The sequence below is a fragment of the Micromonospora sp. NPDC001898 genome, assembly GCF_042891255.1.
Taxonomy (GTDB): Bacteria; Actinomycetota; Actinomycetes; order Mycobacteriales; family Micromonosporaceae; genus Micromonospora.
In genome coordinates, this window is the sequence record NZ_JBIATC010000003.1 from 654008 (window position 1) to 708236 (window position 54229).

55 protein-coding genes and 1 pseudogene (2 of these 56 cut by a window edge) are annotated in these 54229 nt (G+C 74.2%); 27 read left to right on the plus strand and 29 right to left on the minus strand.

Going from position 1 to position 54229, the window contains the following annotated elements; genetic code table 11:
• A protein-coding gene (locus ACFYZF_RS10815; RefSeq protein ID WP_387018178.1) for a hypothetical protein crosses the window boundary here: on the minus strand, nt 1-659 show its 5' portion. 7 nt of this gene lie to the left of the window's left edge; only the first 659 of its 666 coding nucleotides appear in the window; it begins with the start codon at nt 657-659; its stop codon lies beyond the left edge, outside the window.
• Nucleotides 660-717: 58 nt separating this feature from the next.
• Nucleotides 718-2046 carry a M20/M25/M40 family metallo-hydrolase gene (locus tag ACFYZF_RS10820; protein ID WP_387018180.1) on the minus strand — a complete coding sequence of 443 codons (1329 nt, stop codon included), beginning with the start codon at nt 2044-2046 and terminating at the stop codon, nt 718-720.
• 160 nt (nt 2047-2206) lie between these two features.
• Here ACFYZF_RS10820 and ACFYZF_RS10825 point away from each other — a divergent pair, with 160 nt between their 5' ends.
• The 3 genes from ACFYZF_RS10825 (at nt 2207) to ACFYZF_RS10835 (ending at nt 4219) form a co-directional block, all read left to right on the plus strand.
• Nucleotides 2207-2857 (plus strand): hemerythrin domain-containing protein, encoded by a 651-nt coding sequence (locus ACFYZF_RS10825; RefSeq protein ID WP_387018184.1) that lies wholly within the window; start codon nt 2207-2209, stop codon nt 2855-2857.
• Nucleotides 2858-2948: 91 nt separating this feature from the next.
• On the plus strand, nt 2949-3962 hold the full coding sequence (locus ACFYZF_RS10830; protein ID WP_387018187.1) for a LysR family transcriptional regulator: 1014 nt from the start codon (nt 2949-2951) through the stop codon (nt 3960-3962).
• Between the two features lie 20 nt (nt 3963-3982).
• The gene (locus ACFYZF_RS10835; RefSeq protein ID WP_387018190.1) at nt 3983-4219 is read left to right on the plus strand and encodes a hypothetical protein; all 237 of its coding nucleotides are present in this window, start codon (nt 3983-3985) and stop codon (nt 4217-4219) included.
• Nucleotides 4220-4345: 126 nt separating this feature from the next.
• Here ACFYZF_RS10835 and ACFYZF_RS10840 read toward each other — a convergent pair whose 3' ends face one another.
• The 3 genes from ACFYZF_RS10840 to ACFYZF_RS10850 are packed head-to-tail and all read right to left on the minus strand — an operon-like array spanning nt 4346 to nt 7439.
• Complete coding sequence (locus tag ACFYZF_RS10840) at nt 4346-4696, minus strand: DUF3140 domain-containing protein (protein WP_387018193.1); 351 nt, start codon at nt 4694-4696, stop codon at nt 4346-4348.
• Nucleotides 4696-4866, minus strand: coding sequence for a hypothetical protein (locus ACFYZF_RS10845; RefSeq protein ID WP_387018196.1), 171 nt, complete (start codon nt 4864-4866; stop codon nt 4696-4698). The genes ACFYZF_RS10840 and ACFYZF_RS10845 overlap by 1 nt, the downstream gene beginning before the upstream one ends.
• Nucleotides 4867-4883: 17 nt before the next feature.
• Complete coding sequence (locus ACFYZF_RS10850; RefSeq protein ID WP_387018199.1) at nt 4884-7439, minus strand: ATP-dependent Clp protease ATP-binding subunit; 2556 nt, start codon at nt 7437-7439, stop codon at nt 4884-4886.
• A 113-nt stretch (nt 7440-7552) separates the two neighbouring features.
• On the opposite strand from ACFYZF_RS10850, the gene ACFYZF_RS10855 reads away from it, so the two are divergent.
• The 5 genes from ACFYZF_RS10855 to ACFYZF_RS10875 all read left to right on the plus strand — a co-directional run bounded on the left by ACFYZF_RS10855 (nt 7553) and on the right by ACFYZF_RS10875 (nt 13234).
• Entirely contained in the window at nt 7553-7936 is a 384-nt protein-coding gene (locus tag ACFYZF_RS10855; RefSeq protein WP_387018201.1) for a hypothetical protein, read from the plus strand.
• Between the two features lie 640 nt (nt 7937-8576).
• Complete coding sequence (locus ACFYZF_RS10860; protein ID WP_074473389.1) at nt 8577-8837, plus strand: hypothetical protein; 261 nt, start codon at nt 8577-8579, stop codon at nt 8835-8837.
• 8 nt (nt 8838-8845) lie between these two features.
• Nucleotides 8846-9892: a hypothetical protein gene (locus tag ACFYZF_RS10865; protein ID WP_387018204.1), complete on the plus strand. Its 1047-nt coding sequence runs from the start codon at nt 8846-8848 to the stop codon at nt 9890-9892.
• Nucleotides 9885-12572, plus strand: a complete 2688-nt coding sequence (locus tag ACFYZF_RS10870) for an FtsK/SpoIIIE domain-containing protein (protein ID WP_387018207.1) — start codon at nt 9885-9887, stop codon at nt 12570-12572. Before ACFYZF_RS10865 ends, ACFYZF_RS10870 begins: the two co-directional genes overlap by 8 nt.
• On the plus strand, nt 12569-13234 hold the full coding sequence (locus ACFYZF_RS10875) for a hypothetical protein (protein WP_387018210.1): 666 nt from the start codon (nt 12569-12571) through the stop codon (nt 13232-13234). The genes ACFYZF_RS10870 and ACFYZF_RS10875 overlap by 4 nt, the downstream gene beginning before the upstream one ends.
• A gap of 85 nt (nt 13235-13319) precedes the next feature.
• Here ACFYZF_RS10875 and ACFYZF_RS10880 read toward each other — a convergent pair whose 3' ends face one another.
• From ACFYZF_RS10880 to ACFYZF_RS10890, 3 genes are all read right to left on the minus strand, one after another.
• A complete protein-coding gene (locus ACFYZF_RS10880; protein ID WP_387018213.1) occupies nt 13320-14648 on the minus strand; it encodes a cupin domain-containing protein in 1329 nt (442 codons plus the stop codon).
• A gap of 9 nt (nt 14649-14657) precedes the next feature.
• On the minus strand, nt 14658-14960 hold the full coding sequence (locus ACFYZF_RS10885; RefSeq protein WP_387018216.1) for a hypothetical protein: 303 nt from the start codon (nt 14958-14960) through the stop codon (nt 14658-14660).
• 204 nt (nt 14961-15164) lie between these two features.
• Nucleotides 15165-15593 carry a DUF2267 domain-containing protein gene (locus ACFYZF_RS10890; protein ID WP_387018218.1) on the minus strand — a complete coding sequence of 143 codons (429 nt, stop codon included), beginning with the start codon at nt 15591-15593 and terminating at the stop codon, nt 15165-15167.
• A 489-nt stretch (nt 15594-16082) separates the two neighbouring features.
• Between ACFYZF_RS10890 and ACFYZF_RS10895 the strand changes: the two genes are divergently transcribed.
• Genes ACFYZF_RS10895 through ACFYZF_RS10910 form a run of 4 tightly spaced genes read left to right on the plus strand, consistent with a single transcriptional unit; the run spans nt 16083 to nt 19542 of the window.
• Nucleotides 16083-16997: an ABC transporter ATP-binding protein gene (locus tag ACFYZF_RS10895; protein WP_387018221.1), complete on the plus strand. Its 915-nt coding sequence runs from the start codon at nt 16083-16085 to the stop codon at nt 16995-16997.
• Nucleotides 16990-17871, plus strand: a complete 882-nt coding sequence (locus ACFYZF_RS10900; protein ID WP_387018223.1) for an ABC transporter permease — start codon at nt 16990-16992, stop codon at nt 17869-17871. Before ACFYZF_RS10895 ends, ACFYZF_RS10900 begins: the two co-directional genes overlap by 8 nt.
• The gene (locus ACFYZF_RS10905) at nt 17868-18827 is read left to right on the plus strand and encodes an ABC transporter ATP-binding protein (protein ID WP_387018226.1); all 960 of its coding nucleotides are present in this window, start codon (nt 17868-17870) and stop codon (nt 18825-18827) included. Before ACFYZF_RS10900 ends, ACFYZF_RS10905 begins: the two co-directional genes overlap by 4 nt.
• 4 nt (nt 18828-18831) lie before the next feature.
• Nucleotides 18832-19542 (plus strand): ABC transporter permease subunit, encoded by a 711-nt coding sequence (locus ACFYZF_RS10910; protein WP_387018228.1) that lies wholly within the window; start codon nt 18832-18834, stop codon nt 19540-19542.
• An 87-nt stretch (nt 19543-19629) separates the two neighbouring features.
• Here the strand turns inward: ACFYZF_RS10910 and ACFYZF_RS10915 are convergent, their stop codons facing one another.
• The gene (locus ACFYZF_RS10915) at nt 19630-20211 is read right to left on the minus strand and encodes a hypothetical protein (RefSeq protein WP_387018231.1); all 582 of its coding nucleotides are present in this window, start codon (nt 20209-20211) and stop codon (nt 19630-19632) included.
• Nucleotides 20212-20358: 147 nt separating this feature from the next.
• Here ACFYZF_RS10915 and ACFYZF_RS10920 point away from each other — a divergent pair, with 147 nt between their 5' ends.
• A complete protein-coding gene (locus ACFYZF_RS10920; RefSeq protein WP_387018234.1) occupies nt 20359-20613 on the plus strand; it encodes a hypothetical protein in 255 nt (84 codons plus the stop codon).
• Between the two features lie 113 nt (nt 20614-20726).
• On the opposite strand, the gene ACFYZF_RS10925 is transcribed toward ACFYZF_RS10920, so the two are convergent.
• The 7 genes from ACFYZF_RS10925 to ACFYZF_RS10955 all read right to left on the minus strand — a co-directional run bounded on the left by ACFYZF_RS10925 (nt 20727) and on the right by ACFYZF_RS10955 (nt 25666).
• The gene (locus tag ACFYZF_RS10925; protein ID WP_387018237.1) at nt 20727-21596 is read right to left on the minus strand and encodes a DUF72 domain-containing protein; all 870 of its coding nucleotides are present in this window, start codon (nt 21594-21596) and stop codon (nt 20727-20729) included.
• 50 nt (nt 21597-21646) lie between these two features.
• Nucleotides 21647-22045 (minus strand): TraR/DksA family transcriptional regulator, encoded by a 399-nt coding sequence (locus tag ACFYZF_RS10930; protein ID WP_387018239.1) that lies wholly within the window; start codon nt 22043-22045, stop codon nt 21647-21649.
• Nucleotides 22046-22252: 207 nt separating this feature from the next.
• The gene (locus ACFYZF_RS10935) at nt 22253-22891 is read right to left on the minus strand and encodes a uridine kinase (protein WP_387018241.1); all 639 of its coding nucleotides are present in this window, start codon (nt 22889-22891) and stop codon (nt 22253-22255) included.
• Between the two features lie 45 nt (nt 22892-22936).
• Nucleotides 22937-23542: a winged helix-turn-helix domain-containing protein gene (locus ACFYZF_RS10940; RefSeq protein ID WP_387018244.1), complete on the minus strand. Its 606-nt coding sequence runs from the start codon at nt 23540-23542 to the stop codon at nt 22937-22939.
• 372 nt (nt 23543-23914) lie between these two features.
• Entirely contained in the window at nt 23915-24601 is a 687-nt protein-coding gene (locus tag ACFYZF_RS10945; RefSeq protein WP_387018247.1) for a winged helix-turn-helix domain-containing protein, read from the minus strand.
• Nucleotides 24602-24653: 52 nt separating this feature from the next.
• The gene (locus tag ACFYZF_RS10950) at nt 24654-25145 is read right to left on the minus strand and encodes a rhodanese-like domain-containing protein (protein ID WP_387018250.1); all 492 of its coding nucleotides are present in this window, start codon (nt 25143-25145) and stop codon (nt 24654-24656) included.
• Nucleotides 25146-25204: 59 nt separating this feature from the next.
• On the minus strand, nt 25205-25666 hold the full coding sequence (locus ACFYZF_RS10955; protein WP_387018253.1) for a cysteine dioxygenase: 462 nt from the start codon (nt 25664-25666) through the stop codon (nt 25205-25207).
• A gap of 176 nt (nt 25667-25842) precedes the next feature.
• Between ACFYZF_RS10955 and ACFYZF_RS10960 the strand changes: the two genes are divergently transcribed.
• Together ACFYZF_RS10960 and ACFYZF_RS10965 are read left to right on the plus strand one after the other, a co-directional pair.
• Nucleotides 25843-26235, plus strand: coding sequence for an ankyrin repeat domain-containing protein (locus ACFYZF_RS10960; RefSeq protein WP_387018255.1), 393 nt, complete (start codon nt 25843-25845; stop codon nt 26233-26235).
• A gap of 59 nt (nt 26236-26294) precedes the next feature.
• Complete coding sequence (locus ACFYZF_RS10965; RefSeq protein ID WP_387018427.1) at nt 26295-27218, plus strand: DUF3500 domain-containing protein; 924 nt, start codon at nt 26295-26297, stop codon at nt 27216-27218.
• A 606-nt stretch (nt 27219-27824) separates the two neighbouring features.
• On the opposite strand, the gene ACFYZF_RS10970 is transcribed toward ACFYZF_RS10965, so the two are convergent.
• From ACFYZF_RS10970 to ACFYZF_RS10995, 6 genes are all read right to left on the minus strand, one after another.
• The gene (locus tag ACFYZF_RS10970; protein WP_387018257.1) at nt 27825-28586 is read right to left on the minus strand and encodes a methyltransferase domain-containing protein; all 762 of its coding nucleotides are present in this window, start codon (nt 28584-28586) and stop codon (nt 27825-27827) included.
• 107 nt (nt 28587-28693) lie between these two features.
• Entirely contained in the window at nt 28694-29194 is a 501-nt protein-coding gene (locus ACFYZF_RS10975) for a DUF2231 domain-containing protein (protein ID WP_387018259.1), read from the minus strand.
• 144 nt (nt 29195-29338) lie between these two features.
• On the minus strand, nt 29339-30079 hold the full coding sequence (locus tag ACFYZF_RS10980) for an ANTAR domain-containing protein (RefSeq protein WP_387018262.1): 741 nt from the start codon (nt 30077-30079) through the stop codon (nt 29339-29341).
• Between the two features lie 230 nt (nt 30080-30309).
• Nucleotides 30310-32604: an accessory Sec system translocase SecA2 gene (gene secA2 / locus ACFYZF_RS10985; RefSeq protein WP_387018265.1), complete on the minus strand. Its 2295-nt coding sequence runs from the start codon at nt 32602-32604 to the stop codon at nt 30310-30312.
• Between the two features lie 86 nt (nt 32605-32690).
• Nucleotides 32691-33779 (minus strand): zinc-binding dehydrogenase, encoded by a 1089-nt coding sequence (locus ACFYZF_RS10990; RefSeq protein ID WP_387018268.1) that lies wholly within the window; start codon nt 33777-33779, stop codon nt 32691-32693.
• Entirely contained in the window at nt 33772-34800 is a 1029-nt protein-coding gene (locus tag ACFYZF_RS10995; RefSeq protein WP_387018270.1) for a Gfo/Idh/MocA family protein, read from the minus strand. The genes ACFYZF_RS10990 and ACFYZF_RS10995 overlap by 8 nt, the downstream gene beginning before the upstream one ends.
• A 227-nt stretch (nt 34801-35027) precedes the next feature.
• Between ACFYZF_RS10995 and ACFYZF_RS11000 the strand changes: the two genes are divergently transcribed.
• The 5 genes from ACFYZF_RS11000 to ctaD all read left to right on the plus strand — a co-directional run bounded on the left by ACFYZF_RS11000 (nt 35028) and on the right by ctaD (nt 40814).
• Nucleotides 35028-36008 (plus strand): glucosyl-3-phosphoglycerate synthase, encoded by a 981-nt coding sequence (locus ACFYZF_RS11000; protein WP_387018429.1) that lies wholly within the window; start codon nt 35028-35030, stop codon nt 36006-36008.
• 123 nt (nt 36009-36131) lie between these two features.
• On the plus strand, nt 36132-37289 hold the full coding sequence (locus tag ACFYZF_RS11005; protein WP_387018273.1) for a glycosyltransferase: 1158 nt from the start codon (nt 36132-36134) through the stop codon (nt 37287-37289).
• Nucleotides 37290-37436: 147 nt separating this feature from the next.
• Nucleotides 37437-37889 (plus strand): DUF4383 domain-containing protein, encoded by a 453-nt coding sequence (locus ACFYZF_RS11010; protein WP_387018431.1) that lies wholly within the window; start codon nt 37437-37439, stop codon nt 37887-37889.
• An 80-nt stretch (nt 37890-37969) separates the two neighbouring features.
• On the plus strand, nt 37970-38701 hold the full coding sequence (locus ACFYZF_RS11015; RefSeq protein WP_387018276.1) for an ATP-binding protein: 732 nt from the start codon (nt 37970-37972) through the stop codon (nt 38699-38701).
• Between the two features lie 109 nt (nt 38702-38810).
• On the plus strand, nt 38811-40814 hold the full coding sequence (ctaD, locus tag ACFYZF_RS11020; RefSeq protein ID WP_387018279.1) for a cytochrome c oxidase subunit I: 2004 nt from the start codon (nt 38811-38813) through the stop codon (nt 40812-40814).
• A gap of 91 nt (nt 40815-40905) precedes the next feature.
• Here ctaD and ACFYZF_RS11025 read toward each other — a convergent pair.
• Both ACFYZF_RS11025 and ACFYZF_RS11030 read right to left on the minus strand, forming a co-directional pair.
• Nucleotides 40906-41781: pseudogene (locus ACFYZF_RS11025) on the minus strand (SigB/SigF/SigG family RNA polymerase sigma factor); the annotation flags it as partial.
• A 298-nt stretch (nt 41782-42079) separates the two neighbouring features.
• On the minus strand, nt 42080-43483 hold the full coding sequence (locus tag ACFYZF_RS11030; RefSeq protein WP_387018281.1) for a hypothetical protein: 1404 nt from the start codon (nt 43481-43483) through the stop codon (nt 42080-42082).
• A gap of 235 nt (nt 43484-43718) precedes the next feature.
• Here ACFYZF_RS11030 and ACFYZF_RS11035 point away from each other — a divergent pair, with 235 nt between their 5' ends.
• Nucleotides 43719-43943, plus strand: a complete 225-nt coding sequence (locus tag ACFYZF_RS11035) for a CDGSH iron-sulfur domain-containing protein (protein WP_387018284.1) — start codon at nt 43719-43721, stop codon at nt 43941-43943.
• Between the two features lie 74 nt (nt 43944-44017).
• Here the strand turns inward: ACFYZF_RS11035 and ACFYZF_RS11040 are convergent, their stop codons facing one another.
• Genes ACFYZF_RS11040 through ACFYZF_RS11050 form a run of 3 tightly spaced genes read right to left on the minus strand, consistent with a single transcriptional unit; the run spans nt 44018 to nt 48021 of the window.
• Nucleotides 44018-45079, minus strand: coding sequence for an iron-containing redox enzyme family protein (locus ACFYZF_RS11040; protein WP_387018287.1), 1062 nt, complete (start codon nt 45077-45079; stop codon nt 44018-44020).
• 52 nt (nt 45080-45131) lie between these two features.
• Nucleotides 45132-46904 carry a thiamine pyrophosphate-binding protein gene (locus tag ACFYZF_RS11045; protein WP_387018289.1) on the minus strand — a complete coding sequence of 591 codons (1773 nt, stop codon included), beginning with the start codon at nt 46902-46904 and terminating at the stop codon, nt 45132-45134.
• Complete coding sequence (locus ACFYZF_RS11050; protein ID WP_387018292.1) at nt 46897-48021, minus strand: Vms1/Ankzf1 family peptidyl-tRNA hydrolase; 1125 nt, start codon at nt 48019-48021, stop codon at nt 46897-46899. The genes ACFYZF_RS11045 and ACFYZF_RS11050 overlap by 8 nt, the downstream gene beginning before the upstream one ends.
• A 159-nt stretch (nt 48022-48180) precedes the next feature.
• Between ACFYZF_RS11050 and ACFYZF_RS11055 the strand changes: the two genes are divergently transcribed.
• Both ACFYZF_RS11055 and ACFYZF_RS11060 read left to right on the plus strand, forming a co-directional pair.
• Nucleotides 48181-48723, plus strand: a complete 543-nt coding sequence (locus ACFYZF_RS11055) for a hypothetical protein (RefSeq protein WP_387018295.1) — start codon at nt 48181-48183, stop codon at nt 48721-48723.
• Nucleotides 48724-48927: 204 nt separating this feature from the next.
• Nucleotides 48928-49788 carry an alpha/beta fold hydrolase gene (locus tag ACFYZF_RS11060; RefSeq protein ID WP_387018297.1) on the plus strand — a complete coding sequence of 287 codons (861 nt, stop codon included), beginning with the start codon at nt 48928-48930 and terminating at the stop codon, nt 49786-49788.
• 85 nt (nt 49789-49873) lie between these two features.
• Here ACFYZF_RS11060 and ACFYZF_RS11065 read toward each other — a convergent pair whose 3' ends face one another.
• A complete protein-coding gene (locus ACFYZF_RS11065; RefSeq protein WP_387018300.1) occupies nt 49874-50212 on the minus strand; it encodes a DUF3817 domain-containing protein in 339 nt (112 codons plus the stop codon).
• Between the two features lie 182 nt (nt 50213-50394).
• Here ACFYZF_RS11065 and ACFYZF_RS11070 point away from each other — a divergent pair, with 182 nt between their 5' ends.
• The 4 genes from ACFYZF_RS11070 (at nt 50395) to ACFYZF_RS11085 (ending at nt 52927) form a co-directional block, all read left to right on the plus strand.
• Entirely contained in the window at nt 50395-51873 is a 1479-nt protein-coding gene (locus ACFYZF_RS11070) for a glutamate--cysteine ligase (protein WP_387018302.1), read from the plus strand.
• Nucleotides 51874-52098: 225 nt separating this feature from the next.
• Nucleotides 52099-52557 carry a DUF2975 domain-containing protein gene (locus ACFYZF_RS11075; protein ID WP_387018305.1) on the plus strand — a complete coding sequence of 153 codons (459 nt, stop codon included), beginning with the start codon at nt 52099-52101 and terminating at the stop codon, nt 52555-52557.
• Nucleotides 52557-52763, plus strand: coding sequence for a helix-turn-helix transcriptional regulator (locus tag ACFYZF_RS11080; RefSeq protein ID WP_091094605.1), 207 nt, complete (start codon nt 52557-52559; stop codon nt 52761-52763). The genes ACFYZF_RS11075 and ACFYZF_RS11080 overlap by 1 nt, the downstream gene beginning before the upstream one ends.
• An 8-nt stretch (nt 52764-52771) precedes the next feature.
• The gene (locus tag ACFYZF_RS11085) at nt 52772-52927 is read left to right on the plus strand and encodes a hypothetical protein (protein WP_387018308.1); all 156 of its coding nucleotides are present in this window, start codon (nt 52772-52774) and stop codon (nt 52925-52927) included.
• Between the two features lie 75 nt (nt 52928-53002).
• Here ACFYZF_RS11085 and ACFYZF_RS11090 read toward each other — a convergent pair whose 3' ends face one another.
• On the minus strand, nt 53003-54229 hold the 3' portion of the coding sequence (locus tag ACFYZF_RS11090) for a pentapeptide repeat-containing protein (protein WP_387018311.1). It continues 468 nt past the right edge of the window; 1227 of the gene's 1695 nt are visible here — the last part of the coding sequence; its start codon lies off the right edge, out of view; its stop codon occupies nt 53003-53005.

The window sequence follows — 54229 nt, forward strand, 5'->3', positions numbered from 1 at the left end:
CGGTGCCCCGCGTGGTCGTGATCCTCGTCGTCTTGGTCGAGGAACGGGTGCTCGTCGAGGCGGCCCACGAGGCGGTCGTCGGCGGCGGGCTGGAACGGGCCAACCGCGTCCTCGTCGTCGAACGACTCCAGGTCGATCGAGGCGTCGACCTCGCTGACCATGACCACGCCGTCGAGCGGTTCCAGCTCCGGGACGTCCAGCGCGCTGAGTGAGCCGTCGCCGCTCTGTAGCAGCTCCAGCACCGCCTCACCGACGCCCTCGACGGGTGCCGGCTCGTCGTCCTCGGGGGTGCCCTCGCGGCGGGCCGCCTCGGCGGCCCGGATCAGCGCCGCGACGCTGGGCACCCGGTAGTCGCGGCGCTGGCGCACCGAGATGACCCGGGGGTGTGGGTCGGTGGCCTCGACGCCCTCGGCGGCGCCGAAGCGCTCGTCGGCCTCGTCGGGGTCGATGGACTCCACGTCCCAGGGCGTGACCTCGCCGAACGCGTCGAGCAGTTGCTCGTCGTACGCGAAGGACGCGTTGTTCAGCGCGACGTACGCCTGCCAGACGTCGTCGTCGTCGACGCGGCCCTGGGCGGTCCGGACGGCGGCCAGGTGCACGCGGGCGGCGTCGATCACCCGCTCCAGGGCGGCATCCAGCTCACCGTGCTGGTCGGTCATGTACGTTCCCTTCGCAATGTGGGATGTTCCGCGCCGAACGGTAGGGCGACGGACACGGTCAGCAACTCCGGAGGAACCGGTCGAGAACCCGCACGCCGAACTGTAGTCCGTCCACCGGAACCCGCTCGTCGATGCCGTGGAACAGCCCGGAGAAGTTGAGGTCGGCGGGCAGCCGCAGCGGCGCGAAGCCGAAGCAGCGGATGCCGAGCTGGGAGAAGGCCTTGGCGTCGGTGCCGCCGGAGAGCATGTAGGGCACCGGCCGGGCGCCCGGGTCCTCCGCGCGCAGGGCCACGGACATGGCGTCGACCAGATCGCCGTCGAAGGTGGTCTCCAGGGCGGGCTGGCGCTGGATGTACTCGATCACGATGTCCGGGCCGACCAGCTCGCGCAGCTGCTGCTCCAGCAGCTCGGACTGGCCCGGCAGGCTACGGCAGTCGATGGTGGCGGTGGCCCGGCCGGGGATGACGTTGTCCTTGTAGCCGGCGGCGAGCCGGGTCGGGTTGGCGGTGTTGCGGATCGTCGCGCCGATGATGTTGGCGATCGGGCCGAGCTTGGCGATGGCGGTCTCCGGGTCCGCCGGGTCCAGCTCGACGCCGAGCAGGTCGGAGACCTCCTCGAGGAACGCCCGCACGGTGTCGGTGACCACCACCGGGAAGCGGTGCCGGCCGATGCGGGCCACCGCCTCGGCGAGGACGGTGACCGCGTTGTCGTCGTGCACCATCGAACCGTGGCCGGGTCGGCCCCTGGCGTGCAGTCGCAGCCAGTCGATGCCCTTCTCGGCCGTCTCGATCAGGTAGAGCCGCTGGGACTCGTCGATCGTGTACGAGAAGCCGCCGACCTCGCCGATGGCCTCGCTGCAACCGTCGAAGAGGCCGCGGTGGTGCTCGGTGAGGAAGTGCGCGCCGTAGTCGCTGCCGGCCTCCTCGTCCGCGGTGAACGCCAGCACGATGTCGCGGGCCGGCCGGACGCCGGTGCGCTGCCAGTTCCGCACCACGGTCAGCACCATGGCGTCGAAGTCCTTCATGTCGATCGCGCCACGGCCCCACAGGTACCCGTCGCGGATCTCCCCGGAGAAAGGGTGCACCGACCACTCGTCGGGGTCGGCGGGCACCACGTCGAGGTGGCCGTGGACGAGCAGGGCGTCCCGGCCGGGGTCGGTGCCGGGGATACGGGCGACGAGGTTGGCCCGGCCCGGGGCGGACTCGTGGATCACGGCGTCGACGCCGACCTCGGCCAGCTTCTCCGCGACGTACTCGGCCGCGGCGCGTTCCCCGGCGCTGGTGGCGTTGTCCCCGGTGTTCGTGGTGTCGATGCGCAGCAGGTCACGGCAGAGGTCGACGACCTCGTCGGCGGGCTCGGGTCGGGCGGAAGCGGCGTCGCTCGTCATCGGCTCTTCATACCAGCAGCGGCCATCGGGCAGGTCGCCCGGCCGGCCCTCCGTTTCGCGCGGGCCCGCGCCGGGTACCGCCGGTCCCGTCCCGCACCGCCCGATTGGGCCGCCCCGCCGCACCCGTCGGCCGCCGCACCCCGCCACCGAGGAGGGCACCATGACCGTCCCCCTGCCCCCGTTGCCGCCCGTACCCGAGGAGGGCTATCGGCCCGGCGGACGCAGCCTGGTCGACATCGTCGACCAGGAGCACCGGCAGATGCTGGCCCTGGCCGACCGGATCGGCGGCCCCGACCCGGACCCGGAGCCCGGCGACCTGGTCCAGGTGCTCACCGCCACGGTCTCCCGGCACCTGTCGGCGGAGGAGCAGTGCCTGTTCCCCGCTGTGCGGGCCGCCCTCCCGCAGGCCGGCGAGCTGGTCGACCGGGAACTTGAGGCCGCCGGCGCGCTGCTGACCGCCCTGAAGGGGCTGGCCGGTCCGGCCGATCCCGCGCTGGCCGATGTGGTCGAGCGGGTACGCCGACACGCCGCCCGGGTCGCCGCGCTGGTCAGCCCGCTGGGCGAGGTGGCCACCGACGTGGAGCTGATCCGGCTGGGCAACCGGTGGGAGATCGCCGAGGAGGCCGCGCCGACCCGGCCGCACCCGGGCACCCCGGCGACGCCGCCCTGGAACCGGATCGTCGAGCCGGCGGTGGGCGTGGTGGACAAGGTCCGCGACGCGGTGACCGGCAGGCCGACGTACCTGACGGATCTGGGGCCGGAAGCGGGCGGGCCGGCGACCGGGTCGGAGGCGCGGCGACCGCCGGGCTGACCGATTATCGGACGGGCCGGCCCATACATCGGTCAACTCCGATGCCCCTAGGGCCTTCCGTCGATCCCCCGAGTGGCCATACCGTCACCCTATGAATCTGGAGCTGCGACACCTGCGGGTGGTCTGCGCCATCGCGGAGACGGGGAGCGTGACCAAGGCGGCGTCCACGCTCGGCCTGGCCCAGCCGGCGCTCACCGCCCAGCTCCAACGCATCGAGCGGACCCTCGGCGGCCCCCTGTTCGAACGGGACCGGCGGGGCGCCCGGCCCACCGCCCTCGGCGAGCTGGTGCTGTCCCGGGCCCGGGTCCTGCTGCCGGCCATGCAGGGCCTGCAGGACGAGGCAGCCCGGCTGGCCGGCGCCGATCCGACGCCCGCGCGGTACCGGTTCGGCGGGGTGAACAGCCCCATCCTCGGCCGCCTGGTGCACCGGCTCGCCGCCGCGCACCCCCAGGCCCAGATCACCACGTACGCCTCCTGGTCCACCGACGAGCTGGCCCAGCTCGTCGGCGGTGGCCGGATGGACTACGCCTTGGTCGGCGTCTGCGGCGACTCGCTGCCACCGACCGGACACGGGCTGACCTGGCGGGAGGTGGCGATGGAGCCGGTGCAGGTGCTGCTGCCCGAGGGACACCCGATGGTCGAGCGGGACGAGGTGCGCCTGGTGGACCTGCGCGACGAGCAGTGGGTCGCCGCACCCGGCGACGGCTGCTTCGGCGACTGCTTCGCCGCCGCCTGCGCCCGCGACGGCTTCACCCCCAGCAAGATGTACGAGGCCGACGTGCGCGGCTGCGTCGACCTGGTGGAGGCCGGCGCGGCGGTGGCGCTGTGCCAGGCCACCTTCCGCCCCGTGCCCGGGCTGGTGACCCGCCGGCTGGTCGGGACGCCGCTGCGCTGGCGGCTGATGCTGGGCTGGCACCCGGACTCGGCCGGAGCGGGCTTCGCCGCTGAGGTGCTGGACACGGCGGTGTCGGCGTACACCGACTCGCTCGCCGCGCACCCGGACTACCTGGCCTGGCTGCTGCGGCACCCGGAGTTCGGAGTACGCCGGCCCGCCCCGGCCGGTCCGGCGCCCGGCGGGGCGGGTTCCGGGGTGCGAATCGCCTGATGGTGGGTAATTGGGGCGGCATGACCGATCTCAACCCCACCGCCGACGACCGGGAGACGCTGCGGGAGGCCGCCGCCTCGCACACCGCCGCCTCCCGGGACGTGGAGGCGTTCCTGCGCCGCCTGCCCGCGGTCCCCGACCCCGCCGACATCACCGAGTACGCCGCCCTGCTCAGTCGGGAGGAACGGGCGCGCGGCGACCGCCAGGCCGCCGCGGACGCCGCCGGGCTGCAAATCGGCAGCATGGAGTCGGAGTGACCGCCACCCACCCTGGTCCCCGCGTGCGGCCGGCACGCGGGGACCGCGCAACGGCGCGGGCGAAAGGTCGGCTGGCCCGTGCGGGCCTCAGGAGCCGATGGGCAGCCGACGCGACGACGGGTGGCGTCAGCGTTCCACGAGGATGTCGTGGCCGAGATCGAGCAGGGAGTGCCGCCACTCGTCGTCGCTGGTGCCGCCCTTCGGGCGGGCCGCGGTCAGCGCCCGGATCCGGTCGATGGCGTCCCGCATCACCTCGACGTCCTCCGGGGTCAGGTCGACCTTGCGCTTGCGCAGCACCGCGAGGATCTGCCGGCCCGGCTCGGGCAGGTCGAGGGAGGGGTTCGGCCCGAACGACTCCTCGCCGGAGCCTCGGGTCAGCAGCCAGCTGCGCAGTTGCTCGGAGGTGACGTTCACCTCGGCGTGGAAGTCCTCCCAGAGCACCTCGACCTCGGGATCGAGTCGCGCCTCGCGTACCATCACGCCTCCTCTGCGGGCGGCGGCCCGGACGGTTCCGGTTCGCCGGTGTGGGGTTGCAGGCCCTCCGGCGGCACCCGCACCCGGGTGGGGTTGGCCGTCGGCGGGGCCAGGATCGGTTCGGCCGGTTCGTCGCGTGGGTTCTCCTCGCCGCTCTCCTCGGGTTCGGGCATCTCCCTCCTCCGCCCGCTCACCGCGGGTGGGACGTGGTGGCCGCGGAGTAGTCCCGGTCGCCGGCGGCCACCTCGAAGGCGAGCGCGTCGTCGCGGGCGTCCACGGTCACCCGCTGCCCCGGCGAGATCGCGTTCTCCAGCAGCATCCGCGACATCCGGTTGTCCACCTCGCGCTGGATCACCCGCCGCAACGGGCGGGCGCCGAACTCCGGCTGGTAGCCGCGCTCGGCGATCCAGTCGATCCCGGCGACGGTGAAGTCCACCCCGATGTCCTGGGCGTGCAGCCGGCGCCGGGTCTCCTCCAGCATCAGCTCGGTGATCTGGCGCAGTTGCTGCTGCTCCAGCCGCTGGAAGATGATCACCTCGTCGATCCGGTTGAGGAACTCGGGGCGGAAGTTCTCCTTGAGCCGGCGCATCAGCCGCTCGCGCAGCTCGTCGTTCTCCCCGGCCTCGCCGGCCGCGCCCGCGCCGAAGCCGACCGCGCGCTGGCTGCCGGTGATCAGCTCGGAGCCCAGGTTGCTGGTCATGATCAGAACGGTGTTCTTGAAGTTCACCGTCCGGCCCTGGCTGTCGGTGAGCCGGCCGTCGTCGAGCACCTGGAGCAGGATGTTGAACACGTCGGGGTGGGCCTTCTCGATCTCGTCGAGCAGCACCACCGCGTACGGGCGGCGGCGCACCGCCTCGGTGAGCTGGCCAGCCTCCTCGTACCCGACGTAGCCGGGGGGCGCGCCGACCAGCCGGGCGACGGTGTGCCGTTCCTGGAACTCGCTCATGTCCAGCCGGACCATCCGGTCGGCCTCACCGAACAGCGACTCGGCCAGGGCCCGGGCCAGCTCGGTCTTGCCGACGCCGGTGGGGCCGAGGAACAGGAAGCTGCCCATCGGCCGGTTCGGGTCGGCCAACCCGGTCCGCGACCGGCGCACCGCCTCGGCGACCGCGCCGACCGCGTCGTCCTGGCCGACGATCTTCTCGTGCAGGTGTCCCTCCAGCCGCAGCAGCCGGTCCCGTTCCTCCTCGGTGAGCTGGGCGACGGGGATGCCGGTGGCCCGGGAGACCACCTCGGCGATCTCCTCCGGACCGACGGCCGGCACCTGGGAGCCGCCGCCCTCGTCGCCCTTGGCCCGGCGGATCTGCGCCTCCATCTCGGCGATCTGGTCGCGCAGGGCGGAGGCCCGCTCGTACTGCTCGTCGGCGACCGCCTGCTCCTTGTCCCGGCGCACCTCGTCGAGCTGCTGTTCCAGCTCCCGCACGTCGGAGGCCGGGGTACGGGTGCGCAGCCGGACCCGCGCGCCGGCCTGGTCGATCAGGTCGATGGCCTTGTCCGGCAGGTACCGGTCGGTGACGTACCGGTCGGACATCTCGGCGGCGGCGACCAGCGCCTCGTCGGTGAACCGAACCTGGTGGTGGGCCTCGTAGCGGTCACGCAGGCCGCGCAGGATGGCCACGGTGTCGTCCACGGTGGGCTCGGGCACCAGCACGGGCTGGAACCGGCGGGCCAGCGCGGCGTCCTTCTCGATGGTGCGCCGGTGCTCGTCGAGGGTGGTCGCGCCGATCACCCGCAGCTCGCCACGGGCCAGCGCCGGCTTGAGCATGTTGGACGCGTCCATGCCGCCCTCGCTGCCCGCCCCGCCGGCGCCGACCAGGGTGTGGATCTCGTCCAGGAAGATGATCAGCTCGTCGCGGTGGGCGCGGATCTCGTCGATGACCTTCTTCAGCCGCTCCTCGAAGTCGCCCCGGTAGCGGGTTCCGGCGACCAGGCCGGCGAGGTCGAGCTGCACCACCCGCTTGCCGAGCAGGGTCTGCGGCACGTCGCCGTCGCAGATCCGCTCGGCCAGCCCCTCCACGATCGCGGTCTTGCCGACGCCGGCCTCGCCGATCAGCACCGGGTTGTTCTTGGTACGCCGGGAGAGGATCTCCACGGCCTGCTCGATCTCGGCGGACCGCCCGATCACCGGGTCGATCTGGTCGTTGCGGGCCAGTTCGGTGAGGTCCTGGCCGTACTGGTCGAGGGTCGGCGTGCCCCGGTCGGGCTTCGGGCCCGCCATCGGGCCGCGCTCGGCGCTGGCCGCCTGGAGCGACTCGGGCTGGATCCGGCCGGCGGCGAGCATCCGGCCGGCCGGGGACTCCGGGTTCAGCGGGAGGGCCATCAGGATGTGCTCGGGGCCGATGTAGTTGGCACCCATCGCGCGGGAGAGCTGGTGGGCGTCGAGCAGTGCCCGCTTGGCGGCCGGGGTGAGCGACAGGTTCGGCGGCACCTCGCCCCGGGGCGCGCCGTCGCCCCGCCCGCCCAGGGCGTTGACCAGGGTGTCGGGATCCGCGCCGGCCCGTCGAACCAGGTCGCGCAGCGGCTCCCGCTGCAACGCCGCCCAGAGCAGATGATCGGTGTCCAGGTCGTTGCTGTGCCGCTGGGCGGCCCGGCGGGCCGCGTCGGCGAGCATCTCCCGCGCGTCGGCGGTCATCAGCCGGGTGATGTCGACCCGGTGCGCCGGCCGGCGTCCCGCCTCGCCCCGTCCGAAGTACCGGGCCAGGAACTCGTCCCACGGGTCGGAGCCGAAGTCGCCGGTTCCCGTCATGTCTTTCCTCCCGCGATCGGACGCGCTCGCCGGTGCAGTCCTCCGCCGGCACGGACGGCGGTGGCTACCCGGCGACCGGCGCGACAAACGCCCCCGGGTGGCAGGCTGGGCCCATGGATGCGAGGCCGCTGCTGATCGTGGACGCCGCCAACGTCGTGGGGTCCCGCCCCGACGGCTGGTGGCGGGACCGGGCCGGGGCTGCCGCCCGGCTGCGCGACGCCCTGACCCCGGTGGCCGAGGTCGGCCTGCCGCCGCTGTTGCCCGGGCCCGCGGAGGTGGTGCTGGTGGTGGAGGGCGCGGCGCGGGGGGTGCCGACGGTGCCCGGCGTGCGGGTGGTGGCCGCGCCGGGTTCGGGCGACGACGCCATCGTCGAGCTGGTCGGCGCCGCCGCGGACCGCCGCCGGCTGGTGGTCACCGCCGACCGGGAGCTGCGCGGCCGGGTGGGCGCCCTCGGCGCGGAGGTGCAGGGCCCACGCTGGCTGCGCGGCGGGGCCTGACGGCTCGGCGTTGGGCCGGGTTTCTCCGTGTCGCTGGCCGGGGTGGCGCCCAGGCCCGAGGCGCGGTACTCGCCGCTCGCCGGACTCACCGCCGACACAACGAGGTCGAGCGGTCGGCGCCCTATACCGCCCCGTGCGCCGGGCAGTCGGGTGGCGGCCGGACGATTGCCTACCGCATCCGGTCGGGGACCTGCCTGTTGGCCCCTTTGGAGCTGCCCCGTTTACGCGCCCGCTCCATCGGTAGCACAAACGGGGCAGCTCCAAAGGGGCCAACGAAGGATGGACCGACCCGGCAGGGGCCGACCCGGCGAAGACCGAAATAATCTTGAAGTTTCCGTCGGACCGCGGAGGGCCAGGTCGGTGAGAGCAACGGACGCTGCGCGGAGCCGGTCACGACTGCACGTAGCGGCACGGCTTCGACGGTCCGAGGGGTTATCGCGCAGCGGGACCAAACGCCGTCACCGGTCCGCTTGATGGGACTGGACGACCCGCGTACGGGACTACCACCGAGCCGCCGGGCGGACTTCCCGCACGTCAGGGCGGTAAGCGGGCGGACGGGCAGCAACACTGACAGGGCGGTTGTTCTCTCCCCGACGGGGATGGGTTGTAATGGAGATCTCCCCGCCCCCAGGAGGTCCACGTGGCGAGCGTCGCCGAGCTGAAGGCAGCCATCGATGTCGCCCTCCAACAGATCGGTGACGGGCAGAGCGCCGTGCAGGCCGCCGGCGAGAAGCTCGCCGAGGCGCAGCAGACCCTGGCCGGGGCCCTGGAGGGCAGCGGGCACGAGACCGTCGAGGCGGCGCAGGCCTCGCTGACGCAGGCCAGCCAGGAGCTCGAGGAGTGCCTCGCGGCGACCCTCGTCGCGGTGGAGCAGGCACAGCTCTACGTCTCGACCCTGTAGGGGCGGGCATGTCCATCATCGAGGACGTCGGGGCGCAGGTGCGGGCAGCCGCCGAGGACCTGCCGCTCGCCCAGCTCGCCCTGGCGCTGGAGAAGTTCGGCCAGGCCACCGAGCGGCTGCGCTGGGTGCGGCAGGAGTCGGCCAACCCGATGGGGGTGCCCGAGCTGTCCGCCGCCACCGAGCACACCGAGTCGGCCGGGCACGCGCTGCGGGTCGCGCAGGAGCAGCTGTCGGCGTACCTGGCGGCGATCGGGCTGGCCCCCGACGGCGCCCCCGCGGCCCGCCCGGCCGGCGACCGGCAGGTGCACGACGCGCCGCGCGACGGGCCGCCCGCCGCCGGGGAGCAGCCGCCGCCCGCCCAGGACGACAACCCGGTGCTGCGCCGCTGGTGGGCGGTGCGGGTGGCGGAGCTGACCGGGGGCCGGGAGGGCGCGCCGGACACGCCGGACGAGAAGGTCGGCGACTCCCGCGAGCTGCTGAGCCGGGTGCTCGACGGGGTCCGTTCCGGCGACCGGGACCGGCTGCACCGGGAGCTGCGCGGCGCGCACGCCGACGTCGGCCTCGGCCTGGCCGCGGTCGCCCCGCCGATGCTGCGCGAGCTGGCCGGCGAGCTGCTCGGCCATCCGCCCCGCGCCGACGACCTGACCCGGCTGCGCAGGGAGCTGGAGGGTCGGGTCCGCGACCTGCTCCCCGGGCTGCCCCCACCGGCGCTGGAGACGCTGCTGACCAGAATCTGCCGGATGCCCCCGCCGCAGCGCGGCAGCGGCGAGGAGCAGCCGCACGCCGCCGACCCTGCGGTCACCGCCGGCGTGGCGACCGCCGTGCTGCTGGCCCGCCTCGGCAAGGATCTACCCCGCGACCCAGGGCAGCCCGACCCGGCCGGCGAGCCCGCCCGGGAGAAGCGCCGTGAGGCCGAGCGGGACGCCTGGGACCAGGCGACGCAGGAGCGCGCCGACCGGGAGCGCGCGGCCCGGGACCGGGCCGCCCAGGGCCGCCCGCCCGCGCCGCCCGCGCCGCCCGCCGGAAACGCCGCCCGCCGGGACTCCGATGGCTGACCGGCGGACCCAACTGGTGACCCGGGTGCGCGGCATGCTCTCCGAGGCGCTGGGCGCCACCCGGGGCCGGCTCGCCGCCGCCGACGCCGAACTCACCGCCGCCCGGGACCGGCTGATCCGGGTCGAGCGCGCCGCCGCGGCCGTGCCCGCAAGGGTGGGGGCCCAGCGGGACCGGCGGCTGGCCGAGATCGACGCCCAGCATGCCGCCCGGATCGCCGAGCTGGCCCGCCGGGCCGTGGACGCCGCCCGCCTGGAGGCCCCGGGCGCGGCCTCCGCCGACTGGACGCGGTGGACCGTCACGCCGGCCGGGCGCGGCGAGCCGCCCGGCGCGGTCCGGGTCGGCACCGTCCGCATCCCCGGCGCGGAGCCGGTGCCGGCGCTGGTGCCGCTGCTCGACGCCGGGCACGTGCACCTGACCGGGGCCGACGCCGACGGCGGGGCCTCCGTCGTGCCGGCGCTGCTGCTGCGCAGCCTGGGCCGGGCCGACCCGGGCGCGGTACGGCTGTTCGGGTACGACCCTGAGCACCTCGGCGGAGGCTTGGCCGGGTTCGCCCCGCTGGGCACGGCCGGACAGCTCACCTTCGTCGGGCCGGGCGGGCTGGGCCGGCTGCTGGACGACCTGGTGGAGCAGATCCGCCGGATCAACGAGACGGTGCTGGCCGGCGAGTACCGCTCGCTGCGCGAACTGGCCGGTGCGACCAACCGTCGCCCGGAGCCGTGGCGGGTGGCGGTGCTGCTCGGCGGCGACGAGCTGTCCCGGCACGAACGCGGCCAGCTCGACCGGGTGGTCCGCACCGGCGCGGCGTGCGGGGTGCACCTGGTGGTGCGGGGCGTCCCGGTGCCCGACGACCCCACGGTGACCCGGGTCGTGGTGGGCCCGGACGGTGCCCGGGTGGGCGGGCCGCCCGGCCTGCCGGTGACCCTGGACCCGCCGCCACCGGCCGCGCTGGTCACCGAGACCTGCCGGCAGGTCGCCGCCCGGATCAACGCTGGCCCCCCGCCGGCCCCGTTCACCGACCTGCTGCCGCCGCCGGAGCAGATGTGGCGGGAGGACTCCTCCGCCGGGCTGACCGCGCCGATCGGCGAGGGCCCGCACGGCCGCCCGGTGCTGCTCAACCTCGGCGACTACCCGCCGCACGCGCTGATCGGCGGCCCGTCGGGCACCGGCAAGACCAACCTGATCTTCGCCTGGATCGGCGCGCTGGCGTCCCGGTACTCCCCCGCCGAACTGGAGTTCTACCTGCTCGACTTCAAGGAAGGGGTGTCCTTCGCCCGGTTCGCCCAGGGCCGGCGGGACCCGAGCTGGCTGCCGCACATGCGGCTGGTCGGGATCAACGTCAACACCGACCGGGAGTTCGGGCTGGCCCTGCTGCGCTTCCTCGCCGAGGAGCTGCGCCGGCGGGCCGACGCGGCGAAGAAGCACGAGGTCACCAAGCTCGCCGAACTGCGGGCCGTGGACCCGACCGGGCACTGGCCCCGGATCGTCGCCGTGGTCGACGAGTTCCAGGCGCTGCTGGCCGGCCGGGACGTGGTGGCCCGGGAGGCCGCCGACCTGCTGGAGGACCTGGCCCGCCGGGGCCGATCCCAGGGCATCCACCTGGTGCTGGCCTCGCAGGACGTGCGGGGCATCGAGGCACTGTGGGGGCGGCCGGCGCTGGTCGCCCAGTTCACCCTGCGCATCGCGCTGCCCAAGGCGCTGCGCATCCTCGCCGAGCGCAACGACGCCGCCCAGTCGCTGCCCCGGCACCACGCCGTGATCAACGCCGAGTCGGGGCTGGCGGAGGGCAACGAGGTGGCCCGCATCCCGTCGGCCAGCGACTGGGACGCCTGGAGCGAGTTGCAGCACCGGCTGTGGCGGATGCGCCCGCAGGACGCGAAGCCGGCCCGGCTGTTCGACGGCGACGCGATCCCCCGGCTGCGCGACGCCCCGGACTTCCGGGCGCTGAACCCGCCCGAGGGCGACGACGGACCGCCGCGCAGCCCGGTCGCGCTGCTCGGGGAGATCATCGACGTGCAGGCCCGCTCGGCGGTGCTGCGACTGCCCCGGGCCCCCGGGCGGAACCTGGCGGTGCTGGGCACCCGGATCGACGAGGCGTGCGCGGTGCTGGACGCCGCCGCCCGGTCGCTGGCCCGCCAGCACCGCCCCGGCACGGCCCGGTTCTCCATCGCCTGCCTCGACCCGGACGCCGACCCCGCCGCCCGGGAGCTGTACGCCGACCTCGCCGACAACGCCGCCTGGTACGACGACGAGACCGTGCCCGAGCTGATGGCCGAGACGGCAACGGCGCTGGACCGGCCGGGCACCCCGGCCACCCCGCACTACCTGCTGCTGTACGCCGTCGACGCGGCAGCCGGCCAGTTGGCCGCGCGGGTCGGCGGGCGGACAGGGCTGGAACACCTGCGCCGGATCCTGCACGACGGGCCGGAGCGGCGGACCCACGTGCTGGCCTGGTGGCGCGGCGTGGCCCGGATGCGGGTGGACCTCGGCGGGCCGGCCGCCCGCACCGACCAGATCGGCGCCTGGGTGGCCCTCGACGTGCAGGGCGCCGAGCTGGGCTCGTCGCTGTACCCGGGCAGCGGGGGCCCCGACTGGTATCCCCGGCCGTGGCGGGGGCTCTTCTTCGACCGGGCGGCACACCGCACCGGCCAGGTCATCATCCCCTACGGACCGTCGGCATGAACGAACCGGTGATCAGCGAGACGTACGCGGCGCAGGTGCGCCGGCTGGCCGAGCTGACCGACCGGGTGCGCACCCAGCGCGCCGAGGCGCACACCTGGCACGAGCAGCAGTGCGCCGCCGCCGAGCGGGCCGTCGCGGAGGCCACCGAGCAGCTCCGGTACGCCGAGCAGGAGGCGGTCGACGCGCGCGAACTGGTGGAGCGGGTGGACGCCGAGGCGGCCCACCTGTGGCAGCAGCTACGGGCCAGGCTGGGCGTCGGCGCCCGCCGCGTCGGGGACCCGCCCGGCCCGGCCCGGGACGCGTCGGGCGACCCGCTGCTGCTGCTGCACGGGGTGCGCGGGCTGCTGGACCGGACCCGGCAGCCCGGGGAGCTGCCCACGTCGGCGAACCCGCTGCTGGCGCTGTGCGGCGTGCTCGGGGCGGCGCTGATGTCCGCCCTCGGCGCGGGCGTCCGCGCGCTCGGCGCCCGCAACGGCGGCGATCTGGCGGTGGGACTGCCGGTGCTGGCGCTGGTGGTGACCCTGCTCGGCCCGCTGGTCGGGCTGGCCCTGGCCAAGCGGCTCGCCGACCGCCGGCACGCGATCCTGTCGCCCCGACCGATCACCGTCGTCCTGGTGGCGGGCCTGGTCACCACCGGCGTGCTGCTGGTCCTCACCCGCTGAGCGGCCCACCCGGCGGGGGTGCACGGCCTGCTGCACGCGCGGGGGCCGTCCGAGGCCGGAACGGGCAGGCGGTGCGGCCCCTTCCCTACCGGTCGGCGGGGATGGCGACCGCCTCCCGCAGGAGGCGGCGGGCGAGGACCAACCGGTCGGCGTCATCGTCGAGGCCGGGCAGATCGCCGACCCGGGTCACCGCGCCGGTGAGCAGCGCGCGCAGCGCCGCTTCGCACTGGGCGGGGAGGGTGAGCGTCCGGTCGAACAGGCGCAGCGCGACCTTGCCGTCCCCGGCCGGTTCGAGCTGCCAGCGCAGCCCTGGGCGAACGGCGAGCCGGGCGTCGGTGTCGAGGGCGGCCAGCGCGGCGGCCTGGGCCAGGGGCCGGATCGGCGCGGGCCGGGCTGCCGGCCAGGCCCGGGCGCGCAGCCGCGCGGCGACGGTGGCCGGGTCGGCGCGCAGCAGCCAGTCCCGCAGCGCCTCGACGGTCTCGGTCAGCTCCGGCTCGATCGCGGACGGGTCGGTCACATCGGTGCCGAACGGCAGGCCGGCGCGCAGCCGGGCGTCGGAGGCCGCGAGGGCGAGCAACTCCTCGACGATGGCGTACCGGGTCAGCGCCCGGATGCCGACGGTCAGGTGCAGGGAGCTCGCCTCCTGGGCCTGGGCGCTGTGCAGCCAGCCGCGCGGCAGGTAGAGCGCGTCGCCCGGTTCGAGCACCACGTCGAGCGCGGCGGGGCCCTGGGCGGTGGCGGAGACCTCGTCGGCCCGGCCACCCCAGGGCTGACGCTCCAGCGGGTCGGGCAGCACCGGGGGGTGGATCCGCCAGTGCTTGCGCCCGTCGACCTGGAGGACGAAGACGTCATGGGTGTCGTAGTGGGTGGCGAATCCCTGGCTGCCGGCCGGGGTCAGGTAGGCGTTGACCTGCAACGGCTGGGCGAGTGCGGCGCCGAGGTCGCGGGCGAAGTCGACCAGGGCGGGCCAGGTGCGGTGCAGCCCCTGGAGCACCAGGGTGGCGCCGGAGGCGTACAGCTCCAGCACCCGCTCGTCGAGGACCTGGTCGCCGATCTCGGCACCCGCGCCACCGCCGCCGGTGTAACGCGCCGCCGGCACGAGCTGGCCGTCCTTGGCGATCCGCAGGAACGGGGTACGCAGGCCGCGTCGGCTGAGCAACTCGTCGGCGTCGGAGGGGCTGAGCAGGTCGGTGAAGCCGTCGGAGTTGGGCAGCTCGGCGGCGCGGGAGAGCAGCGGCGCCCGGCCCCAGTGGGCGGCGGCGAACTTGCCCGGCTCGACGGCGATGCAGCGGGCGAGCGCCGGGGCGACGGCGAACCCGCCCGGCTCGACGTCGGCGCAGCGGCCGAGCTCCCGGGTGGCGGCGGACGGAACCGCCGGGCGGTCGCGGCCGCCCGGCGGGTCGATGATCGTCACGACGTTCCGTCAGGCCGTGCCGTCGGCGCCGCCGTCGTGCTGACCCGGGGTCGCGCCACCGTCGGCCGGACCCTCAGCGCCGCCGTCCGCACCACCGTCGTGCTGACCCGGGGTCGCGCCACCGTCGGCCGGACCCTCAGCGCCGCCGTCCGCACCACCGTCGTGCTGACCCGGGGTCGCACCGCCGTCGGCCGGACCCTCAGCGCCGCCGTCCGCACCACCGTCGTGCTGACCCGGGGTCGCACCGCCGTCGGCCGGACCCTCAGCGCCGCCGCCGCTGGTCGTCTGGATGTCGTCGTCGTTGAGTGCCATTCGGTGCTCCCTCGGAAGTGCCGCCCCGCCGTGTGGCGGGTCCGTCGTACAGCGGGTGGTACCCCACGCTCGATCTTCTCTAACCACACCGTAGACGGCGGACCCCGTCGGCATAGCCGGTTCGTCCGGCGCGGCCGACGGAGCCGGGACGTCAGCACGACGGGGCCGGTCGACCCGTCGGGTCGACCGGCCGGCGCGGGAGGGTCAGGGGATCATGCGGCCCAGGTCCCGGGGCATGGCGGACTTGACGTCCTCCCACTCCCCCTGGGTCACGTGCCGGCGCAGGGTGTCCAGCACCACCTGGACCACCCGCTCCGGGCCGCCCTCCACGTCGTACGGGAAGCCCTGGCGGACCTCGTAGAGGAAGTCGTCCCGGTTCAGCTTGATCGGCACGTCCTCCGGCCGCCAGCCCTCGAAGTAGATGCCGCGCACCAGCACCGGGAGCTGCGCGGCGAACTCCGCGCTCTCCTGCACCGGCAGCCGGTCGCGCAGCAGGTGCAGCACCGTGCGCAGCGCCGCGTACGACTGGTTGCGTTGCGCCTTCGGCCAGCCGTACGCCGCCTCGATGTCCTTGAGGATCAGGTTCGTCTTGTCCAGGGAACTCTCGAACGCGGAGATCAACTGCTCAGCCATCTGTCCACCCCCGTAGGTCGTCGTGCCACCGTCGGTCGTCGTCACGTCGCGGCGGCCCGGCCGGGCCCCGCCACTGCGAGGTGAGGCCCACCCGGCCCGGCCGCGCCCCAACGAGGCGGGGGCCACCGGGTGACCCGACCACGTGCAGCACGCGGCCACGCCGCCGACCCGCCGTGTTCCGAACCGTCATGCTCCGCACCTTTCATACCTGTGTGCGCCGTCGCGCCCGTCTCCCGCCGACCGGCCACGGACACGGCCACGGACACGCCCATGCTGCGCCCGGCGAGGATGACCCCGCCTCACCCTCTCCGGGTGACTTTCCGCAGACGTGCTCGGCGTCGAGCCCCAGTCTGCGAGCTGCGCGCCGATCCGGGTGTGGACAACGGTCGGCGCGGCCCCGGACCCTAGGGGAACCCGGCCAGAAAGATCAGGGGCCCGCCGGGGGCGGGCCGCCACCCATGAAAGACCCCGCTCCCTACGCTGTACGACGTGACACTCATCGCGACCGAGTCGCTGACCAAGACGTACGGGGGTGGGGTCACGGCCCTGGCCGACCTGACCGTCGCGGTCGAGCCGGGGATCATCGGGCTGGTCGGTGCGAACGGCGCCGGCAAGTCGACCCTGATCAAGATTCTGCTCGGCCTCCTCACCCCGACCAGCGGCCGGGCCCGGGTGCTCGGCCTCGACCCGACCACCGACTCCGCCCAGGTCCGCGCCCGGGTCGGCTACATGCCCGAGCACGACGCCCTGCCACCGGACCTTTCCGCCGCGGAGCTGGTCACCCACCTCGGCCGGGTCAGCGGCCTGCCGCGTACGGTCGCCCGGGAGCGGGCCTCCGAGGCGCTGCGGCACGTCGGGCTCTACGAGGAGCGCTACCGCCCGGTCGGCGGCTATTCCACGGGCATGAAGCAGCGGGTCAAGCTCGCCCAGGCCCTCGTGCACGACCCCGACCTGCTGCTGCTCGACGAGCCGACCAACGGCCTCGACCCGGCCGGCCGGGACGCCATGTTGGCGCTGGTGCACCGCATCGGCACCGAGTTCGGCATCTCCGTGCTGGTCTGTTCGCACCTGCTCGGCGAGGTGGAACGGATCTGCGACACCCTCGTCGCCATCGACGGCGGGCGGCTGCTGCGCGCCGACCGCATCTCCGCCATGACCTCCGCCACCGACGTGCTCGCCGTCGAGGTCAGCGAGGGCACGGAGGAGTTGGCCGCGCGGCTGGCCGCGCTCGACCTGCCGGTCCGCCGGGACGGCCGGCTGCTGCTCGTCGAGCTCGTCGACGACGCCACCTACGACCTGATCCTCGGCGCGGTCGCCGAGCTGGACCTGCCGCTGCACCGGCTGGACCAGCGTCGGCACCGGGTGGCCGAGCTCTTCGCCACGAGGGAGCCCAGCCATGCCTGAGCCGACCGGCGTCATCCACGACATCGGCTACCAGCGCTACACCGGCCCCCGGCTGGGCCGCCGGGCCGTCTTCGGCGCGCTCTACCTGCACGGTCTGCGGACGGCGTTCGGGCTGGGCCGCAGCGCGAAGGCCAAGATCTTCCCCTGGCTGGTGGTCGGCATCGTCACCGTGGTGGCCGCCGGGCTCGCCGCGGTACGCAGCCAGGTCGGCGAGGTGGTGATGACGTACGCCCAGTTCGCCGACAACATGAGCTGGCTGGTCATCTTCTTCGTCGCGGTGGTCGCGCCCGAGCTGGTCTCCCGCGACCTGCGCAGCGGGGTGCTGCCGCTCTACTTCTCCCGGCCGCTGCCCCGGTCGGACTACCCGCTGGCCAAGCTGCTGGCGCTGGCGACCGCGCTCTGGTTGCTGCTCGGCGGGCCGCAGCTGGTGATGTTCCTGGGCGCCGCCTTCACCACCGGCGACGGCATGGGCGGGGTCTGGAACGAGCTGCTCGACCTGCTGCCGGGCCTGCTCTACGCCGGGCTGTGGGCGGCGGTCTTCGCCTCGGTCGGGCTGCTGGTCGCCTCCTGCACCGGCAAGCGGGCGTTCGCGGCCGGCGGGGTCGTGGCCGTGTTCCTGATGACCACGCCGATCGTCGGCGTCCTGTCGATCATGCCCTCCCAGGCCGTCAACGAGCTGGCCTTCCTCGCCTCGCCGTCGACGCTGGTCGGCGGCCTGGGCAGCTGGGCGCTCGGCGACCTGCTGGGGCCCGACGGCCGGGGCGCGGTCCCGATCGGCGGCTTCGGTCCCGTCTACGCGGTCGCCGCCGTGCTGCTCGTGGCCGGCTGCGTCGCCCTGCTGCTGCTGCGATACCGGAAGGTGGCCGCCCGATGACCACGATCAGCGCCGACCAGGCGACGGGGACACCGACCGCCGTCACCAGCACCCTCGATCTCGCGGGCGTCTCCCGCTGGTACGGCAACGTGGTGGCGGTCAACGACGTCACCATGAGCCTCGGCCCCGGGGTCACCGGGTTGCTCGGCCCGAACGGCGCGGGCAAGACGACCCTGCTGCACATGATGGCGGGCTTCCTGGCCCCGTCGCGCGGGGTGGTGACCCTGGACGGCCGACCCACCTGGCGCAACCCCGAGGTCTACCGCCGGCTCGGCCTGGTCAGCGAGCGGGAGGCGGTGCACACCTTCCTCACCGCGTACGAGTTCGTGCTGGCCAGCGCGAAGCTGCACCGGTTGCCGGACCCGGCGGCGGCGGCCCGCCGGGCGATCGCCCTGGTGGAGATGGAGGGCGCGCAGGACCGCCGGATCGGCACGTACTCCAAGGGCATGCGGCAGCGCGCCCGGGTGGCCGCCGCGCTGGTGCACGAGCCGCAGGTGCTGCTGCTCGACGAGCCGTTCAACGGGATGGACCCGCGGCAGCGGCTGCACATGATGGAGCTGCTGCACCGTCTCGGCGACGCCGGCCGCACCATCCTGTTCAGCTCGCACATCCTGGAGGAGGTCGAGCAGGTCTCCGGTACCGTCCAGGTGATGGTCGCCGGCCGGCTGGCCGCCTCCGGCGACTTCCGCACCATCCGCCGGCTGATGACCAATCGGCCGCACGTCTTCACCGTGCACTCCGCCGACGACCGGGCGCTCGCCGTGGCGCTGATGGCCGAGGCGTCGGTGACGGGTGTCGAGCTGGACCGCGCCGGGTTGACGGTGCGCGCCGGCGACTACGGCGCGTTCACCCGCGTCCTGCCGAAGATCGCTCTGAGGAAGGGCATCCGGGTGCGGCAACTGGTGCCCCAGGACGAGTCCCTGGAGAGCGTCTTCTCCTACCTGGTGGAGGCCTGAACCCATGTCTACCGTTTCCTGGATCACCCTGCGGGGGCTGTTCGGGCGTCGCCGGTTCCTCCTGCTGCTGCCGCTGCCCGCGGTGCTGGTGCTGTTGGCGGTGCTCTCCCGGTCGCTCGGGGTGGACCCGCGCGAGTGGGGCCAGCCGGTGCTGGTCGGCCTCGGCCTGGCCGTGGTGCTCCCGGTCGTCGCGCTGATCGTCGGCACCGGCGTGCTGGGGGCCGAGATCGACGACGGCACCATCGTGCACATCCTGACCAAGCCGCTGCCGCGCTGGCAGATCGTGCTGCCGAAGCTGGCGGTGGCCGCTGGCGTCACCGCCATCACCGTCGCCGTGCCGCTCTTCGTGGCGGGCGTGCTGGCCGACTCCGTACGCCTCGGCCTGGCGCTCGCCGCCGCGTCGGCGGTCGGCGCGCTGGCGTACTCGGCGCTGTTCGTGGCGCTCAGCCTCGTCACCCGGCGGCCGGTGCTGCTCGGCCTGGTCTACGTGCTGATCTGGGAGGGGCTGCTCGGCAACGTGGTCAGCGGCACCCAGGTGCTCTCCGTCCAGCAGTACGTGATCGCCCTCGCCGACCGGATCGCCCCCACCGAGCTGCTGGAGACCAGCGTCTCGGTGCCGGTGGCCACAGTGATGGCCGCGTTGATCAGCGTGGGCTTCACCGTGCTGGCGATCGACCGGCTCCGCTCGTTCAGCATGGCCGGCGAGACGAGCTGACCTCGCACGCGACGGTCGTCCGGGCGGCCCGGCCCGAGAGGGTGGGGCCGCCCGGATCGCTGTCAGCTCTTCGTGGGCGCCCGACGATCAGGGGCAGCCGCGACGGTTGCGCGGGCGAGAACCGGGGTGGGGGCGGCGGGAGAAAGTTGCGGTGGTGAGGTCGAGCAGGCGGCGGAGCCGGTACGACAGCACCAGCCCCTGGTTGAGGGAGAGCATCAGCTCACCGGGCTCGGCCCCGCCCACAGCAAGCACGAGCATCGGCTCCGCCCCGGACACGAGCGCCTGCGCCAACGCCACGTCGGCGCGGGCCTCCCCGGCGAACGGAGCGGCCGGCGACTCCGGCGATCGCGGGGTCAGCGGGAGGCGCACCGAGCGGTGCCGTCGCCGGGCGGTGCAGCCGTCCCGGTCGCACCAGCGGGGATGGGCGTCGCCGGGCGGGTCGGCCAACCCGCCGGTCGGGTACCGGTAGACGTACCCGCAGGGTCGGCCCAGTTCGGGGACGCGCGACACCGGATGGGCGGACCACCCGGCGGCCCCGATCGTCGCGACGAACGTGGCCACGTGCTCGGCGCACGCGTACGCGGCGGCGTCGAGGCTGTCTCCCCCGTACACCTCGATCCGGACGGTGGCCGGTTCCCCGCACCCGGGCAGCGGCGGCAGAACACTCACAGGACGACCTCCCGAGGACGACAGGCGGCCAGACTCGAAGGCCGCAGGCCAAGTCATACTCCCCCATTAGGCGAATCTAATCAAGATTACTTGGCCTAGATATCGCCAGGCTAGTTGGCCCAAGATCCACCGTGGGACGATTGCGATGTGGCGGACGACCTCGCGACGGCGGCCCAGGCCTACCAGCAGGCCCAGGCGACGATGTCCAGTGCGCAGGCCGAGGCGGAGCGGATGGTGACCGAGGCGCGCGGCGAGATCGTCGCAGCGCGGTCCCGGCTGGCGGAGGCCATCGTCGAGGCGGCCCGCAGCGGCATGCGTCAGGTGGACATCGTCCGGGCCACCGGCTACACCCGTGAGCGAATCAGGCAGATCCTCCGCGCCGGCGGCGTCGAGGCGGACTGAGGCCGATCGCCCTCCATGTCACCGACGTGGGGTGGTCCGGGATGGGTGAAGGCGCGATGTCGCCGACATCGAGTCGATCAAGGGGCCAAGCCCTCCAACCACCCGAAAGCTCCTCAGGCGTCCAGGAGGGACTGGAGGCGCTGGCCGTTGCGCTGGGCGTGGTCGCGGTAGCAGTTGTTCATGAGGACGTGCGTCTCGGCCGCCTGGTCGGCCAGCTTCCGCAGCCTGGGCGCCCACTCCTTCAGCTCCCGGTCGGAGTAGTCGTACCCGAACTTCTCGTGGATGTCCTTGCTGGTCCACTTGTCGCTGTGGCCGTGGAAGCGGACCACCGCCAGGTCGGCGGTGGCCTCCAGCACCGGCGGCACCGACGAGCGGTGCCCCTGCGGCATGTCCACGCAGACGTACGCCAGGTCGTGCTCACGCAGGAAGCCCAGCGTCTCGTCGCGGTTGGACCCGTCGAACCAGGACTCGTGCCGGAACTCGAACACGGGTCGCAGCGGCGCGCACCGGCGGGCCACCTCCAGCAGGTACTGCTTGTTGTCCCGCTTGATGGTGAACCAGGGCGGGAACTGGAACAGCAGCGCGCCCAGCCGGCCCGCCTCGACCAGCGGGTCGAGGGCGGACAAGAACCGGGTCCACACCTCCTCGTACGACTGCGCGGGCAGGTCGCCGGGGTAGACGTTGCGCTTGTCGGTGTCCGGCCGCAGGTCCTTGTAGAGCGCGGAGACCCGGGTCGGGTGGCCGGTGAGCAGGCTGAACGCCTTGACGTTGAAGGTGAACCCGGCCGGGGTGCGCTCGGCCCACAGCCGGGCGGTGCGCTCGGCCGGCGGCGAGTAGTAGGTGGCGTCGACCTCGACCAGCGGGAACTTCTTCGCGTAGTACGCCAGCCGCTTCTCCGGGGTGTCCGCCGTCTGGGGGTACCACCCGGAGTCGAGCAGGGTCCGGTCGGTCCAGGACGCAGTGCCCACCTTGATCTCACCCACGGTCGGGGTTCACCGCGTCCACATCCGACCGGAGTCCGGCGGCAGCGCGCTCAGGCGGCCCGCCGCTCCCGGTTCTGCTTACACGTCACGCAGGAGGTGGCGGACGGGTAGATCTCCAGCCGCTCCACAGGGATCGGCACCGTGCAGCCCTCGCAGAACCCGTACGTGCCCTCGTCGAGCCGGGTCAGGGCGTGCTCGAACTGGGCCCGACGGTCGAGGATCGTGCGCAGCAGCGACTGCGCGGTGTCCCGCTCGGCCGTCTTGGTGCCGCTGTCGGCCTGGTCGTCGCCGGCGGTGTCACCGACCTCCACCAGCCGCAGCACCTGGCTCTGGAGCATCGCCTGCTCGTACTCCGCGGAGAGCTCGTCGTAGCGTGCCCGCAGGGACGCCCGGATCTGATCGGCGTCCGCCTGGGATCGGGCGGTGGCTACCGTGTCGTGGACGAGCATCGCTGCCTGCCTTTCGTGTGGCCTGGTGCTCCGGGAGGATGTTCCCGGACCCCGCTTGCATCTGCACGAGCGAGATCACCCGCGCCCTGTGAGCCGGGCGATTACCCCCGCTGCCGGGCCGTCAAACCGGCGATTTTCCCGGCCCTGGGCGTGCGTCCCGACCTCCCGCCCCGGTGGGGCTTCGACCACCGTGTCCGGTACCCGCCGTCAGCCGGGAGACAGCGGCTCCACCAGGGCGGGGTGCCGGGGGTCGTCGACGCGGACCACCACGTCGGCGAAGCCGGCCGGGGCGACCTCCTCGGCGTACCGGGCGAAGGCCGGCAGGGTCCAGCGCAGCGCGGGGTCGGTGCGCCGGGCCAGCGCGGCCGGGGAGATCTCCAGGTGCACGGCGAGGTCGACGGGCAGCCCGCCGCCGAGCAGCAGCGCGCCGCTGAGCAGCACGATCCCGTCGGGCGGCAGCGTGACGTACCCGGCCCGGCTGGCCCGGTCGGCGTGGGCGTCCCAGAGCGAGGGCAGCACCCGCCCGGATCCGCCCGGCCCGGCCGGGTCGAGGACCTCCCGGCGCAGCCCCGGCTCGTCGACCCAGCTCTCGTAGTACGCGTCGGGGTTGGTCCGGCCGAACTCCAGCCGGACCGACGCGGGCCGCAGGAAGTCCTCGGCCCGCACGTGCAGCACCGGTCGGCCGAGCGCGCGCAGCGGGGCGATCAGCGCGTCGGCCAACACGTCGGGGGCCGCCGCCTGGGCGCCGTCCACGGCGACCCGGAGCCGGCCGGGCGCCTCGGCGGCGACGAGCCGTTCGGTCAACTCGGTGACGAGCCGCTCGGGGGAGATGGGTCGTACCCGCATCCGACCATGGTGCCCGGTCGCGTGACGCGCGGCCGGGCGGGCGGGTCAGGCGCTGCGGTCGATGGTGACCCGGGCGTCGTCGGCGAGCCGGTAGCCGACGCCGTAGACCGTGGTCACCAGCGGCACGTCGACCCCGACCTTGCCGCGCAGCCGGCGCACGTGCACGTCGACGGTGCGTACCCCGGCGTGCTCGTAGCCCCAGACCGCGTTGAGCAGTTGCAGCCGGGTGAACACGCGGCGCGGGTGGGCGACCAGGTGCAGCAGGAGGTCGAACTCCAGCCGGGTCAGGGGCAGCGGCTCGCCGTCGCGCAGCACCGACCGGGACGACGCCAGGATGTGCAGCGCCGGGACGGTCGAGGCCAGCGGGCGGGACGGCGACCGCCCGCCGGGTGCCTGGTCCGGCCGGCGCTCCGGCGCGGGGCTGGTGGAGACGACGGCCTCGCCCAGTTCGAGCATCTCCCGGGCCGCGTCGAGCAGCTGGCGGGCCGCCGGGGTCAGCGTCTCCTCGGCGGCCAGCGGGATGTGCAGGGTCACGGTGAGCACGGGCGTCGTGGTGTTCGCGGGGCGGCGCTGACCGCCGGGGGGACGACCGGGGACCACAGGCTGGGACGTATGCCATCCGGCGCGCGACGAGGCGGGGCTGACCGACATGGTCCTCCTTGGCTGGTCCGGGTGTATCCCACGGCCCGGGACGCCGCTGCCTCGATGCTTCCCGGCGCCCGGGTGAGGGTCAAGGGTCGGCTGCGTTGCATGGATGTGACAATTGACGAACACATCGGAGCCGGATGCTCGCTCTGCGTACGAGGTTTGATGATTACAGCAGAGTCATCACGATGACGGGATACGGGGGTACCCGCCGGGTCCACACCGCCGTTTCGGCGGCGGGGACGCCCGGCAGAACGTCGTCGCCGTCCGACACGCGGACGCGGCGCACCCCCGTGGCGGGCACGCCGCGGGCGCCCGTCACGGGACAGCGGGGACAGCGGACAGCGGGGACCCGGAGATCGGGGCGGCAGAGGCGGCTCAGCGGTGGGGGTCGACGCTGATCCGGGCCTCGTCGGCAAGCCGGTAGCCGACGCCGTAGACGGTGGTTACCAGGGGCGTGGTGTCGCCGAGCTTGGCGCGCAGCCGGCGCACGTGCACGTCCACGGTGCGCGCCACGGCGTGCTCGTAACCCCAGACGTTGCTGAGCAACTGGAGGCGGGTGAAGACCCGGCGGGGGTGCACGGCCAGGAAGTGCAGCAGGTCGAACTCGATGCGGGTCAGCGGGATCATCCGCGAGCCCTGCCGCACCACCCGGGACGCGGCCAGGATGCGTACCCCGTCCGGGTCCTCCGGCGGCGGGGGGACGGCGAAGGGCCGCGCCCCGGGCGACCCGCCGTCCGGGGCCAGCCCGGCCTGCGCGGGACGACCGCGCTCCACCTGGGCCCCCGGCTCCACCACCACCCGACGGTGTTCCGACGGGCCGGCCAGCAGGGTGCCCTCCCCCGACTCGGCCAGTTCCCGCAGCAGCTCGACGAGCCGGGCGAGTCGGGGCGTCAGCTGCCCGGGGGTGAGCTCGACGGTGACGGTCAGCGTCGGCGCGGACCGGAGTTGGGTCGGCGGGAGCCGGTCGGCCCGCCCCGTCGGGGCGCGATCGGGTCGGCCCTGCGGGGCGCGGTCGGCACGCCCCGACGGGTGGGGACGCGGGGAGATGGCGACGACGGACATGGTGCCTCCTGGGATGGCGATGCCGTCCGCCGCGCCCGGTGGGGCGCGGCGGTCAGAAGTGCGCTCGGCCGGCGGTAACCGGCGACGCGATGGACGGGGAACGGAGTGGGGGCGTGGGGCCGAGGGTGGGCAGACCGGCGATCCGCCAGGCGGCGAAGCCGCCGACCACGTCGGTGGCGCGGTGCAGCCCGATGTCCTGGAGCGCGGCGGCGGCGAGCGAGGAGGTGTAGCCCTCCTGGCAGAGGACCAACACCGGCAGGTCGTAGCCGACGGCCTGGGGCAGTCGCGCCGGACAGCGGGGGTCGAAGCGCCACTCCAGCACGTTGCGCTCGACCGCGAGAGAGCCGGGCACGGTGCCGTGCGCGGCGCGCTGCGCGGCCGGCCGGATGTCGACCAGCAGCGCGCCGCCGCGGTACGCCACGTGGGCCTGCTCCGGGTCGAGCCGGCACAGTCGGGACCGGGCCTCGGCGAGGATCTCGTCGATGCCCCGGGAGCCGGGGGGCGGCACGGGGGCGGGACAGTCCTGGGCGTGGTCGTGCGACATTTCTCGGTCCTTCCAGGGACGGCGGGCGGTCGTCCGCCCGATCGGGGTCAATCGGGATCTCACCAGGCGACGCCGGCCTCGGCGACCTCTGCCACCCGCAGCCGCCCGTCGACGAACCGGTAGCGGGTCATCCGGGTCAGCGCGGGCCGGTAGACGTGCACGCTGACCGCCGGTCGGTCGCCGCGGTTGGTCACCACGTGCACGTGCCGGGCGCCGAACCGTCGGCCGGATCCGGCCGCGAGGCGGTGGGGGCGCAGCCGGCCGCCGCTGACCGTCTCCTCGGTGAGGACACCGTCGACGACCAGGAACGCCCCGGAGGACCCGCCGTGGTCGTGCAGGTCGGTGCCCTGGCCGGGCAGCCAGCTCAGCGCCCACACCTCGTGGTCGGCGGCGACGGCGAGCCGGGCGTACCACCGCTCGTCGGGGTCGAAGTGCAGCGGGACCGGCCAGCCGGCCGGGTCGGCGGCGTACCGGGCGGCGACGGCGAGCAGGTCGGGCTCGGGACGACGGCTGGTGACCATGGTGGGACCTCACGGGGAATCGGTGACGCGTGCCCCGACAGCATAGGATGCAAACCCTATAGGTTTAGTAGGTAATACCGAATGCTGGGACAGCATTTCGCGCCGCGTCCGGCCCTCGCGGCGCCGGCTCGGCAAGCCATCAGGCCGCCCGCCGCCCCCGCCGCTAACCTGGACGGATGAGCGACGACCTGGACGCGGAGACCCTCGCCTTCGCCCACCGCATGTTCGACCTCGCCCGCGGTGGGGCCACCGAGGAGCTGCGTGCGAACGTCGACGCCGGACTGCCGGTCAACCTGACCAACGACAAGGGCGACACGCTGCTGATCCTGGCCGCGTACCACAACCACCCCGACACCGTGGCGGCCCTGCTGGCCCGCGGCGCCGACCACGCCCGGGTGAACGACCGGGGCCAGACCGCGCTGGCCGCCGCGGTGTTCCGGAGGAACCCCGACACGGTCCGCGCGCTGCTGACCGCCGGCGCCGATCCCGAGCACGGCGGCCCGTCCGCGCTGGACACCGCACGCTTCTTCGACCTGCCGGAGATGCTCGACCTGCTCACCGCCCGCTGACCCCGGGACGGTCCCGGGCGGGGTATACAGGGTCGGTGGAAGATCCCGTACCCGAACAGATGCGCACGGCCTGCGCCGCGCTGCTCGGCGCGCTCGACGAGGCGGGGCGGGCCCGCGCCGCGTACCCCTTCGACGATGCCGCCCGGCGACAGCTGGAGTACCGGCCCCGGCCGCGACCGGGGGTCTGCCTGGCCGACCTGGACCGCGCCGGCCGCAAGGCCGCACACCGGCTGCTGGCCACCGGGCTCAGCCCGGCGGCGTACGCGCAGGCGATGGCCGTCGTCGCGTTGGAGGAGGTGCTGGACCGGGCCGAGGGCTGGCGCCGCGGGCGGCACAGCGGCGACTACTGGGTGGCGGTCTTCGGCGACCCGGCCCGCGACGACCGATGGGCGTGGCGGTTCGAGGGGCACCACCTGTCGGTGAGCATGACCGTGGTCGACGACCAGGTCTCCCCCGCCCCGGTGTTCCTGGGCGCGAACCCGGCCACCGTCCGGCACGCCGGGCATCCGGTGTCCCGGCCGCTCGGCGTCGAGGAGGACCTGGCCCGCGCCCTGCTCGACGCGATCGGTCCGGCAGGACGGTCGGCCGCGATCGTCGCCGACGAGGCGCCCGCCGACATCATCAGCGCCACCCGACCGGACGCGCCGGGGGCGATCAACCCGCTCGGGGTGCCGGCCGACCGGCTCGGCCCCACCGGCCGGGCCATGCTCGACCAACTCGTCGCCGTGTACCTCGACCGGCTGCCGCCGGAACTCGCCGTGCGGGAGGCCGGCCGGCTCACCGACGGCCCGCTGCACTTCGCCTGGGCCGGCCCGACCCGGCCGGGCCAGCGCCACTACTACCGGGTGCAGGGCGACGACCTGCTGATCGAGTACGACAACACGAGCGACGACGGCAACCACGCGCACACCGTGCTGCGCCGCCCGGCCAGCGACTTCGGCGCGGACGTGCTCGCCGCGCACCACGCGGAGGCACACCGCTGAACGGATGACCGGGGCCCCGGCCCGAGGCCGCCGACCCCGCTCAGACGGTCAGCACGTGGCCCGACGGCACGCATGCCCGCCCCCACGGCGCCCGACGGCGCTCGATAGCTCGATGGCGCTTGGGCAACGAAGGCCGCAGTTGGTGACGGCGGTCGCGCGACCCGGCTGGGCGGGCGGACGGCGGGCGCGCAGGCAGGCGGGCGACGGGCCTGCAGGCGGGCAGGCGGGCCTGCGGGCGGGCGGCGGGCGGCGGGCGGCGGGCGGCGGGCGATCATCGTGGAGGGCCTCGTGGGCGGGGACGCCCAACAGTCCCTTTGGAGCTGCCCCGTCTGCGCTACCGGGTCGGCGGTAGCACGCACGGGGCAGCTCCATAGGGGCCAACGGAGACACTGGGCGGCCGGGCGGTGGCGGCACGATCGAGCATCGGCGGACAAGGAACAGTGGCAGGCCCGGGGTGTGACGGCACAACCGGGCGGTGGCAGTAGAACGGGCGATGACAGCAGGACTGGCGGTGCCGGGCGAACAGAAAAGGGCGGTGGGACGGACGGGGACGGGGCGGGGGAACTGTGACGGGGGCGGAGCGGAGGCGGGGAAACGGCGGGGGCGTCAGGCGGGCCGGACCGCCTCGATCAGGAACCGCCCGGCGTGGGCGACGAACGGGCCCTCGCGCTCGATCCGGTCGTGCAGGCGGGCGAGCTGCGGGCGGTACCGCGCGACGGTGAACCCTGGCACCGTCCAGACCACCTTGCGCAGAAAGTAGACCACTGCGGCGATGTCGTGGAACACCGTGCGCAAGGTCGCCTCGCGCAGGTCGACCACCGTCAGCCCCGCTGCCTCCGCGGCGGCCACGGCCTGCTCGGGCAACTGGCGCACGGGCGGGGGCAGCGGGCCGAGCAGTGCCTCGCTCAGCTCCCGTACGGTGCCGCCCCGGATCTGCTGGGACAGGAACGTCCCGCCCGGCCGCAGCACCCGGGCGACCTCGTCCCAGCGGGTGCTCACCGGGTGGCGGCTGACCACCAGGTCCAGCGTGGCGTCCCGCACCGGCAGCTCGCCGCTCCCGGCGACCCACAGGACCGTCGCGCCGACCGGGCCCAACGTGTGCCGGGCCACCTCGACGTTGGGCGGCCACGCCTCGGTGGCCAGCAGCACCCGGGGCGGGTGCGGCACCTCGGCGAGCACCTCGCCGCCGCCGGTGTCCACGTCCAGCGCCGCGTCGGCCCGCGCCATCCGGTCGGCGACCAGCCGGGCGTAGCCCCAGGGCGGCCGCTCCTCGGAGGCGCGGTCGTTCAGCCAGGAGAAGTCCCAGCCCCGCACGGGCACGGCCGCGCCCTCGGCCAGCAGTTGCTCGAAGCTCCCTCGCCCGCTCATCCGGCCAGCCTGGCCGCCGCCGGACGATGGAGCAACCCGATTCGCCCCGGCCGCCACCCGACGACACCACCCGCCAACACCCGCCGGCGGTGGACGGCCGGCGGGGCTCAGGCGCGGGGGCGGGCGATCTCCACGGTCGGGCCGGCCACTCCGCCCAACGCGTCGAGGGTGTCCGCCTCGGCGCGGGATGACTCGAACTGGCGCATCAGGCGGGCACCGAGCCACACGCCGACCCCGCCCACGCCGAGCGCGACCAGTTCGGCGGCGAGCATCGCGCCGGTCGCGCCGCGCTGCGGCGAGTGCGACCGGATCAGGCAGGTCAGCAGGAACAACGCGGCCATCATGACGTTGACCAGGTTGAACGTAATCTTGGTGCGGTGGGTCCGGCCGCCGGTGGCGTCCCACAGGTCGACCATGCCGGCCACGGTGGACAGTCCTGCGGCGACCAGCGCGGCGACCGACGTCCAGTAGCCGACCTCCCCGAGGAACGCCGGGCCCCCGGCCACGTCGGCCAGGTCGAAGACCGTGGCGCTGACGAAGAGCCCGAACGGGAACGTCACCAGCATCGGTTGGATCGGGTGCCCGTGCACTCGCAGCCGGCTCTCCATCGTGGTCTCCCCTGGTCGTCTCAGCTCACCGGTTCCAGGGTGCTACCCCCGGACTGCGGAAGGGAAACGACGGGCCGACCGGGGCGGGACGCACATCGGACACCGTGGGGCCTGCTGACCGCCGTCGAGCGGACCGGGGGTGGGTCAGTTCTCCCGGGGGCGGGAGACCGTGGTCACGAGGCGCTCGGCGACCTCCCGTACCGGGATGCCCAGTGACAGCGCGGCGCTGCGCAGCACCTGGAGCGCCTCCGGGGCGGAGCAGCCCCGCTGGGTCATGATCACTCCGGTCGCCTGCCCGACCACCCCGTCGGCGAGTTGCGCGGCGTCCAGCGCGTCGGCCTGGGCGGCCCGCCGCTCCCGGTCCCGCACCGCCGCCAGCAGCAGCCCGGCGTGCTCGGCGAGCAGCATCGCGGTGAGCTGGTGCCGGGTGGTCAGCACCGCGGACGCCGAGGCGTACAGGTTGATCGCGCCGATGACCTGCTCGTCGACGTCGACGGGAGCGGAGATCACCCCGCGTACCCCGAGGTCGCGGGCCTGGGCCGTCCAGGCCGGCCAGCGGGACTCCCGGACCAGGTCCTCCGAGAGGATCATCTCGCGGCGGTGGATGGCGCTCATCGCCGGCGAGTCGGGGCCGGGGCGCAGGTCGTCCAGGCCGGCCAGGGCCGGGTCGGAGGCGGCCACCCCCGCCGGCTCCCCGGCCCGCAGGGCGGTGAAGCCGCACCAGGTGACCCCGGCGACGGCGGCGCGGGCGATCCGGACCAGGCGGGTCAGCGCCTCGTCGAAATCGGTCACGACGATGAGACCGGCGGTCAGCTCCCGCAGCAGCGCCGCGGTCTCCAGGACGCTCAGGGTCTGGGTGTCGGGTGCCTGCGTCTCCAGGTTCACCGGGCCCCCGCCCCCAGCGCGGGGCCGGCCGGTGACCGGCGCCGCGCGCCGATCTTCGGCTGTGTCATCGTCTGCTCTCTCCCGATTGAGTCCGGCCCGGGCTACTACCCTCACCGACCCGGGTCGAAACGGCCGAAAGGCGGCCCGCTTTCCTGGTCAAAACCGGAATCGAGGCCGGATCACCGCAGCCGGGACGGCTCCCCCGAGCGGGGGAGCCGTCCCGACGGCGGTCAGCGCGGGGCGGAGCTGAGCCGCCGGCCCACCGAGGCGATGAGCCGGTCCAGCTCCGAGCCGAACGGGTTGTCGTGGACGAGGTACGTCCAGGTGGCGCTGGGGCGGACCAGGGTCGACTCGTCCGGCTGCCAGTCGTCGTCGAAATCGGTCTCGGTGAAGGTGTCGATGGTGCGGGTCTCGATCTCCGGGACCAGCGCGTTGAACGCCGGCACCGCCGCCCGGTGGAACTCGTCGAGCGGATCGAGCCGGCCCAGGGCGCGCAGGTGCACGCCCTCCCGCACCTCCGACAGCTCGGCCAGGTGCTCGGCCCACAGCCGGTCGAGGTGGTAGAGGGCGATCGACCGGGCCACCCGGGCGAGCAGGTCCTCGTCCATCTCCTCGGCCTTCTCCGGCACCCGCTCCAGCAGCATCAGCGCGGCGATGTCGCTGGTCAGCAGGCGCTCCCGCCGCTCGGCGAGGGCCTTACGCTGCTGCTCGATGACCACGCTGTAGCGCCAGGTGTTGCGGTGGATCTCGTGGTTGACGCCCTCGGCCACCCGCTGGGCGTGCTCCACCGCGTAGTCGACCTGCGGGTCGGTGACCAGGCCGTCGGCGTTCATCCGGGGCGAGGCCGGCACGGCGTCGCCGGCGTGCCGGGCCACCAGGTCGTCCTCAAGGCTGACGCAGAAGACCGAGCCGCCCGGGTCGCCCTGCCGGCCGGCCCGGCCGCGCAGCTGATCGTCGACGCGGCGGCTGTCGTGCCGGCCGCCGCCGATCACGTAGAGGCCGCCCAGCTCGGCCACGCGGTCCCGGTCGGCCTGGTCGCTGCCGCCGAGCCGGATGTCGACGCCCCGGCCGGCCATCTGGGTGGAGACGGTGACCGCGCCGTACGCGCCGGCCTCGGCGATGATCGCCGCCTCCTCGTCGTCGTTCTTGGCGTTGAGCACCACGCAGGCCACCCCGGCGGCGTTCAGCCCGGCGGCGAGCTGCTCGGACTCCTTGACGTCGAGGGTGCCGACCAGCACCGGCCGGCCCTTGTCGTGGCAGCGCTTGATCTCGTCGACCAGCGCCTCCTCCTTCTCGGCCCGGGTGGCGTAGATCCGGTCCGGCTCGTCCTCGCGGATGCAGGGGGTGTTCGGCGGGATCACCGCCACCTCCAGGCCGAAGAACTCGCGCAGCTGGTCGCCGACCAGCACCGCCGTGGCGGTCATGCCGCACAGCTTCGGGTAGAGCGCGATGTACGCCTGCACGGCGATGGTGCCCAGCACCTCGCCCTCGGCGGTGGCGTCCAGGCCCTCCTTCGCCTCGACCGCCGCCTGGAGGCCGTCGGGCCAGCGGCGGCGCTGCGCCACCCGGCCGCGCATCTCGTCGATCAGCTCCACCGAGCCGTCCCGGACGATGTAGTCGACGTCGCGGTGCAGCAGAGCGTGTGCGTGCAGCGCCACGTTGACCGCGGAGAGCTGCCCGACGTGCTCGGAGTCGTACAGGTCGATGCCGCCCAGCTTGGCCTCGACGGCGGCCAGGCCGACGGAGGTGAAGGCGACGCTGCGGCCGTCCTCGGCCACCGTGTAGTGCCTGCCCTTGCGCAGGCCGCGGATCAACGCCGCGGCGGTGTGCACCGGGTCCTGCTCTCCGCCGACCGCGCCCGCGAGGACCATCGGCACCCGGGCCTCGTCGATCAGGATCGAGTCGGCCTCGTCGACGATGGCCGTGGCCAGCGGCGGCTGGACCCGGTCGTCGATGTCGGTGACGAGCTGGTCCCGCAGGTAGTCGAAGCCTGCCTCGCTGACCGAGACGTAGGTGACGTCGCAGGCGTACGCGTCGCGCCGCTCCTGCGGGGTGGACGCCTCGTTGACCCAGCCGACGGTCAGCCCGAGCAGGGCGTAGACCGGCTCCATCCACTGGGCGTCGCGGCGGGCCAGGTAGTCGTTGACGGTGAGCACGTGCACCGGGCCGTTGCCGAGCCGGACGTGCCCGTACGCGGCGATCGTGGCGGTGAGGGTCTTGCCCTCACCGGTGGCCATCTCGGCGACCTTGCCGGAGAGCAGAGCCATCGCGCCGAGCAGCTGCACGTCGTACGGCCGCTGGTCAAGCCCTCGCCGGGCGGCCTCCCGGCCGACGGCGCAGATCTCCTCGTAACCGGTGGCGACGCCGGCAGCCTCGGTGAGATCGGCGTCGGTCAGCGCCGACAGCTCCTCCTCGCGGGCCTCGATGGCCGGCAGCAGCTTCTCCAGCGGGCCCAGATCGACCGTGGTGCCGGGCCGCTGGAGGAACCGCCGGAACCTGCTCTTGAACCGTTGCGACACACCCATGAGCCGCAACGGTACGCGACCCGGGCCGGCTTTCGTGGCCCGGCCGGGCCGCGGCGGGGTGAGGCACCCGCCACGGCCCGCCACGATCAGCCGGCCAGCACCACCTGAAGCTCCTGGCGGCGTCGCTCCGCCAGGTCGGTGAGCAGCGAAGGTGCCTGTTCGAACGGCACCACCGCCGACACCAGGTGCTTGCGGATCGCGTCGCCGTACGCCCGCAGCAGCTCGATCGTCTCGGCCGAGAGCCGCTCCCGGTCCCAGGTCGGGGCGAGCCCGCGCGGCACCCGCCCGATCTGGGCGCAGCGCAGCGACAGCCCGTTGTGGTGGAACTCCTCGCCGAGCCGCACGGCCTCCGCGCCGCCCTGGTAGAAGGCCAGGTCGACCACGGTGCCCTGGGGGCGCAGCAGGCGCAGCGCGAGCTGCAACGCCCACGCCTGCCCCCGGCACTGGAAGACGACGTCCGCGCCCCGGTCCCCCGCGGCGTGGTTCCACCGGGTCTTGAGCACCACGGCCGGGTCGTCGGCGTCCGGGTCGAGGGTCTCCAGGCCGAGCGCCTCGGCGACCGCCCGGCGCTGCGGGGTCGGGTCGAGCACCACCACCGACGCCGCGCCGTGCCGCTTGGCGAACAGGGCGGTGAGCAGGGCAACCACCCCGCTGCCGACCACCGCGACCCGGCGCCCGCGCACCCCGTCGCCGAGCGACCGGACGTCGGTGCCGCAGAGGTCGGCGGCGGCGTGCAGCACCCCGTTGGCGCAGATCGGGCCCATGTGCGCGACGTACACGCCGAGCAGCGGGTCGAGGTCGTCGGGCAGCGGGACGAACCGCTCCGCGACCGGGTCGGCGACGTACCCGGTGCGGTGGCCGTAGGTCATCGCACCGACGGTGCCCACGGCGACCGCCGGGGTTCGGCTCTCCACCACCCGCCCCACCTGCATGTAGCCCAGCCGGTCGACCGGGTACGGGGTGCTGGCCTCCCCGGGCTGGAACAGCCCGAGGCCGGCGTTCCAGGTGACGCTGAGGTACGGGTTGGTGCCCTTGACGAAGCTCAGTTCGGTGCCGGCGGACACCCCGCTGTACAGCGTCTCCACCCGGAACGTGCCGTCCCGCAGCTCACCGGCGTCCTGTTCGACCAGCTCGACCTTTCCGGGGCCGCTGACCACCACCACCCGGTCACGCATCGACGCCCACCCCCGCCGGGGCCGCCGCGGTGGCCGTCCGGGGCGTCGTGGCCGGGCCGGTGGGCAGCGCCACCGGCCGGCCGGTGGCCGCCGACTCGGCGACCGCGATGGCCAGTCGCTGGGTGCCGAGCGCCTCCGCGTACGGGACCCGGACGTCGTCGCCGACGCCGCGTACCGCGTCGACGAAGGCCCGGTCGACGGCGGTCCGCGCGCCGTCGGGGTCGGCGGGCAGGTGCCGCTCGCCGTCGGCGTCGCGGATCGTCAGGCCGTCCTCGGCCAGCGACAGGGCCAGCCCGTCGGCGAGGATCTCCAGCCCGGCGCGGTGCTTCCAGCCGAGCACGCAGGCGGCGGCGAGGGTGCCCACCGCCCCGTCGGCGAAGCGCAGGGCGGCCGTGGTCACCGAGTCGATGTCGGCCCCGTCGACCGGTGGCGGGGTGCCGTCGCCGTACGCGGTGACCTCGGCGACCTCGCCGACCAGCGCGCGCATGAGGTCCAGCACGTGCGCGGCCTGCTCGACCACCGGGCCGCCGGAGCGATCCCGGCGGGCCCACCAGTCCACCGGCGGCACCTTGTCCAGCCAGGCCCCGCTGACCATCCGCACCGGCCGGCCGGCGAGCAACTCGCGGGCCTCGTCCACCACGTGCAGGTACCGCCAGTGGTGGCCGACCCCGGTGAGCAGCCCGCGCCGGGCCACCAGGTCGGCGATCCGCTCGGCGGTGTCCAGGTCCACCGAGACGGGTTTCTCCACGAACATCGGCACCCCGGCGGCGACGATCGCCTCCTCCACCGGGCCGTGCGCGAACGGCGGCACGCAGACGTACACCGCGTCCGGGCCGGCCGCGAGCAGCTCGTCCACGTCGGCGAACGTCGCGGCGCCGTGCGCGTCGGCCAATTCGGCCGCCGCGCTGCGCGTCACGTCGGTCACGCCGAGAATCTCCACGTCCTCGAAGCCGCCCAACACCCGGGCATGGCGCTGCGCCACCCCGCCGGCCCCGATCAGTCCCACCCGGCACACGCGCATCGACAAACCCTCTCACCACGGTTTCACGTATTCGTAGAGCACTCCCCCCGTAGCTGGGCAACCAAACGTTCACCGCTGTGACCAGCCCGGCGCGCGGCCCGTGATCAAGCTGTTAGGGATGATTCGGTTAGCGCGCGGGTGGTTCTGGGAAAACACCACATTGCGTTTCCGCAGCGAACTTGGGGGGTGTGTCTGTGCGGGATACTGAATCGAGCGTCTCACCGGTGGTGGAGGCGTGGGCGACATACCGGACCACCTCGGCGAGCGAGTGGACGCCGCAGCGCCTGATGCGCGCCAAGGGCGACAGCCGGGTCAGCGTGGTGCTGCCGGCGCACAACGAGGAGACGACGGTCGGCGCGATCGTGTCGACCATCCGGGAGCACCTGATGGACCGGGTGGCCCTGGTCGACGAGCTGATCGTGGTCGACTCCCGGTCGACCGACCGGACCGCGCAGGTGGCCCGGGCGGCCGGCGCGGAGGTGGTCGGCCAGGACGAGATGACCCTGGGCCTGCCCCGGCTGACCGGCAAGGGTGACGCGCTCTGGGCGGGCCTGGCCGCCGCCGAGGGGGACATTGTCGCGTTCGTCGACGCCGACCTGCGCGAGTTCCGCCCGCACTTCGTCACGGGCCTGCTCGGCCCGCTGCTGACCGACCCGTCGGTGGAGTTCGTCAAGGGCTTCTACCACCGGCCGCTGGTCGGCGCGACCAGCGTGGAGGCCGACGGTGGGGGCCGGGTCACCGAGCTGATGGCCCGACCGCTGCTCAACCTGTTCTGGCCGGAGCTGGCCGGCTTCGTCCAGCCCCTCGCCGGCGAGTACGCCGGCCGGCGCGACGTACTGGAGCGGGTGCCGTTCGTCTCCGGGTACGGGGTCGAGACGGCGATGCTGATCGACCTGCTGGACCTCGTCGGGTTGGACGCGCTGGCCCAGGTGGACCTGGGCGAGCGCAAGCACCGCCACCAGGACACGGCGGCACTGGGCCGGATGTCGGCACAGATCATGCTGACCGCGTGGTCCCGGTTGCAGCGACGCGGCTGGGCCAGCCCGGACACCGCGCCGGTGGCCCTGCTCACCCAGTTCCGTCGGGGCGGTTCCGACGCGCTGCCCAACCTGGAGCGGGAGATCGTGGTCAGCGACGTCTCGGTCGAGGAGCGGCCCCCGTTGGCGGAGTTGCGCCACCGGCTGCCACGTCGACGGGTGGCGGCGTGAGGGTGCGCCCTCGGGGCGGCCGTGCCGCTCGGGGCGGCATGGCGTGACCACGCCCGCCGCGGGGCACGTAGATGACACACAGCGGGCGGCCGACGGGGGCCCCGCCGAGGGAAGGAACCCAGCATGAGCCTGACCGTCCTGATGAACGCCGGGCCGTGGCTGTCCGTGCCGCCGCCCGGCTACGGGGGCATCGAGAACATCATCGCCACCCTGGTGCCGGAGCTGCGCAGGCTCGGCGTACGGGTGGTCCTCGCCTCCGTCGACAGCAGCACCCTGCCGGTGGACGAGAAGATCTCCGTCTTCCCCGACGGCCAGTTCGGGGCCCTCCAGCGGCCGTACAACCAGGTCTGCGGCATCGCCCAGGCGCACCTGGGCGGGGTCGTGCGGGCGCTGCACGCCCGCGACGACATCGACCTGGTCCACGACCACGTGGAGGCGGTCGGCCTGGCGACCCTCGCCGCGATGGGCCCGGACGCCCCGCCGGCGCTGCACACCCTGCACTGGGATTTGGCCAAGCATCCGGCCCTCTACGGCAACCTCGACGGCGGCGACCGGATCCGGGTCAACGGGGTGTCCGCCGCACAGCTCGCCCGCGCCCCCCGGGCGCTACGCGACCACTCGGTCGGCCATGTGCACCTGTCCACCCCGCTCGCGGTCGACGCGGACCGGCGTCCCCGGCCGGACAAGGGCGACTACCTGATCGTCCTGGGCCGGATCAACCCCGGCAAGGGCCAGGACGTCGCCGCCCGACTCGCCCAGCGCGTCGGCGTGCCGCTGGTGCTCGCCGGCCCGGTCGGGCCGTACCACCGGCCGGAGGATCTGGCCGCGGCCGGCGACGAGGCCCGGCAGAACCCGGACGTGCGGTTCTTCTACGACGAGGTGGCCCCGCACGTCGACGGCGACCTGGTCCGTTGGGTCGGCACGGTCGCCGGGCAGGAGCGCGACGACCTGTTGGCCGGCGCCCGCGCCTCGCTGTTCCCGCTGCGCTGGGAGGAGCCCGGCGGCACGGCGGTCGTCGAGTCGCTGGCCCTGGGCACCCCTGTGGTGGCGACCGCCCGCGGCTGCCTGCCGGAGCTGATCGAGCACGGCCGCACCGGCCTGCTCACCACCGACGAGGACGAGCTGGCCGACCTGGTCCTGGCCGCGGGCGCGCTGGACGCCGACGAGTGCCGGCGGGAGGCCGCGACGCGGTTCACCCCGGCGGTCATGGCGCAGCGCTACGTCGGGCTGTACGAGCAGGTCCGCCGGGGCGCCACCGCACGCCGCCTGCAACCCGCCTGACATCGGTGGCGAGGCCCCTGCCGGGTACACGGGACGGCAGGGGCCTCGCGCATCTCCCGGCCCGGCGGCCGGTTTGCGGACGACGGCAGCGGGAACGCGCGCCGCGAGACTTCCCTACCCGGTGAGGAGATCGCGGTGACCGGTCCGATGGCCCACTCGCGGGCCCGACGTAACCCTGCCGACGGCCGCGCCCTCGTGCGTCGTGTCGCGGCCGCCGTCGGCGTGGTGTTCCTGGTGATCGGGGTGCTCGGATTCATCCCCGGGGTCACCACGTACTACAGCGACCTGCGTTTCGCCGGGCACGACTCGGAGGCGAAACTGTTCGGGCTGTTCCAGGTGTCGGTCCTGCACAACATCGTGCACCTGCTGTTCGGGGTCGCGGGCCTGGCGCTGGCGCGCACGGTCTCCGGGGCGCGCACGTTCCTCGTCGGCGGCGGGGCCATCTACCTCGTGCTGTGGCTGTACGGACTGGTGGTCGACCACTCCAGCGGGGCCAACTTCATCCCCGTCAACGGTGCCGACAACTGGCTGCACCTGTTCCTCGGCGTCGGGATGATCGCGCTGGGCGTGCTCACCACCCGCCGCCCGAGTCGCCACTGACGGGGGCCGGCCCCGTTTCACCCCGTCCCGTGCCGGGTATCTGCGATCAACCCCGACACGGATGAAGGCGAGGACCGCGCATGTCGAGCCGGATCACCTGCGAGGTCCGCGACGAGTCGCCGGTGACCGTCGTACGGGTCAGCGGTGCGCTCGACCTGGGCACCATGCGCCCGGTGCACCACGTCCTGGACCGGTGCCTCGCCGACCAGCCCGACGCGCTGGTCGTCGACCTCGGCGCCGTCGACGTGCGCGACCGGTTGGCGCTGTCGGTGTTCGCCGCCGCCGCCCGGAGGGCAGCCGACTGGCCGGCCGTGCCGTTCGTGCTCTGTTCCGCGCCGCCCGACGCCCTGAACTGGCTGGCTGAGTCGACCGTGGGCCGGGTGGTGCCGGTGCGGCGGGACTGCGCCGAGGCCACCCGGACGGCGGGGGCCGCTGCCGCGCCCCGGCTGCGCGCCCGGCTGGAGCCGGTCGCGGGGGCCTGCCGGCGCGCCCGGGAGCTGGTCGCCGACGCCTGCGGGCGGTGGAACCTGCCGGAGCTGGTCGGCCCCGCCTCGGTGGTGCTCAGCGAACTGGTCGGCAACGTCGTTCGACACGCCGGCACCCCGATGCAGGTGACGCTCACGCTGCGCCGGTCGTATCTACAGGTCGCCGTGGCCGACGGCAGCAGTGGGGCCATCCGCCCGAGCCCGGGCACCGACCTGCGCGCCGAGGGCGGCCGGGGGCTGCTGCTGGTCCGCGAACTGGCCCAGCGGTGGGGCAGCTCGCCGGTCGGCGACGGCAAGGTCGTCTGGGCGATGCTGCCCGCCACCTGAGCCCCCTCACCCCGAATTGACCGAAATTACCGCTCTCACCTGGTTACATGATGGGTGGGCCGGGTAGGCACGCCCGTCCTTTTCTGTCGTGACGACGGGGTGAGGAAGCATGCCCAAGCGGGTAACCACGGAACCCGGACGAGACCGAGGCCCCGCGATCCTCGCGCCGGCCCGCTTCGGTGGCTACCCCGGCCCGCTGCGGCCGGCGCTGCCCGGGGGCAAGCTGGTCAAGCTGCTCGGCACGACGGATGCCAAGCAGATCGGCCTGCTGTACCTGATCACCTCGTTCGTCTTCTTCCTCATCGGCGGGGTGCTGGCGCTGCTGGTCCGGGCCGAACTGGCCCGGCCCGAGATGCAGTTCCTCTCCCCCGAGCAGTACAACCAAGCGTTCACCATGCACGGCACGATCATGCTGCTGCTGTTCGCGACGCCCCTGGTGTTCGCGTTCGGCAACTACATCGTCCCGTTGCAGATCGGCGCCCCGGACGTGGCCTTCCCCCGGCTCAACGCCTTCGCCTACTGGCTGTACCTGTTCGGCGGGACCATGGTGGTCGCCGGGTTCTTCACCCCGAACGGGGCCGCTGACTTCGGCTGGACCGCCTACACCCCACTGAGCCAGCAGCAGCACTCCCCCGGCGTCGGCGGGAACCTGTGGGTCGTCGGCCTGGTCGTCTCCGGCCTCGGCACCATCCTCGGCGCGGTCAACCTGATCACCACCACGCTGACGCTGCGCGCCCCCGGCATGACCATGTTCCGGATGCCGATCTTCACCTGGAACCTGCTGCTCACCAGCGTGCTGGTGATCCTGGTCTTCCCGCTGCTGGCCGCCACGCTGTTGGCGCTCGCCGCCGACCGGCTGCTCGACGCGCACGTGTTCGACCCGGCCACCGCCGGGCCGATGCTGTGGCAGCACCTCTTCTGGTTCTTCGGCCATCCCGAGGTGTACATCATCGCGCTGCCGTTCTTCGGCATCATCACCGAGATCATCCCGGTGTTCGCCCGCAAGCCGATCTTCGGCTACACGGGACTGGTGCTGGCCACCATCGCGATCACGGTGTTGTCGATGACGGTCTGGGCGCACCACATGTTCGCCACCGGTCAGGTGCTGCTGCCGTTCTTCAGCATCCTCAGCTATCTGATCGCGGTGCCCACCGGGGTGAAGTTCTTCAACTGGATCGGCACCCTGTGGAAGGGCCAGCTCACCTTCGAGACGCCGATGCTGTTCGCCATCGGCTTCCTGGTCACCTTCCTGCTCGGCGGGCTCACCGGGGTGCTGCTGGCCAGCCCGCCCGCCGACTTCCAGGTCACCGACACGTACTTCGTGGTGGCGCACTTCCACTACGTGATGTTCGGCACCATCGTCTTCGCCGCGTTCGGCGGGGTGTACTTCTGGTTCCCGAAGATGACCGGCCGGCTGCTCGACGAGCGGCTCGGTAAGATCCACTTCTGGACCATGTTCCTCGGCTTTCACGCCACCTTCCTGGTGCAGCACTGGCTGGGCGGCGAGGGCATGGCTCGCCGGTACGCCGACTACCTGCCCGGCGACGGCTTCACCACCCTGAACACGATCTCCACGGTGGGGTCGTTCGTCCTCGGCGCGTCCACGCTGTTCTTCATGTACAACGTGTGGAAGTCCTGGCGGTTCGGGGCGATGGTGACGGTGGACGACCCCTGGGGCTTCGGCAACTCCCTCGAATGGGCGACCACCTGCCCGCCCCCGCTGCGCAACTTCGACCGGATGCCGCGGATCCGCTCCGAGCGCCCCGCGTTCGACCTCAAGTACGGCCACCTGGTCGCCGACCTCGGCCGGGACCTGCCGCAGCGCGCCACGAAGCCGCCGCAGAGCTTCGCCGAGGAGCTGCACCCCGCGCGGCACGTGCCGGAGTCCCCGTCGGGTGAGGGCGCGCACGGCGCCCGGAAGGCCGTCGAGTACCGGCCGGCGCCGCAATCGGGGGCGCGGCCGGTGGACGTGCCGGAGCCGGAGGAGATCCGCCGGCCCAGCTTCGAGCAGACCGACGCGCCGGAGACCGAGCCGCCGGACGCGGAGCGGGCCCCGCAGGAGAACGAGCGGTGGCGCCACCCGCACAGCCGGGACGACACCCCGGAGCGCTGAGCCCCGAGCGACGCGCGGCGGGGGCGAACCGGGTGACCGGTTCGCCCCCGCCGCGCCCTGCGGTTCAGTCTCGGGGCGGCTGCGGGGCGGCCACCCGGTCGCCGTTGTGCCGCACCGGGATCCGCGCCTTGCCCGCCTCGGACTCGGCCGCGCCGTTCTGCCACGGCGACGCGGCGTCGGCGAGCATCGCCTGCCGCAGCCAGGTCAGCGCCCGCGACAGCAGGCGGGACACGTGCATCTGGGAGATGCCGAACCGGGCGGCGATCTCGGCCTGGGTCTGGTTGCCGTAGAAGCGCATCGCCAGGATGCGCCGCTCCCGCCAGGGCAGCCGGTGCAGCAGCCCGCTGACGGTGACCCGGTCGTCGACCGACTCCAACGCGTTGTCGCTCTCGCCGACCAGGTCGCCGAACTCGGCCGAGCTCTCCCCGCCGACCGGCGCGTTGAGCGAGGCCGGGCTGTACCCGGCGGCGGACTCCAGGGCCGCCAGGATCTCCTCCTGCGGGGTCTCCAGCCGCTCGGCCAGCTCCGCCACCGACGGGGCCCGGGACAACTCGCTGGTCAGCGCCGCGGTGGCCTGGCCGACCTCCAGGATCAGGTCGCGCAGCCGGCGGGGCACGTGCACGCCCCAGGTCCGGTCCCGGAAGTGCCGCTTGATCTCGCCGACGATGGTGATCGCCGCGTACGCGGTGAACGAGCCGCGCTCCGGGTCGTACCGGTCGACGGCGTTGACCAGTCCGAGCCGGGCCACCTGCTCCAGATCCTCCAACGGCTCACCCCGCCCCCGGTACCGACGGGCGAGCCGGCCGGCGAACGGCAGCGCGAAGCGGACCAGATCGTCGCGCGCCTCCTGCCGCCGCTCGGGGGGCAGGCCCTCGATCCGCGCCGCGTACGCCAGTGCCGCCGCGTCGAGGTCCTCCAGACCCCGGTCGGTGGGTGGTGGTGTGGTCGTGGTGGTCTGTCCGAACATCCGCGCCTCCCTCAGGAAGGTCCCCGCCTGATCGGGAAAGCCGGTCGCGTACGTGGTCTAGCCACGCACCCGGGCCGGAAGTGGTCACCTGACGTGAATCGTCGAGGAGCGTCTACCACGGGCTGCGCGGCGTGTCCGGGCCGTCGCAGCCAGCGGTGTTCCCGCTCCGTAGGTACTCAATCACGGCGGCCCGGGGTCGCGAGGATGTTTCGGCCGGCTGGTGCCGCCGGCCTCAGCGTGGCTGCGCGGCGGGCGGTTCGGCACCGGCCGGGCGGCACTCCACGCCCGGCGGATCGGGTCAGCAGACCACCAGTCCCTGCTGGCCGGTCCCGTCACTCAGCGCCTCGACGGCGGTCGCGATGGGCAGCGGCGGCGGGACCGGCAGGTCGTACGGCTGGGCCCGCAGCACCTCGGTGGCGCGGCGGGTGGGTACCACCGTGACCGGGTAGCCCCGGGCCGCGGTGCGGTCCAGGGCCCGCCGGCGGCGGCCGAAGGCGGCCACGGCCAGCCACTGCGGCAGCCCGGCCAGGGCCGGCGAGCGCATCCCCGGCGACTCCGGCAGCACGTCCACCGAGCTGAACGGCTCGCTGCCGGCCAGCCACCACTCCACCGCGTCGACGGCGCGCCGGGTGGCGTTCTCGCACCAGTACGGCACCAGCCCGGCCCGCAGCACCTGCCACGGGTCGAGCAGCCGCCCGCACTCGACGACCAGCCGGTCGCCGGTCTTGCCGGCCCGCCGCAGCCACGCCCGGTACAGGTCGGCGACCGCGGCGCTGAGCGACTCCGCCCGGTGGAACAGCACCCGGTGCAGCCGGTGCCCGCGCCGCCCGGCCCACGCCCGAACGGCGAGCTCGAACCCGGGCTCCACGCCGTGCTCGGCGTAGCCCTGCGGGGCGTGGAACTCCGGCGGCTCCCAGTGGGAGCCCTCGCCACCGACGGAACGGAGCACCTGGCGCAGCGCGTGCGATTCCGGGTGGAAGTCCACCGGTTCCAGCCCGCTGGCCGGGGAACCGGCTTGGAAGCTGTGCCCCAGCCCGAGGTCGTGCACCGGCCAGGTCCGGGCGTCGCGCAACAGCAGCAGCGGGGCTCCGGGCTCGACCCGGTCGGCCAGGAACCGGGCGTACGCCGCCGGCAGGCGCTGCCAGCGCACGGCGAGCGAGACGGTCGCCCCGGCGAGGGCGCCCCGGCTGGCCGGGCAGTGCACCTGCCGCACGTGCACGTCGGGGTTGCCGGCGACCAGCCGGGCGGCGAGCGCCGCGCCGTGATCGAGGGCGGCTCCGGGGCGGTCCACCGCCCCCCGGGTCCAGTGCACCGTCGTCTCGAACGCGGCCGGCAGCCAGGGCACGCCCAGGGCCACCGCCAGGTGAGCCGCCGCGCCGTGCGGGGAGCCCAGCACCACGCCCGGGTAGCGGCGGCGCGGGTACTGGTCGACGATCCACCGCGCCACCCGGGCGGCGTCGACCTCGGCGGCCTGGTCGGGGGTGAGCGCGACCCGGCCGGCGGCCCGGGCGGCGGCGGCCCGGCGCACCGGCTCGGGCGCGCCGGTGAACCGGGACAGCGCGCCCGGCTGGCCCATGTCGGCGCAGTCCTGCCCGCGCAGGGCCCGGGCCGCGGCGGCGACCAGGACGCGTCCGGTGCTGCCGACCGCCACCACCCGGTCCCCCGCCAGTCCGGCCCCGTCCGCCGTGAGTCCCCCACGCACCGGATGCGCAGGTCCCAGCCCGCTTCGCTCGTTCGCCACGCGGCCCGGCTTCCCGTCCCGATGGGGTCTAAACGGGGCCTCCGCCACCCGCCGGGGGCATTCCCCGGTGTACGGGCACTTGCGCCCTGCGGTCCCCGGCGTACCGGCTGGGCGGGGGCGTCCGACGCCGCGCCGGATGGCCCGCGCAGGCCGGGCCGGGCGGGTTTCGACGCGCCCCAGACGGGCACGGTGCGGCATGGCTACCGACGACGACGCCCCGGCGGCGACCATCACCCCGTACGAGGACGGTCCGTTGCTGGTCCGCGGCGACTTCGCCCTGGTCACCCCCGAGGGCCGGACCATCGACGCGCGCCGGGGCACGGTGGCGCTGTGCCGGTGCGGCAGGTCGGCGCTCAAGCCGTTCTGCGACGGCACGCACAAGGCGGTGCGGTTCCGCGCCGGCACCGACCGGGAGGGCTGACCGCCCGGCATGAGGCGGCTCCGGGTCACGCGGGGGCCTCCGGGGTGAGGCGGCTCCGGGGCGAACGCAGGCGGTCAGGCGGCGGTGACCGGCGCCGGGCGGGTCACCGGCCGCAGTGAGCTCTCCCCCCGGGCCCAGGCGTCCAGCACGTGCCCCGCGAAGAGGCCGTCGACCGCCAGCGCCGCCGCCGCGCCGAAGATCAGGTCGGGTACGAGCGCCGGTTCGGCCCGGGCCAGCCCGCCGCACAGGTCGTGCGCGGCGATCTGCTCGTGCACGGCGTCGGCCTCGACGTGCTCGTCGTAGAACCGGGTGGCCGCCTCGTCCAGGCCGAGCCGGCGCAGGCCGTTGCCGTAGCGGCGGTTCGGCAGCGAGGAGGTCATCTCGAACGCCGCCAGGTGGCCCAGCAGCGCGCCGCGCAGCCGGCGGTGCAACCCGAACAGGGACATCAGGTTGTTGGTGGCCAGGGTGACCGCCGGGACCCGGTCCAGGTGGGCGGCGTAGCCGGTGTCCAGGCCGAGCCGGTCCATGGTGCGCCGGAACAGCTCGGCGTGCATCCGGTCCAGCCGGCCGTTGCCGTACTCGTCCATCTGGATCTCGACGAGCGCGGCCTTGGCCGGCCCGCCGAGGCGGGGCAGTCCCCAGCTGTGCGGGTCCGCCTCCCGCAGGTGGTAGACGGAACGGTGCGTGACGAACTCGCGGAACTGCTCCAGCGTCGCCCGGTGCTGCACCGTCACGGCCAGCGCCGGGCCGTCGTCGGCGGCCACCAGCTCGGCCAGCGCCCGCGGCACGTCGGCGGGCGGCACCGCACGCGGCGGGCCGGCCAGCCGGCGCAGGGCCGCCTCGAAGACCCGCTCGGCCCGGGCCCGCAGGGCCAGCAGGCCCGGCTGCCACTCCCAGTGCTCGGCCACCCCCGCCCAGCCTCGGTAGTGCAGCTCGTAGCAGAGGAAGAGGGTCAGCTGGAGGTCCTCGTCGACGAGCGGGCCGGGGCCACCATCGTCCGGGGCGAACCGGGCGCCGAGGCCCGCCGGCGGGTCGTGCGGCGGCCGGCGCAGCGCCGCCACCAGCGCGGCGGAGACCGGGCCGCGGGCCCGGGGCAGGGGCGCGGGACCGTAACGACGGTCGGCGGGCTCGGGCATGGCTCTCCTCGCGGATGACGACCTACCCGGCGGGTGCCCCGGCCCGGCGGGACTAAACGAGGTCGTCGGCCTCGACGACGACCCGGGTGTCGAGCATCCGCTCCCGGACCAGCCGGGCCGCGTCGCCGTCGGCGAACACGCCCCGCAGGTCGGCCAGGGCCGGCTCCGGCGGGCGCAGCGACACGGTGGGGTCGACCACGGCCTCCAGCACGCTGGGCCGGTCCGCGGCGAGGGCCTCGTCCCACGCAGCCCCGACCAGTTCCGGGCGGTCCACCCGGACGCCGTGCAGGCCGAGCAGCCGGGCCCACCCGGCGTACGGCACGTCGGGCCGGCGGGCGGACGCCCCGGCGGGTGACCGGTCGCCGCCCGTGCCCGAGTGGCCGCGGTTGTTGAGCACCAGCACCACCAGCCGGGGATCGGGCCACTCCCGCCAGTGCCGGGCGACGGTGATCAGCTCGGCCAGCCCGTTGAGCTGCATCGCGTCGTCCCCGGCCAGCGCGATCACCGGCCGGTCCGGGCGGGCCAGCTTCGCCGCCACCGCGTAGGGCAGGGCGCAGCCCGTCGAGCCAAGGGTTCCGCAGAGCTGGGCGGTCACCCCGGGCCGCAGCTCCAGGTGCCGGGCGTACCAGTAGATGACCGAACCGACGTCGACGGCGATCGCGGCCGGGCGGGGCATCCTGACGGAGAGCTGGTGCAGCACCAGCTGCGGATTGACCGGCTCGCCGGGCTCACCGGCCCGGGCCGCCGCCTCCTCCCGCCACCGGTCCACCGAGCTCTCCACCGTCCGGCGCCAGTCCCGCCGGGCCTGGTCGGGCACCCGGTCGAGCACCCGGTCGAGCAGCGCGCGCAGCGTCTCACCGGCGTCGCCGACCAGCGGCACGTCCACCGGGTGGCGGGTGCCGATCCGGCGGCCGTCGATGTCGATCTGGATCGTGCGGGCCTGCCCGGGCAGCGGGTAGTAGTCGGTCCACGGGTCGGTGGTGCCGACCATCAGCAGGGTGTCGCAGCCGCCCATGAGCTGGGCGGCCGCGGTGCTGCCGACCTCGCCGAGCACCCCGGTGTGGAAGGGCAGCCGCCCGTCCAGCACCGGTTTGCCGAGCAGGCTGGTCGCCACCCCGGCGTTGAGCCGGTCGGCCAGCGTCACGATCTCGTCGGCCGCGCCGTGCGCGCCCTGACCGACCAGGATCGCCAGCCGACCGCCGGCGCCGAGCAGGGACGCGGCGGCGGCCAGGTCGGCGTCGTGCGGGAGCACCCGGGCCAGCGGCTCCCCCGGGGTCGCCGACGTCACCCCGGCGGCCTGCGGCAGCAGATCGGGCGCCACGGCCGTCTGCACCTCCCGGGGCAGCACCACGCAGGTGGGGCTGCGGGTCGCGGCGGCGGTGCGGAACGCCTGGTCCAGCGCGCCGGGAACCTGCTCGGGCGCGCGCCCGTAGCGGACGAACTGGTTGCAGACGTCGCCGAAGAGCCGGCTCAGCCCGATCTCCTCGTGGGCGCCGCCGAGCGGGCCGGTGATGTCCTCCCCGACGATCGCCACCATCGGCTTGCTGTCCAGCTTGGCGTCGTACAGGCCGTTGAGCAGGTGGACGGCGCTGGGCCCCTGGGTGGCCAGGCAGACGCCGATCTCGCCGGTGAACTTGGCGTGCCCGCTGGCCATGAAGGCGGCGGTCTCCTCGTGCCGGGCGGGGACGAACTCCGGGTCCCCGCCCGAGCGGTCCAGGGCCGCGACGACCGGGGCGATGGCCTCGCCCGGGCAGCCGAAGACGCGCGGCACCCGCCAGGCCCGCAGCCGCTCCACCACCAGGTCGGCCCCCGTACGCTCAGCCATTTCCCCGCCCGGGGGTGGCGGGGTCGGTGTAGCGCAGCACCGCGCCCACCCCGTCGGTCAGCTCGGGCGCCTCGTCGGGGGCCAGCACGGTCAGCTCGGCGGCGGTGCCGACCAGCGCCCGGACCAGGGCCGCGTCGGCGCGCACCCGATGCGGGTCGGGCACCGACATGGCGGTGAGCTGCCCCGGGTCGGTGGAGATGTCGGTCGGGTCCGGGCCGATCCACAGCTCCTCTGTGGAGGACGGGTCGTCCACGATCAGCATGGTGTCGACCTGGTTGCGTTGCAGCGCCGACACGACCGCGTCGAGGCCCGCCCCGACGTCCTCCTGCATGCCGAAGCGGTCCAGTGTGGCGGTGATCCGCTGGTCGGCCACCTCGGCGATGGTCTGCACGGTGATGTCGTCCATCAGCGCCGGGTCCGCCCCGCCGTGCCGCGACCCGGCGTCGGTGCGCACCACCACGTCCTGCCAGCGGGAGGGAAGCTGGGCGGCGATCATGCCGGTGGCCCGCACGTCACCGGCGACCACCAGCACGTCCGCGCCGACCTTCTCGGCCAGCTCCACGGTGGCCGCCGCCGCGTCGCCGGCGTTGTGGTGCCACGCCTCCATGGCGGCCCGTTGGTAGCGGGACTGCGACCAACCGCCCGGGTTGACCCGGCGCAGCTGGAATTCCTCCCGGCCGGTGACGTGGGCGCGACGGGGCACCCCGCCCGCGCTGACCGCCACGGCATCGGCACCGGTCCGGTCGGCCAACACCCGCACCCAGGCGATCTGTTCGCCGCGCTGGGCGAGCAGCGGCATGGTGTGCGGCAGCTCCGAGACCGCCGCCAGGTCCCGCAGCGGTGGCGCGGACAGGTACTCGCTGAGCACCACCCGGCCCCGGGTCGCGAACACGGCGATGCCGTAGTCCCCGGGCATCGGGGTGTGGCCACGGACCACCCGCTCGACGGCGTCCACGGTCGGCGCGTCGGCGCCCTGCTCAAGCAGTTCGCCCTTGAGGGCCCGCCAGCGCAGGTCGAGCGCCGGCCGGGCGTCCTCGGTGTCCCGGGAGGCGTCCAGATATACCGAACACCACGGCCCGGGACGGTCGTAGAGCGGGCGCAGGAAGGACAGCTGCATGCTCGACCCCTTTCCAGCTCGGCCCCCCGCTTACCCGCGCCGGTGGCCTTGTCACCTGACCGCGCCACGAACGTGACTCGCGTTCATTCACGTCGTCCACCCGAGCGTGCGGATACGATCGGTGCAGGGAACCGGACTCTCGGTGGCGAACGACTTTCGGTGGTGCACATGGACAGCGACCTGGAATACCGGCGGATCGCTCGCCCCACGCAGCGGATCGTCACCGGCCGGGTCGTCCGGCTGCTCGACGGCTATCCCCGCGAGCTGAAGATCGGCCAGCCGGTGCTGGTCGCCGTGGTGACAGCGGCCAGCGTGATGGGCCTGCTGCTGCTGGCGTTGCGTTCCCTGCTGTCCAACGGCGGCGGGGCCCGGCGCAGCTGGAAGGAACTGCGGAAGGGCCCGGAGTTCCTGGTCACCCCGCTGCGGCTGCGCGACTCCGCCGACCAGCTCTGCGAGGTGGAGCTGCACGGGCACCTGCCGCAGAGCGCCCTGCACCCGGCCGACTGGGTGCAGATCACCCTCCGGCCGCAGGACCCGGACCTGCCGCCCCGGGTGGAGCGGATCGTCAACCTCACCACCGGGCAGCTGCTGCGCCCGCGCACCGCCACCCTGTGGAGCCATCTCGGCCCGCCGCTGCTGATCCAGGCCGTGCTGGGGGCGGTGCTGATCGCCGCGATCGCCGTCGCCGTCGTGCTCACCTGACGGGCCTCTGCTCACCTGAGCGACGCCTGGCGGAATTCCGCGCGGCGCGGGCAGCGCGCTACCGGCCGGCGCGGCGCGCCGTCGCGGCCTCCACACGCCTGCCAATTCACGGAATCAGCGTGACCATGGGTCCAGCGTGACGTGGGGCCAGGGGTGGGAAGGAGCTGCGGTTTCCGGCGGGCCGGGGGCGGGCACCGGGGTGCCATGTTTGAGGGATTCGCGTTGGAGGAGATCGACGTCGGAGAGGTGCGGCTGCGGGTGCGTCACGGCGGGTCGGGACCGCCGGTGGTGCTGCTGCACGGCCACCCGCGCACCCACGCCACGTGGCACCGGGTCGCGCCGCTGCTGGCCCGGGAGCACACCGTGATCTGCCCGGACCTGCGGGGCTACGGAGGCTCGTCGAAGCCGCCGAGCGACCCCGGGCACACCACGTACGCCAAGCGGGCGATGGCCCGCGACGTGGTCGGCCTGCTCGACGCGCTCGGCCACGACCGCGCGGCGGTGGTCGGGCATGACCGGGGCTGTTACGTGGCGATGCGTACGGCGCTGGACCACCCCGGCCGGGTGAGCCGGCTGGGTGTGCTCGACGGGGTGCCGATCGGCGAGGCCCTGGCCCGCGCCGACGCCCGGTTCGCGGCCCGCTGGTGGCACTGGTTCTTCCTCGGCCAGTCGGACAAGCCGGCGGAGCGGGTGATCACCGCCGACCCGGACGCCTGGTACGGCGGCTCGCCGGCCGTCATGGGCGCGGAGGCGTACGCCGACTACCGCCGGGCGATCCACGACCCGGCGACGGTGCACGCGATGTGCGAGGACTACCGGGCCGGGCTCGGCCCGGACCGGGCGGCCGACGACGCCGACCGGGCCGCCGGGCGGCGGATCGCCTGCCCGGTGCTGTTCTGCTGGTCGGAGCGGGACGACATGGTCGACCTGTACGGCGACCCGGCGGCGATCTGGCGGGACTGGGCCGACGACGTACGGGGCGCCTCGATCGACTCGGGCCACCACATGGCCGAGGAGGCCCCGGAGCAGCTCGCCGCCACGTTGGCCACCTTCCTCGCCGGCTGACAGGCACCCCCGGGTGGGTCGGCTCTGGCGGGGCGAGACGGTCAGCCGCGCCCGCCCGGGCGGCCCCGGTGGGTGTCGGCGGCGGTCAGCCGACCGGGGCCAGCGGGCGGTCCGGCTCGGGTGCGGTGCGCAGCATGCCCCGCCGGGCTGCCCAGCGCTCGAAGAACAGGGTCGCGAACGGCGGGACGGCGCACGCCAGCGCCACGACGGTGGGCCACAGCCGCCACCGCTGCAGCCGGGCCACGGCCAGCACCAGCAGGCCGTACAGGACGAACAGCCCGCCGTGGATCGGCCCGAAGATCTTCACCCCGATCTCGTTGTCCGGCGGCCCGTACTTGACCGCCATGCCGATCAGCAGGGCCAGCCAGGAGCAGGCTTCGGCGATCGCCGCCGCCACGAACAACTTGGTGATCTTCTCGCGCATCGTCACTCCCCCACCGGTTGCCGGCCATGCTAACCAGACCGGCCGGCCGATCCGGGCAGCGACGGGCAGACGCGACGGGAATCACGCGGGCCCCGGCGGGGTACGTGTAGGGACCTTCGGGTCTTCCCCGGCCCGCGCCGCCGTGCGAGGTTGGGGGGACCAACGGTGACAAGGTGGTGACCATGGGCGAGGACGTCGGCGTACGGACATTCACCCGCGAGGACCGGGCCAGCTATCGCGAGAAGGTGCGGCGGTGCCTGGACGTCTTCGCCGAGATGCTTCGGGAGTCCCGGTTCGACGTCGAGCGGCCGATGACCGGGGTGGAGATCGAGCTGAACCTGGTCGACGACGACTCGATGCCGGCGATGCGCAATTCGGAGGTGCTGACCGCCATCGAGGATCCGAGCTTCCAGACCGAGCTGGGGCAGTTCAACATCGAGATCAACGTCGCGCCACGCCGGCTGGCCGGCACCGGCACCGCCGCGTTCGAGGAGCACATCCGGGCCAGCCTGAACGCCGCCGAGACGAAGGCCCGTGGCGTCGGCGCGCACATGGTGATGATCGGCATCCTGCCGACGCTGCGCCCGGAGCACCTCACCGCCGCGACCCTGTCGGCCAACCCGCGCTACGAGCTGCTCAACGAGCAGATCTTCGCCGCCCGCGGCGAGGACCTGCGGATCTCGATCAGCGGGGTCGAGCGGCTCGGGGTCACCGCCGACACCATCACCCCCGAGGCGGCCTGCACCAGCACCCAGTTCCACCTCCAGGTCAGCCCGGCCCAGTTCGCCGACTACTGGAACGCCGCCCAGGCGATCGCCGGCATCCAGGTCGCCCTCGGCGCGAACTCGCCGCTGTTCTTCGGCCGGGAGCTGTGGCGCGAGACCCGCATCCCGCTGTTCCAGCAGGCCACCGACACTCGGGCGGAGGAGATCAAGGCCCAGGGGGTACGCCCGCGGGTGTGGTTCGGCGAGCGGTGGATCACCACGGTGTTCGACCTGTTCGAGGAGAACGTCCGCTACTTCCCCGCGCTGCTGCCGGTGTGCGACCCGGAGGACCCGGCCGAGGCTCTCGCCCGTGGTGACGTGCCGAAGCTCGCCGAGCTGCGGCTGCACAACGGCACCGTCTACCGCTGGAACCGCCCGGTGTACGACGTGTTCAAGGGCCGCCCGCACCTGCGGGTGGAGAACCGGGTGCTGCCCGCCGGCCCGACGGTGCTGGACACCGTGGCCAACGGCGCCTTCTATTTCGGGCTGGTGCGTGCCCTCGCCGAGTCGGACCGGCCAGTGTGGTCGCAGATGTCGTTCAGCGCCGCCGAGGAGAACTTCACCAGCGGCGCCCGGCACGGCATCGACGCCCAGGTGTTCTGGCCCGGCCTGGGGTACCTGCCCGTCACCGAGCTGGTGCTGCGCCGGCTGCTGCCGCTGGCCCATCACGGGCTGGACCGGTGGGGCCTGGACCCGGCCGAGCGGGACCGGCTGCTCGGCATCATCGAGCAGCGCTGCCTGACCGGCCGTAACGGGGCCACCTGGCAGGTGGAGACGCTGCACCGGCTGGAGTCCGCCGACCACCTGGACCGGCCGGCGGCGCTGCGCGAGGTGGTCCGGCACTACGTGGACCTGATGCACAGCAACCGCCCTGTCCACGAGTGGCCGATCCCCTGACCGCCCGGGCCCCACTACGGGCGCGGCGACCGGCGGCTCGGCGCGCCCAGCGGCGAGGAGACCTTCGAGTACGGGCTGGGCCTCATCGTCGAGGGGATCCGCGCCCGCCTGACCGCCGCCCCGACGGCCCCGTCGCCGCGTCCGACCGACTGACAATCGGCCCAGCCTATTGACAGTCGATAGGTTGCGAGTGATAGTCGATGCATGTTGACGGAGCATCGAGCGGTGGGTCCGCTCAGAGTCTTCCTGGTGCTGCTGTTCGGGATCCTGGTCATGTTCCAGACCCTCTCGCTGCCCGGGCAGTTCGCGCACATGGCCGAGGAGTCCCCGAACGATGCCTACCTCAGGTGGCCGATGACCGCCGTCTCGGTGTTCTGGGTGCTGTGCATCCAGGTCGTGATCGTGTCCACCTGGAAGTTGCTCACCCTGGTCAAGCGCGACCGCATCTTCAGCGACGCCGCCCTGGCCTGGGTGGACGCGATCGTGTGGGCGATCGCCGCCGCGTGGGTGGTGCTGCTGGGCGTGTTCCTCTACTTCGGCATCAACGCCTCAGACCCCGGGCTGCCGGTCCTGCTGTTCCTGATGCTGGTGGGTGTCGCCGTGCTGGGGCTCCTGATGGTGGTGATGCGGGCTCTGCTGCGGCAGGCCACCACACTGCGTACCGACATGGAAGCGGTGATCTGATGCCCATCGTCGTCCGCATCGACGTCGAGCTGGCGAAACGCAAGATGAGCGTCGGTGAGTTCGCCGAACGCGTCGGGCTCACACCGGCGAACGTGGCGGTGCTGAAGAACGGTCGCGCCAAGGCCGTTCGGTTCAGCACCCTGGAGGCCATGTGCCGGGTGCTCGACTGCCAGCCGGGTGACCTGCTCGAATGGGTCGAGGAATGAGGAGACCGATGAAGTACCTCGTCGCCGTCCTCGCCGTCGCGATCGGTGTCGCCGGCGTCGTGCTCGGGGAGGCCGACGACTCGCCGGGCCTCCAACTCCTGGGCGTCGTGCTCATCGTCGGCGCGGTCACGTTCGGCGTGCGGACGGCCCGACGCGGCAGGTAGCGGCACTACGCGGCCGGCACTGGTCGTCCAGCACGCCCACGGTGCTGCTGGACGACGTCTCCGGGGAGGCCGCGCTCAGCCCTCCCCCGTTGACGGGGCCTCGGGGCCGTCGATCACGGCGTCGGCGTGGAACACGACGCCACCGAGAACGTCCCGGACGTCGCGCCGGCGGCCGAGCTGCGCCCCGGCGAAGGTGACGTCGCCGTGGAACGAGGCGCGCCCCTCGGCACCGCCGAGCCGGAAGGCGGCCCCGGCGAACGTGCTCGCGTCGAAGCGGGTGGCACCGTGGAACTGGGCACCCGTGAAGTCCGCGTGACCGACCTGGCACCCGCTGAGGTCGAGGTCGACCAGCGTCGCGCCGCACAGCGGCAGGTCCGTGCCCGGCCAGTGCCGTCTTCCCGCCCCGCCCGCCCCGACGGGTACCGGACGCAGCCGCTCGGCGAGCAGCCGCTGGGCGTCGCGCCGAAGCTGGATCTCCCCCGCCTGGGAGGGAGTCAGCTCGCCGGTCACGTCGAACGGCAGTGGCACCCGCAGGTACGCGCACACGGCGTCGACCACACGCTGGCGCAGCTCCGGCCGCGCGTCACCGAGGTCGCCGAGGGCCCGCAGCCCCGCGCGGCGGACGTCGGGATCGTGGTCGGCGAACTGACGGGCGTAGGGCGCGACGGAACCATCGGCGACGAGCACGCTCGTGCCGTCCGGCCCGGACGCCGACACCCAGCCGAGGGGCCAGCGCGCCGGCTCGTCGCCGGCCGTGCCGGCCCACCGGGCACCGTCGAGGTCGACAGCCGTGCCGGCCCACCGGGCGCCGTCGAGGTCGACGGTCGGCTGGTCGAGGTGCACCGGCCCGCCGAACCAGGCGTCCCGGAACGTCGCGTCCGCGCCGAACCGCGCCTTGCAGAACCAGGCGGGGCCGTCGAAGCGCACGCCCCGGAACGTCACGGCCCCGACGAACCGGGCTCCGTCGCCGCCCTCCTCCCAGCCCTGGTAGTCGCCCATCAGGACGGCGACGGGCCAGCCCGGGTCGTCCTCGTTCGGCTCGTCCCACGGCGCGGGTCGGACGTCCTCGACGGCGTCCCAGGCCGGATCGTCCTCCCACAGTTCCTCCTCGCCCCGCCCGAACCAGGCCATCGCGGCGAAGGTGACCCGCTCGAAGCTGGCCGGCCCACGGAACCGGGCCCGCCCGAACACGGCGTCGGCGGCGAACCGGGCGTCGGCGAACCGGGCCTGGCCGTGGAAGACGGCACGGGCGAAGACCGCGTCCCCGGTGAACCGGGCGTCGGCGAACGAGGTCACCCCGAG

Excerpts from the sequence above, each read along its gene's own strand:
- ACFYZF_RS10820 (WP_387018180.1), bottom strand. The coding sequence starts at position 2,046 with ATGACGAGCGACGCCGCTTCCGCCCGACCCGAGCCCGCCGACGAGGTC.
- ACFYZF_RS10825 (WP_387018184.1), top strand. The coding sequence starts at position 2,207 with ATGACCGTCCCCCTGCCCCCGTTGCCGCCCGTACCCGAGGAGGGCTAT.
- ACFYZF_RS10830 (WP_387018187.1), top strand. The coding sequence starts at position 2,949 with ATGAATCTGGAGCTGCGACACCTGCGGGTGGTCTGCGCCATCGCGGAG.
- ACFYZF_RS10835 (WP_387018190.1), top strand. The coding sequence starts at position 3,983 with ATGACCGATCTCAACCCCACCGCCGACGACCGGGAGACGCTGCGGGAG.
- ACFYZF_RS10840 (WP_387018193.1), bottom strand. The coding sequence starts at position 4,696 with ATGGTACGCGAGGCGCGACTCGATCCCGAGGTCGAGGTGCTCTGGGAG.
- ACFYZF_RS10845 (WP_387018196.1), bottom strand. The coding sequence starts at position 4,866 with ATGCCCGAACCCGAGGAGAGCGGCGAGGAGAACCCACGCGACGAACCG.
- ACFYZF_RS10850 (WP_387018199.1), bottom strand. The coding sequence starts at position 7,439 with ATGACGGGAACCGGCGACTTCGGCTCCGACCCGTGGGACGAGTTCCTG.
- ACFYZF_RS10855 (WP_387018201.1), top strand. The coding sequence starts at position 7,553 with ATGGATGCGAGGCCGCTGCTGATCGTGGACGCCGCCAACGTCGTGGGG.
- ACFYZF_RS10865 (WP_387018204.1), top strand. The coding sequence starts at position 8,846 with ATGTCCATCATCGAGGACGTCGGGGCGCAGGTGCGGGCAGCCGCCGAG.
- ACFYZF_RS10870 (WP_387018207.1), top strand. The coding sequence starts at position 9,885 with ATGGCTGACCGGCGGACCCAACTGGTGACCCGGGTGCGCGGCATGCTC.
- ACFYZF_RS10875 (WP_387018210.1), top strand. The coding sequence starts at position 12,569 with ATGAACGAACCGGTGATCAGCGAGACGTACGCGGCGCAGGTGCGCCGG.
- ACFYZF_RS10885 (WP_387018216.1), bottom strand. The coding sequence starts at position 14,960 with ATGGCACTCAACGACGACGACATCCAGACGACCAGCGGCGGCGGCGCT.
- ACFYZF_RS10890 (WP_387018218.1), bottom strand. The coding sequence starts at position 15,593 with ATGGCTGAGCAGTTGATCTCCGCGTTCGAGAGTTCCCTGGACAAGACG.
- ACFYZF_RS10900 (WP_387018223.1), top strand. The coding sequence starts at position 16,990 with ATGCCTGAGCCGACCGGCGTCATCCACGACATCGGCTACCAGCGCTAC.
- ACFYZF_RS10905 (WP_387018226.1), top strand. The coding sequence starts at position 17,868 with ATGACCACGATCAGCGCCGACCAGGCGACGGGGACACCGACCGCCGTC.
- ACFYZF_RS10910 (WP_387018228.1), top strand. The coding sequence starts at position 18,832 with ATGTCTACCGTTTCCTGGATCACCCTGCGGGGGCTGTTCGGGCGTCGC.
- ACFYZF_RS10930 (WP_387018239.1), bottom strand. The coding sequence starts at position 22,045 with ATGCTCGTCCACGACACGGTAGCCACCGCCCGATCCCAGGCGGACGCC.
- ACFYZF_RS10935 (WP_387018241.1), bottom strand. The coding sequence starts at position 22,891 with ATGCGGGTACGACCCATCTCCCCCGAGCGGCTCGTCACCGAGTTGACC.
- ACFYZF_RS10940 (WP_387018244.1), bottom strand. The coding sequence starts at position 23,542 with ATGTCGGTCAGCCCCGCCTCGTCGCGCGCCGGATGGCATACGTCCCAG.
- ACFYZF_RS10945 (WP_387018247.1), bottom strand. The coding sequence starts at position 24,601 with ATGTCCGTCGTCGCCATCTCCCCGCGTCCCCACCCGTCGGGGCGTGCC.
- ACFYZF_RS10950 (WP_387018250.1), bottom strand. The coding sequence starts at position 25,145 with ATGTCGCACGACCACGCCCAGGACTGTCCCGCCCCCGTGCCGCCCCCC.
- ACFYZF_RS10955 (WP_387018253.1), bottom strand. The coding sequence starts at position 25,666 with ATGGTCACCAGCCGTCGTCCCGAGCCCGACCTGCTCGCCGTCGCCGCC.
- ACFYZF_RS10960 (WP_387018255.1), top strand. The coding sequence starts at position 25,843 with ATGAGCGACGACCTGGACGCGGAGACCCTCGCCTTCGCCCACCGCATG.
- ACFYZF_RS10965 (WP_387018427.1), top strand. The coding sequence starts at position 26,295 with ATGCGCACGGCCTGCGCCGCGCTGCTCGGCGCGCTCGACGAGGCGGGG.
- ACFYZF_RS10970 (WP_387018257.1), bottom strand. The coding sequence starts at position 28,586 with ATGAGCGGGCGAGGGAGCTTCGAGCAACTGCTGGCCGAGGGCGCGGCC.
- ACFYZF_RS10975 (WP_387018259.1), bottom strand. The coding sequence starts at position 29,194 with ATGGAGAGCCGGCTGCGAGTGCACGGGCACCCGATCCAACCGATGCTG.
- secA2 (WP_387018265.1), bottom strand. The coding sequence starts at position 32,604 with ATGGGTGTGTCGCAACGGTTCAAGAGCAGGTTCCGGCGGTTCCTCCAG.
- ACFYZF_RS10990 (WP_387018268.1), bottom strand. The coding sequence starts at position 33,779 with ATGCGTGACCGGGTGGTGGTGGTCAGCGGCCCCGGAAAGGTCGAGCTG.
- ACFYZF_RS10995 (WP_387018270.1), bottom strand. The coding sequence starts at position 34,800 with ATGCGCGTGTGCCGGGTGGGACTGATCGGGGCCGGCGGGGTGGCGCAG.
- ACFYZF_RS11005 (WP_387018273.1), top strand. The coding sequence starts at position 36,132 with ATGAGCCTGACCGTCCTGATGAACGCCGGGCCGTGGCTGTCCGTGCCG.
- ACFYZF_RS11010 (WP_387018431.1), top strand. The coding sequence starts at position 37,437 with ATGGCCCACTCGCGGGCCCGACGTAACCCTGCCGACGGCCGCGCCCTC.
- ACFYZF_RS11015 (WP_387018276.1), top strand. The coding sequence starts at position 37,970 with ATGTCGAGCCGGATCACCTGCGAGGTCCGCGACGAGTCGCCGGTGACC.
- ctaD (WP_387018279.1), top strand. The coding sequence starts at position 38,811 with ATGCCCAAGCGGGTAACCACGGAACCCGGACGAGACCGAGGCCCCGCG.
- ACFYZF_RS11035 (WP_387018284.1), top strand. The coding sequence starts at position 43,719 with ATGGCTACCGACGACGACGCCCCGGCGGCGACCATCACCCCGTACGAG.
- ACFYZF_RS11040 (WP_387018287.1), bottom strand. The coding sequence starts at position 45,079 with ATGCCCGAGCCCGCCGACCGTCGTTACGGTCCCGCGCCCCTGCCCCGG.
- ACFYZF_RS11045 (WP_387018289.1), bottom strand. The coding sequence starts at position 46,904 with ATGGCTGAGCGTACGGGGGCCGACCTGGTGGTGGAGCGGCTGCGGGCC.
- ACFYZF_RS11050 (WP_387018292.1), bottom strand. The coding sequence starts at position 48,021 with ATGCAGCTGTCCTTCCTGCGCCCGCTCTACGACCGTCCCGGGCCGTGG.
- ACFYZF_RS11060 (WP_387018297.1), top strand. The coding sequence starts at position 48,928 with ATGTTTGAGGGATTCGCGTTGGAGGAGATCGACGTCGGAGAGGTGCGG.
- ACFYZF_RS11065 (WP_387018300.1), bottom strand. The coding sequence starts at position 50,212 with ATGCGCGAGAAGATCACCAAGTTGTTCGTGGCGGCGGCGATCGCCGAA.
- ACFYZF_RS11070 (WP_387018302.1), top strand. The coding sequence starts at position 50,395 with ATGGGCGAGGACGTCGGCGTACGGACATTCACCCGCGAGGACCGGGCC.
- ACFYZF_RS11080 (WP_091094605.1), top strand. The coding sequence starts at position 52,557 with ATGCCCATCGTCGTCCGCATCGACGTCGAGCTGGCGAAACGCAAGATG.
- ACFYZF_RS11085 (WP_387018308.1), top strand. The coding sequence starts at position 52,772 with ATGAAGTACCTCGTCGCCGTCCTCGCCGTCGCGATCGGTGTCGCCGGC.